Source organism: Nonomuraea antri, assembly GCF_013283785.1.
Classification (GTDB): domain Bacteria; phylum Actinomycetota; class Actinomycetes; order Streptosporangiales; family Streptosporangiaceae; genus Nonomuraea; species Nonomuraea antri.
The window spans coordinates 1-54,007 of sequence record NZ_JABCPZ010000035.1 but is presented as its reverse complement, the minus strand read 5'-3'; the positions used below and the strand labels follow the sequence as shown (position 1 = coordinate 54,007).

The 54,007-nt window shown below is 71.4% G+C and carries 57 protein-coding genes and 2 tRNA genes (1 of these 59 cut by a window edge); 21 read left to right on the top strand and 38 right to left on the bottom strand.

The features are described from left to right. From HII36_RS14550 to HII36_RS14540, 3 genes are all read left to right on the top strand, one after another. On the top strand, positions 1 to 519 hold the 3' portion of the coding sequence (locus HII36_RS14550; RefSeq protein WP_173523683.1) for a TetR/AcrR family transcriptional regulator. Its footprint begins 144 nt before the window's first position; 519 of the gene's 663 nt are visible here — the last part of the coding sequence; its start codon lies beyond the left edge, outside the window; the stop codon is at positions 517 to 519. Between the two features lie 133 nt (positions 520 to 652). Beyond that, positions 653 to 976, top strand: coding sequence for a divalent cation tolerance protein CutA (gene cutA / locus HII36_RS14545; RefSeq protein ID WP_173523682.1), 324 nt, complete (start codon positions 653 to 655; stop codon positions 974 to 976). Positions 977 to 1,121: 145 nt separating this feature from the next. Then, positions 1,122 to 1,466, top strand: a complete 345-nt coding sequence (locus HII36_RS14540; RefSeq protein ID WP_173523681.1) for a histone-like nucleoid-structuring protein Lsr2 — start codon at positions 1,122 to 1,124, stop codon at positions 1,464 to 1,466. A 119-nt stretch (positions 1,467 to 1,585) separates the two neighbouring features. Here HII36_RS14540 and HII36_RS14535 read toward each other — a convergent pair whose 3' ends face one another. The 4 genes from HII36_RS14535 to HII36_RS14520 form a co-directional block, all read right to left on the bottom strand. After that, the gene (locus HII36_RS14535; protein ID WP_173523680.1) at positions 1,586 to 2,407 is read right to left on the bottom strand and encodes an N-acetylmuramoyl-L-alanine amidase; all 822 of its coding nucleotides are present in this window, start codon (positions 2,405 to 2,407) and stop codon (positions 1,586 to 1,588) included. Positions 2,408 to 2,541: 134 nt separating this feature from the next. After that, a tRNA-Ala gene (locus HII36_RS14530) sits at positions 2,542 to 2,614 on the bottom strand. A gap of 68 nt (positions 2,615 to 2,682) precedes the next feature. Beyond that, positions 2,683 to 3,525 carry an alpha/beta fold hydrolase gene (locus HII36_RS14525; protein WP_173523679.1) on the bottom strand — a complete coding sequence of 281 codons (843 nt, stop codon included), beginning with the start codon at positions 3,523 to 3,525 and terminating at the stop codon, positions 2,683 to 2,685. Positions 3,526 to 3,565: 40 nt separating this feature from the next. Continuing rightward, entirely contained in the window at positions 3,566 to 5,056 is a 1,491-nt protein-coding gene (locus HII36_RS14520) for a vWA domain-containing protein (protein ID WP_173523678.1), read from the bottom strand. A 206-nt stretch (positions 5,057 to 5,262) separates the two neighbouring features. Between HII36_RS14520 and HII36_RS14515 the strand changes: the two genes are divergently transcribed. Continuing rightward, on the top strand, positions 5,263 to 6,948 hold the full coding sequence (locus HII36_RS14515) for an asparagine synthase-related protein (RefSeq protein ID WP_236003496.1): 1,686 nt from the start codon (positions 5,263 to 5,265) through the stop codon (positions 6,946 to 6,948). A gap of 1 nt (position 6,949) precedes the next feature. Here HII36_RS14515 and HII36_RS14510 read toward each other — a convergent pair whose 3' ends face one another. Next, positions 6,950 to 7,462 (bottom strand): isoprenylcysteine carboxyl methyltransferase family protein, encoded by a 513-nt coding sequence (locus HII36_RS14510; RefSeq protein ID WP_173523677.1) that lies wholly within the window; start codon positions 7,460 to 7,462, stop codon positions 6,950 to 6,952. Then, the gene (locus HII36_RS14505; protein ID WP_268959516.1) at positions 7,459 to 8,514 is read right to left on the bottom strand and encodes a type III polyketide synthase; all 1,056 of its coding nucleotides are present in this window, start codon (positions 8,512 to 8,514) and stop codon (positions 7,459 to 7,461) included. The genes HII36_RS14510 and HII36_RS14505 overlap by 4 nt, the downstream gene beginning before the upstream one ends. Positions 8,515 to 8,520: 6 nt before the next feature. Between HII36_RS14505 and ftrA the strand changes: the two genes are divergently transcribed. Next, a complete protein-coding gene (gene ftrA / locus HII36_RS14500; RefSeq protein ID WP_173523675.1) occupies positions 8,521 to 9,492 on the top strand; it encodes a transcriptional regulator FtrA in 972 nt (323 codons plus the stop codon). On the opposite strand, the gene HII36_RS14495 is transcribed toward ftrA, so the two are convergent. The 4 genes from HII36_RS14495 to HII36_RS14480 all read right to left on the bottom strand — a co-directional run bounded on the left by HII36_RS14495 (position 9,482) and on the right by HII36_RS14480 (position 13,404). Beyond that, the gene (locus HII36_RS14495; protein WP_173523674.1) at positions 9,482 to 10,567 is read right to left on the bottom strand and encodes a methyltransferase; all 1,086 of its coding nucleotides are present in this window, start codon (positions 10,565 to 10,567) and stop codon (positions 9,482 to 9,484) included. The two genes, ftrA and HII36_RS14495, sit on opposite strands and share 11 nt — an antisense overlap. 69 nt (positions 10,568 to 10,636) lie before the next feature. After that, positions 10,637 to 12,166 carry an FAD-binding oxidoreductase gene (locus HII36_RS14490; RefSeq protein WP_173523673.1) on the bottom strand — a complete coding sequence of 510 codons (1,530 nt, stop codon included), beginning with the start codon at positions 12,164 to 12,166 and terminating at the stop codon, positions 10,637 to 10,639. 17 nt (positions 12,167 to 12,183) lie between these two features. Further along, on the bottom strand, positions 12,184 to 12,576 hold the full coding sequence (locus HII36_RS14485) for a DUF3224 domain-containing protein (protein WP_236003495.1): 393 nt from the start codon (positions 12,574 to 12,576) through the stop codon (positions 12,184 to 12,186). A 36-nt stretch (positions 12,577 to 12,612) separates the two neighbouring features. Beyond that, positions 12,613 to 13,404 (bottom strand): LLM class flavin-dependent oxidoreductase, encoded by a 792-nt coding sequence (locus HII36_RS14480; RefSeq protein ID WP_173523671.1) that lies wholly within the window; start codon positions 13,402 to 13,404, stop codon positions 12,613 to 12,615. Between the two features lie 183 nt (positions 13,405 to 13,587). On the opposite strand from HII36_RS14480, the gene HII36_RS14475 reads away from it, so the two are divergent. Beyond that, positions 13,588 to 13,938: a PLD nuclease N-terminal domain-containing protein gene (locus HII36_RS14475; RefSeq protein ID WP_328807712.1), complete on the top strand. Its 351-nt coding sequence runs from the start codon at positions 13,588 to 13,590 to the stop codon at positions 13,936 to 13,938. Between the two features lie 6 nt (positions 13,939 to 13,944). Here the strand turns inward: HII36_RS14475 and araA are convergent, their stop codons facing one another. The 13 genes from araA to HII36_RS14410 form a co-directional block, all read right to left on the bottom strand. Then, complete coding sequence (gene araA / locus HII36_RS14470) at positions 13,945 to 15,399, bottom strand: L-arabinose isomerase (protein ID WP_173523670.1); 1,455 nt, start codon at positions 15,397 to 15,399, stop codon at positions 13,945 to 13,947. Then, complete coding sequence (locus HII36_RS14465; protein WP_173523669.1) at positions 15,396 to 16,043, bottom strand: L-ribulose-5-phosphate 4-epimerase; 648 nt, start codon at positions 16,041 to 16,043, stop codon at positions 15,396 to 15,398. The genes araA and HII36_RS14465 overlap by 4 nt, the downstream gene beginning before the upstream one ends. Continuing rightward, positions 16,040 to 17,626, bottom strand: coding sequence for a ribulokinase (gene araB / locus HII36_RS14460; RefSeq protein WP_328807714.1), 1,587 nt, complete (start codon positions 17,624 to 17,626; stop codon positions 16,040 to 16,042). The genes HII36_RS14465 and araB overlap by 4 nt, the downstream gene beginning before the upstream one ends. Before the next feature lie 58 nt (positions 17,627 to 17,684). Next, positions 17,685 to 18,668 carry a LacI family DNA-binding transcriptional regulator gene (locus HII36_RS14455; protein WP_173523700.1) on the bottom strand — a complete coding sequence of 328 codons (984 nt, stop codon included), beginning with the start codon at positions 18,666 to 18,668 and terminating at the stop codon, positions 17,685 to 17,687. Between the two features lie 72 nt (positions 18,669 to 18,740). Beyond that, a complete protein-coding gene (gene mmsB, locus HII36_RS14450) occupies positions 18,741 to 19,997 on the bottom strand; it encodes a multiple monosaccharide ABC transporter permease (protein ID WP_217369517.1) in 1,257 nt (418 codons plus the stop codon). Continuing rightward, entirely contained in the window at positions 19,994 to 21,523 is a 1,530-nt protein-coding gene (mmsA, locus tag HII36_RS14445) for a multiple monosaccharide ABC transporter ATP-binding protein (RefSeq protein WP_173523667.1), read from the bottom strand. Before mmsA ends, mmsB begins: the two co-directional genes overlap by 4 nt. 31 nt (positions 21,524 to 21,554) lie before the next feature. Next, on the bottom strand, positions 21,555 to 22,628 hold the full coding sequence (chvE, locus tag HII36_RS14440; protein ID WP_217369516.1) for a multiple monosaccharide ABC transporter substrate-binding protein: 1,074 nt from the start codon (positions 22,626 to 22,628) through the stop codon (positions 21,555 to 21,557). A gap of 144 nt (positions 22,629 to 22,772) precedes the next feature. Continuing rightward, on the bottom strand, positions 22,773 to 23,810 hold the full coding sequence (gene yjfF, locus HII36_RS14435) for a galactofuranose ABC transporter, permease protein YjfF (protein ID WP_173523665.1): 1,038 nt from the start codon (positions 23,808 to 23,810) through the stop codon (positions 22,773 to 22,775). Next, entirely contained in the window at positions 23,807 to 24,799 is a 993-nt protein-coding gene (locus tag HII36_RS14430; RefSeq protein ID WP_173523664.1) for an ABC transporter permease, read from the bottom strand. The genes yjfF and HII36_RS14430 overlap by 4 nt, the downstream gene beginning before the upstream one ends. Further along, positions 24,796 to 26,310 (bottom strand): sugar ABC transporter ATP-binding protein, encoded by a 1,515-nt coding sequence (locus HII36_RS14425; protein WP_173523663.1) that lies wholly within the window; start codon positions 26,308 to 26,310, stop codon positions 24,796 to 24,798. The genes HII36_RS14430 and HII36_RS14425 overlap by 4 nt, the downstream gene beginning before the upstream one ends. Before the next feature lie 57 nt (positions 26,311 to 26,367). Continuing rightward, a complete protein-coding gene (locus HII36_RS14420) occupies positions 26,368 to 27,342 on the bottom strand; it encodes an ABC transporter substrate-binding protein (RefSeq protein ID WP_328807711.1) in 975 nt (324 codons plus the stop codon). Between the two features lie 98 nt (positions 27,343 to 27,440). Then, the gene (locus HII36_RS14415; RefSeq protein ID WP_173523697.1) at positions 27,441 to 28,427 is read right to left on the bottom strand and encodes a LacI family DNA-binding transcriptional regulator; all 987 of its coding nucleotides are present in this window, start codon (positions 28,425 to 28,427) and stop codon (positions 27,441 to 27,443) included. A 148-nt stretch (positions 28,428 to 28,575) separates the two neighbouring features. After that, positions 28,576 to 29,331, bottom strand: a complete 756-nt coding sequence (locus HII36_RS14410; RefSeq protein ID WP_173523662.1) for a metallophosphoesterase — start codon at positions 29,329 to 29,331, stop codon at positions 28,576 to 28,578. Between the two features lie 93 nt (positions 29,332 to 29,424). On the opposite strand from HII36_RS14410, the gene pdxR reads away from it, so the two are divergent. Beyond that, a complete protein-coding gene (gene pdxR, locus HII36_RS14405) occupies positions 29,425 to 30,786 on the top strand; it encodes a MocR-like pyridoxine biosynthesis transcription factor PdxR (protein ID WP_328807710.1) in 1,362 nt (453 codons plus the stop codon). Here the strand turns inward: pdxR and HII36_RS14400 are convergent. Continuing rightward, entirely contained in the window at positions 30,758 to 31,126 is a 369-nt protein-coding gene (locus tag HII36_RS14400) for a YciI family protein (RefSeq protein WP_173523660.1), read from the bottom strand. The two genes, pdxR and HII36_RS14400, sit on opposite strands and share 29 nt — an antisense overlap. A gap of 173 nt (positions 31,127 to 31,299) precedes the next feature. Here HII36_RS14400 and HII36_RS14395 point away from each other — a divergent pair, with 173 nt between their 5' ends. The 3 genes from HII36_RS14395 to HII36_RS14385 all read left to right on the top strand — a co-directional run bounded on the left by HII36_RS14395 (position 31,300) and on the right by HII36_RS14385 (position 34,521). After that, entirely contained in the window at positions 31,300 to 32,778 is a 1,479-nt protein-coding gene (locus HII36_RS14395) for an MFS transporter (protein ID WP_173523659.1), read from the top strand. Between the two features lie 63 nt (positions 32,779 to 32,841). After that, complete coding sequence (locus HII36_RS14390) at positions 32,842 to 33,045, top strand: DUF4236 domain-containing protein (protein ID WP_173523658.1); 204 nt, start codon at positions 32,842 to 32,844, stop codon at positions 33,043 to 33,045. Positions 33,046 to 33,060: 15 nt separating this feature from the next. After that, on the top strand, positions 33,061 to 34,521 hold the full coding sequence (locus HII36_RS14385) for a pyridoxal-dependent decarboxylase (protein WP_236003494.1): 1,461 nt from the start codon (positions 33,061 to 33,063) through the stop codon (positions 34,519 to 34,521). A gap of 1 nt (position 34,522) precedes the next feature. Here the strand turns inward: HII36_RS14385 and HII36_RS14380 are convergent, their stop codons facing one another. Continuing rightward, entirely contained in the window at positions 34,523 to 35,470 is a 948-nt protein-coding gene (locus HII36_RS14380; RefSeq protein WP_173523657.1) for a helix-turn-helix transcriptional regulator, read from the bottom strand. Positions 35,471 to 35,559: 89 nt separating this feature from the next. Between HII36_RS14380 and HII36_RS14375 the strand changes: the two genes are divergently transcribed. Further along, complete coding sequence (locus HII36_RS14375; protein WP_173523656.1) at positions 35,560 to 35,967, top strand: VOC family protein; 408 nt, start codon at positions 35,560 to 35,562, stop codon at positions 35,965 to 35,967. Positions 35,968 to 35,999: 32 nt separating this feature from the next. Further along, positions 36,000 to 36,551, top strand: a complete 552-nt coding sequence (locus tag HII36_RS14370; protein WP_217369514.1) for a nucleoside-triphosphatase — start codon at positions 36,000 to 36,002, stop codon at positions 36,549 to 36,551. A 4-nt stretch (positions 36,552 to 36,555) separates the two neighbouring features. Here HII36_RS14370 and HII36_RS14365 read toward each other — a convergent pair. Then, a tRNA-Ala gene (locus HII36_RS14365) sits at positions 36,556 to 36,628 on the bottom strand. 74 nt (positions 36,629 to 36,702) lie between these two features. Between HII36_RS14365 and HII36_RS14360 the strand changes: the two genes are divergently transcribed. Next, positions 36,703 to 37,602, top strand: coding sequence for an RNA polymerase sigma-70 factor (locus HII36_RS14360; protein ID WP_173523655.1), 900 nt, complete (start codon positions 36,703 to 36,705; stop codon positions 37,600 to 37,602). Here HII36_RS14360 and HII36_RS14355 read toward each other — a convergent pair. Beyond that, complete coding sequence (locus tag HII36_RS14355; RefSeq protein ID WP_217369513.1) at positions 37,599 to 38,018, bottom strand: MarR family winged helix-turn-helix transcriptional regulator; 420 nt, start codon at positions 38,016 to 38,018, stop codon at positions 37,599 to 37,601. The two genes, HII36_RS14360 and HII36_RS14355, sit on opposite strands and share 4 nt — an antisense overlap. A gap of 48 nt (positions 38,019 to 38,066) precedes the next feature. Here HII36_RS14355 and HII36_RS14350 point away from each other — a divergent pair, with 48 nt between their 5' ends. Continuing rightward, positions 38,067 to 38,804, top strand: coding sequence for a dienelactone hydrolase family protein (locus tag HII36_RS14350; RefSeq protein ID WP_173523654.1), 738 nt, complete (start codon positions 38,067 to 38,069; stop codon positions 38,802 to 38,804). 6 nt (positions 38,805 to 38,810) lie between these two features. On the opposite strand, the gene HII36_RS14345 is transcribed toward HII36_RS14350, so the two are convergent. The 5 genes from HII36_RS14345 to HII36_RS14325 form a co-directional block, all read right to left on the bottom strand. Continuing rightward, positions 38,811 to 39,632 carry an alanyl-tRNA editing protein gene (locus HII36_RS14345; RefSeq protein ID WP_173523653.1) on the bottom strand — a complete coding sequence of 274 codons (822 nt, stop codon included), beginning with the start codon at positions 39,630 to 39,632 and terminating at the stop codon, positions 38,811 to 38,813. Then, the gene (locus HII36_RS14340; protein ID WP_173523652.1) at positions 39,629 to 40,846 is read right to left on the bottom strand and encodes a CynX/NimT family MFS transporter; all 1,218 of its coding nucleotides are present in this window, start codon (positions 40,844 to 40,846) and stop codon (positions 39,629 to 39,631) included. Before HII36_RS14340 ends, HII36_RS14345 begins: the two co-directional genes overlap by 4 nt. Positions 40,847 to 40,982: 136 nt before the next feature. Continuing rightward, positions 40,983 to 41,606: an SRPBCC family protein gene (locus HII36_RS14335; RefSeq protein ID WP_173523651.1), complete on the bottom strand. Its 624-nt coding sequence runs from the start codon at positions 41,604 to 41,606 to the stop codon at positions 40,983 to 40,985. A 31-nt stretch (positions 41,607 to 41,637) separates the two neighbouring features. Beyond that, on the bottom strand, positions 41,638 to 42,015 hold the full coding sequence (locus tag HII36_RS14330; RefSeq protein WP_173523650.1) for a hypothetical protein: 378 nt from the start codon (positions 42,013 to 42,015) through the stop codon (positions 41,638 to 41,640). Next, on the bottom strand, positions 42,012 to 42,374 hold the full coding sequence (locus HII36_RS14325; RefSeq protein ID WP_173523649.1) for a hypothetical protein: 363 nt from the start codon (positions 42,372 to 42,374) through the stop codon (positions 42,012 to 42,014). The genes HII36_RS14330 and HII36_RS14325 overlap by 4 nt, the downstream gene beginning before the upstream one ends. 74 nt (positions 42,375 to 42,448) lie before the next feature. Here HII36_RS14325 and HII36_RS14320 point away from each other — a divergent pair, with 74 nt between their 5' ends. Next, positions 42,449 to 42,943, top strand: a complete 495-nt coding sequence (locus HII36_RS14320) for a DUF523 domain-containing protein (RefSeq protein WP_173523648.1) — start codon at positions 42,449 to 42,451, stop codon at positions 42,941 to 42,943. On the opposite strand, the gene HII36_RS14315 is transcribed toward HII36_RS14320, so the two are convergent. The 3 genes from HII36_RS14315 to HII36_RS14305 all read right to left on the bottom strand — a co-directional run bounded on the left by HII36_RS14315 (position 42,919) and on the right by HII36_RS14305 (position 44,662). Then, entirely contained in the window at positions 42,919 to 43,299 is a 381-nt protein-coding gene (locus tag HII36_RS14315; protein WP_173523647.1) for a hypothetical protein, read from the bottom strand. The two genes, HII36_RS14320 and HII36_RS14315, sit on opposite strands and share 25 nt — an antisense overlap. Before the next feature lie 82 nt (positions 43,300 to 43,381). After that, entirely contained in the window at positions 43,382 to 43,975 is a 594-nt protein-coding gene (locus tag HII36_RS14310; RefSeq protein ID WP_173523646.1) for a TetR/AcrR family transcriptional regulator, read from the bottom strand. After that, positions 43,976 to 44,662, bottom strand: a complete 687-nt coding sequence (locus HII36_RS14305) for a hypothetical protein (RefSeq protein WP_173523645.1) — start codon at positions 44,660 to 44,662, stop codon at positions 43,976 to 43,978. Positions 44,663 to 44,689: 27 nt separating this feature from the next. Between HII36_RS14305 and HII36_RS14300 the strand changes: the two genes are divergently transcribed. From HII36_RS14300 to HII36_RS58630, 3 genes are all read left to right on the top strand, one after another. After that, positions 44,690 to 45,367, top strand: coding sequence for a response regulator transcription factor (locus HII36_RS14300; protein WP_173523644.1), 678 nt, complete (start codon positions 44,690 to 44,692; stop codon positions 45,365 to 45,367). Between the two features lie 25 nt (positions 45,368 to 45,392). Continuing rightward, a complete protein-coding gene (locus HII36_RS14295) occupies positions 45,393 to 46,685 on the top strand; it encodes a sensor histidine kinase (RefSeq protein WP_173523643.1) in 1,293 nt (430 codons plus the stop codon). Positions 46,686 to 46,838: 153 nt separating this feature from the next. Further along, positions 46,839 to 47,852, top strand: a complete 1,014-nt coding sequence (locus tag HII36_RS58630) for a lytic polysaccharide monooxygenase auxiliary activity family 9 protein (RefSeq protein WP_173523642.1) — start codon at positions 46,839 to 46,841, stop codon at positions 47,850 to 47,852. Positions 47,853 to 47,937: 85 nt separating this feature from the next. Here HII36_RS58630 and HII36_RS14285 read toward each other — a convergent pair whose 3' ends face one another. After that, complete coding sequence (locus tag HII36_RS14285; RefSeq protein WP_173523641.1) at positions 47,938 to 48,711, bottom strand: SAM-dependent methyltransferase; 774 nt, start codon at positions 48,709 to 48,711, stop codon at positions 47,938 to 47,940. A 170-nt stretch (positions 48,712 to 48,881) separates the two neighbouring features. On the opposite strand from HII36_RS14285, the gene HII36_RS14280 reads away from it, so the two are divergent. Next, positions 48,882 to 50,252: a Dyp-type peroxidase gene (locus HII36_RS14280; RefSeq protein WP_173523640.1), complete on the top strand. Its 1,371-nt coding sequence runs from the start codon at positions 48,882 to 48,884 to the stop codon at positions 50,250 to 50,252. Positions 50,253 to 50,483: 231 nt separating this feature from the next. Continuing rightward, positions 50,484 to 51,278, top strand: a complete 795-nt coding sequence (locus HII36_RS14275) for a putative protein N(5)-glutamine methyltransferase (RefSeq protein WP_173523639.1) — start codon at positions 50,484 to 50,486, stop codon at positions 51,276 to 51,278. 22 nt (positions 51,279 to 51,300) lie between these two features. Here the strand turns inward: HII36_RS14275 and HII36_RS14270 are convergent, their stop codons facing one another. Beyond that, positions 51,301 to 52,083: a hypothetical protein gene (locus HII36_RS14270; RefSeq protein WP_173523638.1), complete on the bottom strand. Its 783-nt coding sequence runs from the start codon at positions 52,081 to 52,083 to the stop codon at positions 51,301 to 51,303. Between the two features lie 212 nt (positions 52,084 to 52,295). Here HII36_RS14270 and HII36_RS14265 point away from each other — a divergent pair, with 212 nt between their 5' ends. After that, the gene (locus HII36_RS14265) at positions 52,296 to 53,015 is read left to right on the top strand and encodes a hypothetical protein (RefSeq protein WP_173523637.1); all 720 of its coding nucleotides are present in this window, start codon (positions 52,296 to 52,298) and stop codon (positions 53,013 to 53,015) included. Here HII36_RS14265 and HII36_RS14260 read toward each other — a convergent pair. Next, positions 53,009 to 53,788 carry an SDR family oxidoreductase gene (locus HII36_RS14260; protein ID WP_217369512.1) on the bottom strand — a complete coding sequence of 260 codons (780 nt, stop codon included), beginning with the start codon at positions 53,786 to 53,788 and terminating at the stop codon, positions 53,009 to 53,011. The two genes, HII36_RS14265 and HII36_RS14260, sit on opposite strands and share 7 nt — an antisense overlap. Positions 53,789 to 54,007 lie beyond the last annotated feature (219 nt).

Sequence of the window (54,007 nt, the reverse complement as noted above, 5' to 3'; positions counted from 1 at the left end):
TACTTCGCCGGCCACACCGAGCTGATGTTGTTCGCCATGCGCGCCTCGCTGGAGCGCACCGCCGGCCGACTGGAGCGGCGGGCCGGTCCGCTGCTTGCCGCCGTCGAATCCGCGCCGCCGGCCGAGCGGGCCGCGCACGTCGAGGGGCTGCTGTCCGAACTGCTGCCGCTGGACGAGCGGCGGCGCGACGAGGCGACCGTGTGGCTGGCCTTCGCCGTCGCCGCGCGCACCCGTCCTGAGCTGCGGGAGCTGGCCCGCGAGTCGTACGAAGGCATGCGCACGCTGGCCGGGCGGGTGATCGAGGGCCTGGGCCGGGGCGGTTGGCTGCCCGCCGGCGCGGACCTCGAGGTGGAGCGGGAACGGCTGTGCGCGCTGATCGACGGGCTCACCGTCGAAGGCGTGTTGCAGCCCGACAGGATGACGCCGGCGCTGATGTCCCGCGCGCTGCGCCGCCACCTGGAGACGCTGACCGGCGCCGGCCTTTTCGCCGACCCGCTTCTCACCGATTCGGCGGAATAGCCTCACCTGGCCGTTTGCCGGTGCGGGTCAACTGGTACGGGCGTACCATCGCTTCAGCACGGCCCCCGTACAGGAAGGACAAGGCCGGTGTGCGCCGCCGCGGCCGGCCCCGTTCCCGGCTCCAGGAAGGCCCATGACTGACTGCGTGCAGATCGTCACGACGGTTCGGACCCAGGAGGACGCCTACGAGCTCGCGCACGCCCTGACCGGCGCCAGGCTCGCGAGCAGCGTCGACGTGCTGGGGCCCGTCGTGTCGATCCGCTACCGCGACGGAGTCGTCAAGGAGACCCGGCATTGGCTGCTCACCATGGAGAGCGTGGCCGCGCGACTTCCGGCGATCGAGGAGTACCTGAGCGTGCATCAGGGGCATGATGTGCCTCACATGGAGGTGACCCCGATCCCCGACGACGCCCGTGTCGCCCGCTGGACCGCCCGCCTCCTCGGCCCGCCGAACTGACTTTTTCCCTCGAATAAAGGAGTACCCTCTTCCCGGGACGTTCGGCCGGCGGAATGCTCGCCGCGAGAAATTGCCGCCGAATATGCCCCCGCAGCGGAGACGCTAGAGTACCCCCTGAGCCCATATCCCGAATTGGAGCATCAGTATGGCCAAGCAGATCGTGGAAAGCTTTATCGACGACATCGACGGCAGCGAAGCCGAGCGCACCACGACTTTCACCCTCGACGGCACGAACTATGAGATCGACCTCTCGGCCGCCAACAGGGACAAGCTGGAGAAGGCTCTTGCCCCGTTCATCACCAAGGCCCGCCCGGTGCGCGCCGAGCGTGGCGTTCGTGGTCGTCGTGCCGCCGCCGTGGTCGGCGCCAAGACGATCAGCCGTGAGAAGTCCACCGAGATCAGGCAGTGGGCCAAGGCCAACGGTCTGTCCGTGAGCGAGCGCGGCCGCATCGCCGCCGCCATCGTGGAGCAGTACGAGGCCCAGCACTGAGTCCAGGCTCCGACCGGACCCACCGGCCCTTCCCGCCCGAGTCGTGCTCGGCGGCGAAGGGCCGTCCTTTTTTCCTGGTCCCCCCGCCCGGCAGAGCCGAATTTTTCGGGAAACGTCGGCTATCCGCCGGTGAGATACTTCCGCAGCCCGGCCGCCAGTGAAGCGGCGATTCGTTCCCGGAAAGCCGGGCTCGACATCTTGGCCGCGTCACCGGTGTTGTTCATGTTCCCGCACTCGATGAAAATGGCCGGCCGCGTCGACAAGTTCAGGCCGCCCAGGTCCGTCCTGGTCTCCAGCGCGTTCCTGCCGCGATAGGTGGAGTAGGACAACCCGGTCCCCTGGCGGTAGGCGTTCCTGACCGCCACCCCGAGCGCGCGCGACGGCGTGACGATCGCGTCGTTGTGCCCCTGCACGAGGCCGGGCAGGATCACGTGGAAGCCGTGCCCGTCGGGCTGCGCGCCGTCGGCGTGGATCGACAGCACCGCGTCCGACTTGGCGTCGTTGCCGATGGCCGCCCGCCGGTCGATGCACGGCCCGACGCCTGTGTCGTTGGGCCGGGTGAGCACGACCTTCGCCCCCATCTTCTCCAGGATGGGCCGGAGCTTGACCGCGACGTCCCAGGTGAAGGCGTGCTCGGTGTAGCCGGCGGCGGTCTCGGTGCCGGTGGTGTTGCACGGTTTGCGTCCGGTGATGATGTCGACCTGCTTGTTGATCTCCTTGGGATGCGACGCGTTGCCGCCGTTGTGCCCGGGGTCGATCGTGACCACCTTGCCCGCCAGCGCCTGCCCCGCCGGGGTGGCCCGGGTGGGCGAGGTCGTGGGCACCGGTGAGGCCGTGGGCACGTGGTGGTTGCGCACGGGCGGCGCCGCCGTGCCGCCACAGGCGGCCGACATCGGCATCAGCACGGCGAAGAGCAGCGGTCCCGCTGCTGAGGCACGCATGTCTCGAACCGTACCGGCTGGGCTCCGCCAAACCCGTGACCCGCCTGACCTGCGATTTCGTGTCGCGGCTGAAGAAATGGCCGGGAAAAGCGAAAGCGCCCGCCGGATCGGCGGACGCTCGCGGTGCTTCGGGGTGGAGCTATGGGGATTCGAACCCCAGACCTCCTCCATGCCATGGAGGCGCGCTACCAACTGCGCTATAGCCCCTTGTTGCTGGACCAGTGTATCCGACTTCGGACCCGCGAAGCACATCGACGACGATCGCCGCCGGCCCCCTACGACAGCAGCTCGCGCAGGATGGTCTCGGCGTGCGTCCACAACACCGCGCCGCCGACGCCCGGCACCAGGTGGTGCCGGGCGCCCGGGATGCGCTTCGCCAGCGTGCGGCCCTGGTCGGGCGAGTGGCCGGTGTCGAGCTCGCCGTACCAGAGGTCGACGGGCACGGTGATCTCCTCCGGCGCGATCGGCCAGCGTCCCATGGCCAGCACGGTGTCGCGGGCGTATCCCGCTGGGCCGCGGACGAACGCCTCGGCCATGGCCCGGCGGTAGGCCCGGTCGAAGTCCGGCTGCTCGTACACGGCCCGGTCCGCGGGCGGGCTGTTCGGCACGATCATGTTCCACAGCGCGTCGGGGGTGAGCGTGGCGAAGAACGTCTCGGCCGTGGCCGGGTCGGCCGCGACCTGGTCGACCAGGTCGCGGAGTCCGGCGGGCAGCGCGCCGGGCATGGCGGCCACCTCGTCGGCCCCCGACACGATCGCGGCCCGGCGTACCGGCAGCCGCGCCGCGCAGGCCAGCGCGAACGGCGCGCCCTGGGAGAAGCCGGCCACCCGCAGGTCGTCGCCCAGGCCGAGCGCCCGCACGTCCTCGGGGAAGGAGGCGAGCGTGCGGCCAGGGTCGGGGTCGGACGCGCCGAGCCCGGGCCGGTCGAGCGAGATCAGCCGGACGCCGAGCCCGGCCAGGGACTCCGCGCCGAACCCCAGCGTGCGGCTGGTGCCCGCACCGGGACAGAACAGGACGGGAACCCCCGACTCCGGCCCCCACTCGGCCCAGCCGAGCGCGCGGCCGCCGGGCAGCCGGGCCCGCCCGAGCCGGGCCGGCGGCATGATCTTGACATGCATGCCCATACCTTCTCCGGCCCGGCAGGTTCCGGCAAGCCGGTCATCCCACTGAGCGGGCCTTCTCGATGAGTCCGGCCAGCTCGGTCACCATCGGGTCCTCGACCGCCCCGGCCAGCCTGGTGGCGTGCCTGGCCAGGGTGGGCAGGTCGAGGCCGAACGCCTCCCTGTCTCGCATGTACACGGCGAACGCGGCGACGACCACGTCCACCTGCAGCCGTGGCGGCGCCTGCTCCCACAGCGACTCCGACAGGTCGCCGACCTGCAGGTCCTTGGCCGCCTCAGCGGGGACGCGGGTGTCGGGCTCCTGCCAGCGCACCGAGGCGGCGGCGAGCTGTCCCCTGGCGCCCGGCTTGAGCTTGACGGTGTAGAGCGCGGTGACGGAGTGGCCGGGGCCGATCTCGCCGCCGTCGCGGCTGTCGTCGCGGAACTCCTCGGCGGCCATGGCGCGGTTCTCGTACCCGATGAGCCGGTAGCTCTCGACCACCGACGGGTTGAAGACGACCTGGGCCTTGGCCTCGCGGGCGCGCAGCTCGATGGCGGCGGGCAGCTGGGTGGTGAAGATCTTCTCCGCCTCCTCCTCGCTGCTGACGTAGACGGCCATGCCGTCGCCGTTGTCGGCCAGTTGCTCCATCAGCTCGTCGCCGTACTCCCGGCCGACGCCGACGGTCAGCAGCGCGACCTGGTCGCCCGCGTACTCCTTGACCCGGTCCAGGATCGCCTGCCACTGGGTGCTGCCCTGGTTGGCCAGGCCGTCGGACAGCAGCACGACCCGGTTGGTCGCGGCCGGCCGGAACGCCCTGGACGCCTCCTGGTAGCCCGCCGTCAGGCCGGCTTCGAGGTTGGTCCCGCCGTCGATGCTCAGGTCGTCCACCGCGTCGTGCAGCTCCTGCCTGGCCGTCAGCGGGGTCATCGACAGCAGCAGCTCGGCGTCGTCGCTGAACGCCACGATCGAGACCTGGTCGCCGGGCGCGAGCTGGTCGATCAGCTTGTGCATGGCCTGCTTGACCAGGTTGAGGCGGCCCGGTTCGGCCATCGAGCCGGAGACGTCGACGACGAACGTGAGGTTGGCCGGCCGGCGCGCGGCGCTGTCGGACGCGCGGGTCTGCAGGCCCACCCGCAGCACGGCCTCGCGCGGCGTGTCGAGCTTGGCGCCGTCGAGGTGCACGGTGAATCCGTCGTCGTGCGGCTGCGCGTAGTCCTGCCTGAACGCGTTGACGAACTCCTCCGGCCTGATCTCGCCGGGCGCGGGCCAGCGGCCCTCCTGCAGGGTACGGCGGGCGTAGCCGTACGAGGCGGTGTCCACGTCCAGGGCGAACGTGGAGATCTGGGCCGTGGTCGTGTCCTGTTCGCCGGTCTCCTCGTTCTCAGCGCTCTCGTTCGACTTCGGCTGCTCCTGCGCGCCGGCCGTGGCCGCCGGCTTGGGCGCGGCCCGGTCGGCGCTGCCGCTCGTCGAGCCGCCCGAGCCGCCGCAGGCCGCCAGGGTGAAGAGCGCAATAAGTCCGACACCAGCGGCTATAGGGCGAAATTTCATCGCAACCACCTCCATGCCGTAAGACGGAGTGGGTTATCCGGCGGCCGGGTCGGTGACGTAAGCGAGTACAAACCGCGATCTATGCGTGATCAGTTGTACAAAGCCTGTTATATCCGATAGGCATAACTGCCGTGCGCGTCTATTTGGGCCTGGCCGCAAAGCGGCACACCGTCCCGACCCGTGTCCTCGACCGGGTCAGATCCGTTATGGAATCCGCCTTCCCGGTGCCCGCCGAGGTGATCCGCGGCCGCGAATGGCACGGCCGCGGCGTCTCACTCTTCTCCTGGACGAACGAGCCCGACGACTCACGTCAGCCCGAGTTGATCAAGGAGTACGACGGCCGGGTCATCGGCGTGAACGGCCATCTGGCCGATCCGCGCGACGTCACCCTGCTTCCCGGCGAGGCGGTCGGCGGCTGTTTCTCCGCCTGGATCGCCCGCGACGGCGAGCTGGCCGCGAGCACCGCGATCAACCGCGTGTGCCCCGTCTTCTACGCCGAGACCCCGGACGTGCACGTCGTCGGCAGCCGGGCGCTGCTCGTGCACCTGGCCGCCCAGTCCGTGGACCGGATCGACCACGACGTCCTGGCCCTGCAGACGATGATCAGGCAAGGCTTCTTCCTCTCGGACGAGACGCCCTACCTGGGCGTGTCGGCGCTGCGTCCCAGCTCGCTGCTGCGGGTGGTCGACGGCGAGCGCACGATCACCGAGACCCCGCTGCCGAAGGCCGACCCCATGCCCGAATCCGGACGGCGCAAGCGCGCGGCGATCGACGAGCTCGCGGACGCGCTGGTCGCCACCGTGGCGCCGCTGCGCGGCCTGGGCGAGCCGGTGAACCTGGCGCTGACCGGCGGCCGCGACACCAGGATCCTGGCCGCGCTGCTGCACGCGGCGCAGGTGCCGTTCCGGGTGACCACGAACGGCCTCGACACCCACCCCGACGTCATCATCGCCCGCCGCATCGCGGAGAAGCTGCGGGTCGAGCACACGGTCATCGCGCCGCCGCAGACCGCCGAGAAGGACGCGGTGCTGGTGGAGCACCCGCTGAGCCGGGCCTGGGAGACGCTGCGCACCTGCGAGGGCATGACCTCGGCCTACGAGACGATCGTGAGCTACCTGCCCTACTCCGGCAAGCCCACCATGTCCGGGCAGAGCGGCGAGACGCTGCGGGCCGGCAGCCTGAACCTGCTGCAGACCGATCTCGGCGACAAGGCGCTGCTGCGCCGGATCACCACCACGTTCGTCAAGGACGAGAAGCTGTTCACCGCCGCGGCCAACGAGCACGCGCGGGAGCTGGCCAGGCCGTGGCAGGCCCGCGAGAACCGGCTGGAGGCGCTGGATCACATCTACATCTGGTACAAGGTCGGCCGCTGGCAGGCCAGTGCCAGGGCCGGGGCGCTGCGCCGGGGCGATCCGGTGCGGCCGTTCCTGGACAACCGGGTGGCGCGGGCGGCGTTGAGTCTGGATCAGGGCTGGCGGCTCTCCGAAGAAGTGATTTATTCGCTTATTTTGCGATTCGCCCCGCAGTTGCGTGACGTCCCGATCGAAGGGAAGCCGTGGCGGTTCGCCGAGGGGCTGAAGAAGCGCTGGCCCTGGTCGCACGTGCCGGCCGGGCACCTGCCGACGGTCAAGACCGGCGGCGGCTGGAGCTGGCGCACCAGCCCGGGTCCCGCGCTCACGGACGTCCTGCGCGAGCAGGTGCTCGGCAGCCTCGACGCGCTCACCCCGATCGTGAATCCGGACGAGGTCCGCGCCCTGTTCGCCGACCCGGTGGTCAAGAAGCCCGCCCTGGCCTGGCACCTGTACACCGTGAGCACGCTGCTGACCGGGCTGTATCCGGGCAAGCGGCCGGAGGGCCTGGAGGAGATCACGGTCTCCCGTCCTTCGGCCTGAGTCAGGCCCGCGCGGGCGCCAGCGCGGCGTTCTCTGCCCTGATCCTGATCGTCAGCAGGGCCGCGTTCACCAGCGTGAACGCCAGCGCGGTCAGCCAGGCCGTGTGCACCAGCGGCAGCGCGACGCCCTCTGCGACGACGGCCACGTAGTTCGGGTGCCGCAGCCACCGGTAGGGCCCGGCGTGCACCAGCGGGATCCCGGGCACGACGACGATCCTGGTGTTCCACTGCCGTCCCAGCGTGGCGATGCACCACCAGCGCAGGCCCTGGGCCAGCAGCACCAGCGCGAGCATCGGCCAGCCGAGCGCCGGCACGAACGGCCGGTGCAGCAGCCACACCTCCGCGGGCGCCGCCGCCAGCAGCCCCACGTGCGCCGCGACGATCCACGGATAGTGCCCACGCCCGTGCTCCACGCCGCCCGCCGACCTGGCCCAGGCCAGGTTGCGCCGGGCCACGACCAGTTCGGCCAGCCGTTCCAGCACGACCAGCCCGATCAGGACCGTGTAGGCGATCACCAGTGCAACAGCAGCAATTCGGCGGAGAACCCGGGGCCCAGCGCCAGCAGCACGGCCGGCTGCTCGGCCCGGCCGCGCGTCTGCTGCAGGACGTGCAGCACCGAGACCGACGACAGGTTCCCGTACTGCCGCAGCGACGCCCACGTCACGTCGAGCGCCTGGGGCGGCAGGCCCAGCGTCTCGACGATCTTGTCGATGACCTTGGGACCCCCGGGATGGCAGACCCAGGTGGCCACCTGGTCGGGCATCAGCCCGTAGTCGGCCAGGAACGCCTTGATGTCGGGCGCCAGCACCTCCTCGACGAAACCGGTCAGGTCGCGGTCGAGCACGATGCGGAAGCCGTGCTCGCCGACCTCCCAGCCCATCAGGTGCTCGGTGTCGGGATAGAGCCTGCTGCGGGTGGCGACCACCTCGGGGCCCTTGCCCCGCCCGGTCGCCACGACGGCCGCCGCGCCGTCGCCGAACAGCCCGCTGGCCACCAGGTTGGCGATCGAGGTGTCGTCGCGCTGCACGGTCAGCGAGCACAGCTCCACGCACACCAGCACCGCCACGTGATCGGGCCAGCCGCGCAGGTAGTCGTGCAGGCGCGAGAGCCCGGACGCGCCCGCCGCGCAGCCCAGCCCGAACACCGGCACCCGTTTGACGTCCGTGCGCAGCCCCACCCGCTGGGCCAGCCTGGCGTCCAGTGACGGCGTGGCCAGGCCGGTGGTGGAGCAGAACAGCAGGTGGTCCACCTTCTCCGGCGGCACGCCCGCCTTGTCGAGCGCGCCTCTGAGCGCCTGTTCCCCCAGGTCCAAGGCGATTTCGGCGTAAGCGGCGTTGGCCCGGCCGAAGGAGTCGAGCTTGGTGTAGTCCGCCAGCGGGAGCGCCAGGTTCCGGCCTTCCACGCCCGTGGCCGTGTGGAACCGCCGGAGCAGTTCCTCGTCGGCGTCGGTCAGCCGGGAGAACGCTTCGGTGATCTCCGCTTGCTCATAGCGGTGATCGGGCAAAACGGTCTGTACCCCCGATATGTGCATACATGTCTCCTGCCGCTGAGAGGGCCCGGCTAACATGCGTTCATGCTCCTGCCCGTGCCGTCCCGGCTGCCCGTGGTCGCCGTCCTGGCCTTCGACGGCATGGCGCCGTTCGAGCTCGGCTGCGTGGTGGAGATCTTCGGGTTGTCCCGTCCCGAGGTGGACGTGCCCTGGTACGACCTCAAGGTGTGCGCCGAGACGCCGGAGCCGCTGCGCGCGGTGGGCGGATTCACCCTCCAGGCACAGCACGGCCTCGACGTGCTCGCCGCCGCCGACACGGTGATCGTGCCCGGCGTCGCCGACGTGCGCGGGCCCGTCTCGGCCGAGCTGGTGGCCGCGCTGCGGCAGGCGCACGCGCGCGGCGCGCGGCTGGTGTCGATCTGCTCCGGCGCGTTCGCGCTGGCCGCCGCCGGCCTGCTCGACGGCCGCGAGGCCACCACCCACTGGAAGTACGCCGACCTGCTCCAGCACCGCTTCCCCGAGGTGCGCGTCAACGCCGAGGTGCTGTACGTGGACGACGGCGACGTGCTGACCAGCGCGGGCAGCGCCGCCGGGCTCGACCTGCTGCTCCACCTGATACGCAACGACCACGGCGCGAACGTGGCCAACACCGTGGCCCGCCGCCTGGTCATCCCGCCGCACCGGGAGGGCGGCCAGGCCCAGTTCATCCAGGCCGCGGTCACGCCCGTGACCGACGACGACGCGGTGACCAGGGCGATGGGGTGGGCGCTCGGCCACCTGGCCGAGCCGATCACGGTGGCCGACCTGGCCAGGGTGGCGTGCATGTCGGAGCGCTCGTTCATCAGGCACTTCAAGCGGCAGACCGGCACCAGCCCGCTCAAGTGGGTGATCTCGCAGCGGGTGGCGGCCAGCCTGCCGATGCTGGAGTCGACGGCCGCGCCCGTGGAGGAGATCGGGGCGGCGGTCGGCTTCGAGAGCCCGGTGACCTTCCGCCACCACTTCACCAGGACGATGCGCACGTCGCCGTCGGCCTACCGGCGGGCGTTCAGCGCCTGAGCCGCCACAGCGAGGTCACCTCGGCGGTGCGGGCGGCACGCAGCGGGTCGCCGGGGTCATCGGCCTTGGGGTGGCGCGGCCTGGTGTCGAGCCGGTCGACCACCCGCAGCCCGGCGTGCGCGAACGCCGAGGTCAGCTCGCCCCTGGTGCGTAAGCCGAGGCGTTCGGCCAGGTCCGACAGGATCAGCCAGCCCTCGCCGCCCGGCTCCAGATGGTCGGCGAGGCCGCCGATGAAGCCGCGCAGCACGCGCCCGACCGGGTCGTAGACGGCCCGGTCGATCAGCGACGACGGCGTGGCCGGCAGCCAGGGCGGATTGCACACCACCAGCGCGGCCCGGCCGGGCGGGAACAGGTCGGCCCGCATGACCGCGACCCGGCCGGCCAGCCCCAGCCGCTCGACGTTCTCGGCGGCGCAGGCCACGGCGCGTTCGTCGAGGTCGGTGGCGACGATCCGGCGTACGCCGCGCCTGGCCAGCACCGCGGCCAGCACGCCGGTCCCGGTGCCGACGTCGTAGGCCAGCCGGTCGCCGGGCAGCGGGGCGGCGGCCACCAGGTCGACGTATTCGCCGCGGATCGGGGAGAAGACGCCGTGGTGGGGGTGGATCCTGGCGTGGAGCGCGGGCACGTAGACGCCCTTCTTGCGCCATTCGTGCGCGCCGATCACGCCGAGCAGCTCGCGTAACTGCCCGACCGCCGGTTCCGTCGCCGGCCCGTACGCCTCCAGGCACGCCTGCCGCACGTCGGGAGCCCGGGACAGCGGGATCGTGTGCCCGGCGTCGTACGGGATGAGCAACATGCCGAGCGTGCGGGCCCGCTGGGACTGGGCCAGCCGGTGCCGGTGGAAGTCCGCGCCGGGACCGGCCGGTCGGCAGCGGCGGGCCATGCCGCGCAGCAGTTGCTTGGCGTTCTGGAAGTCGCCGCGGTAGAGCAGCCCGGTACCCGCGCAGGCCAGGCGGTAGGCCGTGGCGGCCTTGGTGGTGTCGTCGGCGATGACGACCCGGGCGGGAGGTGGTGCGCCCAGCGCAGTGCGCCAGGCGGCCGAGCGCTCCTGACCCGTCTCGGTCCACTGGATCATCAGACCTAGACCGTTTCACGAACCGGCGCATCCGGCCACCGCTTTGCCGAGATCGGCCACAGATCGTGGTCAGACGAGTACGCCGGGGTTGAGTATCCCGGCCGGGTCCAGCGCCGATTTGGCGGCACGCAGCGCCAGGGCGAAGGGGCCGGGACGCTGGAGGTCGTAGTACGGACGGTGGTCGCGGCCGACGGCGTGATGGTGGGTGATGGTGCCGCCGTGATGCAGGATGAGCTTGGAGACGCGGTCCTTGAGCGCGTCCCACTGGCCGAGCTCCGCGCCCCGGTCCGCGGCCATCAGCACGGTGTAGTACGGCGCCGAGCCGTCGGGGTAGGCGAAGGCCAGGCGGCAGGTGACGGCGGTCTCCGCGGTGATCGCCTCGTGCAGCGCGGGGAAGCGGTCCCAGGTGATCGACGTCTCGAACGTCTCGGCGATCACGCCCAGGCCCGGGTAGGCGTTGCGCAGGTACGGCATCCTGGTGAAGGACGACTTCCAGGTCTGGTCCTCGGTCGCGGCGGCGCCCTGGGCCTGGCGGGGTTGGCCGGCCCGGCCGCCGTGCCCGGCGGTGACGTGCAGGGCCCTGGCCATCAGGTCGTCCACCGGGTGGTCGGCCGACTCGAATCCGACGATCAGCACGGCGTGCCTGCCGTCGCCGCCGCCGGCCAGCGCGGCCTCGCGGGCGTCCAGCAGGCGGCAGTTGGCCGGGTGCAGGCCCGACTGGGCCAGGTCGCGGACGGCGGCCACGCCCGCCGCCCACTCGGCGAACCTGACGGCCACCGACACCTTGTGCACCGGCCGGTCCTGGACCCTGATCCAGGCCCGGGTGATGACGCCGAGCGCGCCTTCCGAGCCGAGCAGCCAGCGGTCCGGCGACGGGCCCGCGCCGGAGCCGGGCAGCCGCCTGGACTCCCACGTCCCGGCCGGGGTGAGGGCGCGCACCGACTCGACCAGGTCGTCGATGTGCGTGTGCAGCGTGGCGAAGTGGCCGCCCGCCCTGGTCGCGATCCAGCCGCCGAGCGTGGAGAACTCGTACGACTGCGGGAAGAAGCGCAGTTGCAGCGCGGGCGGCAGCTGGGCGTTCAGCCGCGGGCCGCGGGCGCCCGCCTGCACGAGCGCGGCCTTGGATACCGGGTCGACCTCCAGCACCCGGTCCATCCTGCTCAGGTCGAGGCAGAGCGCCGGGCCGTCGAAGCGGGCCTCCACTCCCCCGGTCACGCTGGTGCCGCCGCCGCGCGGGATCACCGCCACCCCCTCGGCCGCGGCCCACTCCAGCACGCGCGTGATCTCGTCCTCGTCGCGGGGCAGCGCCACCAGGTCGGGGGCGGACCGGAAGTCGCCGCGGTAGGCCCGGATGAGGTCGCGGTAGGCCTGGCCGTAGGTCCTGACCGCGCGGTCGTGCGGGTCGGCGGTGCAGAACGCCGACCACCCGGCGGGGACGGGGACGCGGGGCTCGCGCAGGCGCACCCGGTCGAAGGGGACCGGCGGCTCCCAGGCGGCCGGGTCGCCCAGGCCGGTGTGGTCGGCGAACAGGCGCGCGACCTCGCGCAACTCCCTCGGGTCTGGCTCCGCGCCCCACGCCCAATGGCTGGCTGCCGTCATACGACGATTGTCAGGGTTCAGAGCCGGTAATCGAAGGTGTAGGAGTGACCTCCGTCGGCCTCGATGACGATCTCCATCTCGCCGCGCAGACCGGCCAGCTCGCCCCGGCCCGAATCAGGCACGACCGTGATCCGCAAGGACTGCTCGCCCTGGTCGCTCACCGCGTTGTGCTGCACGACGAAACTGCCGGAACGGCCGTCGAGCGTGCCCTCGATGCGTTCCATCGCCACGTACGAGCGTGAGGTCTCCACCTCGGTGGTCGCCACGAGCAGGTGCACGACGCTGGTCCCCGTCAGGTCGCCGTGGAAGGTCTTGGACAGGGTGACGTGGCCGATCGAGACGCCCTCGCGGTTCTCGATGGGCGGCTGGGCGTCCCAGTTGGCGGTGTCGAAAGTTCCCTTTGCGGTCATGGGCATCATCGTGCCCGGCGTACCTGTCGGATCACGTCAGGTACCGGCGAGCCGTTCGACGACTGGCGCGAAGTTGTCCAGGAACTGGGCGTTCACCGACACATAGGAGATGCCGAGTTCGTCCCTGCGCCGGCGCAGCACGTCGGCCATCTCGTCGGCGGTTCCGGTCAGCACGCCGGTGGCGTCGGGGCCGATGCTGCCGAGGCGGGCGGTCAGCCAGGCGGGCGGCTCGCCGCCCGCGGCGGCCAGGTTCATGGCCAGCTCCAGCCGCTGGAACCGGTCTCCCGCCAGCTCGTACAGCTCGTCCAGCTTGGCCGCGACCTGGGCCTCGGTGTAGTGCGGCGGGACTCCGATCGCGACCGTGTCGGCCTTCTCCGCGGCGAGCCTGAGCAGCCGGGTCCCGGCGGCGGCGACCAGGATCGGCACGTCCTTGACCGCGTCGATGGTCTCGGCCAGGCGTTCGATGCGCTCGCTCGGGGTGCCGAAGCGCACGCCCAGCACGGCCGCGTCCTGCTCGGCGTCCGGGCGTCCTGCGCCCAGGCCCAGCTCGAACCGGTCGCCGGAGAGCGTGCGCAGCGTCTGGACCTCCCAGGCCACCGCGGCGGGCGTGCGGTTGGGCGCGCTGAGCACGTACGTGCCGACGCGCAGCGTGGTGGTGGCCGAGGCGGCCACGGCCGCGGCGGCGAACGGCGAGAACGTGCCGAGCGTGTCGGGCACCAGCAGCGTGGCGTACCCCAGGCCCTCGGCGCGGCGGGCGAGGCCGGTCCAGGCCTCGGCGGTGGGCGCGTAACCGGCGACGACGCCGAATCTGAACAGGTGATCGGTCATGCCCCTACGATCGGCCAGACGGGGGTCGCGGCACATCGTCCCGTGGGCAGGCGTCCGGCTACGCCGGTGGGCGCAACGCCGCCCGGTGCGCTACTCCGCGGGCGGTATCCGCGGCTACGCGGCGCCGCCTTGCCTCGCGCCGCACCTGCCGCTAGGTTCGTGTGCCGCTGACGGAGGTGCGCCGTGATCTACCTGTACGAGGCCATGGGCCTGGTCACCCTGGTGTTGTGGCTGTACTGCCTGTTCGACGCGATCACCACGCCCGACGAGCTGTGCAGGAACCTGCCCAAGGTGCTCTGGGTGATCATCGTGCTGCTCGCCCCGCTGGTCGGGTCGATCATCTGGCTGGTCGCCGGGCGTCCGCAGCGGCGGCAGGCGGTCACCAGGCCCAGCGCGTTCCCCGAGTACGACCGTCCCGGCCGGTTCGCGGCCACGAATCCGGACGACGACGAGGAGTTCCTGCGGCGCTGCCGCGAGCGTGCCGAGGAGCAGCGCAGGAACGCCCCGAAGCGTCAGGACGACGACCAGCCCTGAGCGGGCCTAGAAGCCCTGGGCCAGCCGGTAGTACGCCTGGTTCCAGCGCAGTTCCTTGGCGAACTGCCTGGCGGTGGTCTCCGCGTCGATGATCAGCAGCTCGACGCCCAGCATGTCGGCCAGGTCGGCCAGCTCCTCGCGGCCCACGGCGGTGGACAGCACGGTGTGGTGCGGCGCGCCGGCGGTCAGCCAGGCCTCGGCCGAGCCGGCCAGGCTGGGCCTGGGCCGCCAGACCGCGCGGGCCACCGGCAGGCTGGGCAGCGGCTGGGGCGGGGCGACCAGGTCGATCTCGTTGGCCACCAGCCGGAACCTGTCGCCCAGGTCGGCCAGCCCGACCACGACCCCGGGCCCGGGCGCCGCGTCGAAGACCAGCCTGACCGGGTCCTCGCGGCCGCCGATGCCCAGCGGGTGGATCTCGCACGTGGGCGTGCCCGCCGCGATGGACGGGCAGACCTCCAGCATGTGCGCGCCGAGAATGAGCTCTTCGCCGGGCGTCAGGTGGTAGGTGTAGTCCTCCATGAACGAGGTGCCGCCGGGCGCCATCGACTTGAGCGTGCGCAGCAGCACCGAGGTCTTCCAGTCGCCCTCGCCGCCGAAGCCGTAGCCGTCGGCCATGAGGCGCTGCACGGCCAGGCCGGGGAGCTGGCGCAGCCCGCCCAGGTCCTCGAAGTTCGTGGTGAACGCGCGGAACCCGCCCGATTCGAGGAAGCCGCGCAGGCCCAGCTCGATCCTGGCCGCGTAACGCAGCGACTCGTGCCGCTCGCCGAGCAGTTCTGGCGTCACCGTGTACAGCTCGGCGTACTCCTTGACCAGGTCGTCCACGTCGGCGTCCGAGGCCGCGTCCACCGCCTCGACCAGGTCGTTGACGCCGTAGGTGTTGACCGAGACGCCGAAGCGCAGCTGCGCCTCGACCTTGTCGCCCTCGGTGACGGCCACGTCGCGCATGTTGTCGCCGAAGCGGGCCAGCTTGAGTGAACGCACCTCGGCCACGCCGCGGGCGGCGCGCGTCCAGGTCAGGACGCGTTCTGCCACCGACGGGTCGCTGACGTGCCCGGCGATGGTCTTGCGCGGCACGCCGAGCCTGGTCTGGATGTGGCCGAACTCGCGGTCGCCGTGCGCGGCCTGGTTGAGGTTCATGAAGTCCATGTCGATGGTGCGCCACGGCAGCTCGACGTTGGCCTGGGTGTGCAGGTGCAGCAGCGGCTTGCGCAGCGCGTCGAGCCCGGCGATCCACATCTTGGCCGGGGAGAACGTGTGCATCCAGGCGATCACGCCGGCGCACGAATCGTCGGCGTTGGCCTCCAGCATGATCCGCCTGATCGCGGCCGCGTCGGTGAGCACCGGCTTCCAGTCGACCTCGATCGGCAGCGCGGCGGCGATGCGCCTGGACTGCTCGGCCACCTGGCGCAGGGTGTCCTCGCCGTACAGCCCCTGGCTGCCGGTCAGAAACCAGATGTTCAACGCGGGCTCCTCTGTCCATAGACGTTCTGGTAGCGGTCGTACAGGCGGTCGATGTCGGCCTGCGGGATCGGCAGCGGCTCGCCGAGCTGCCTGGCCACGTGCACGGTGCGGGCGACGTCCTCGCACATCACCGCAGCCTTGACGGCGGCCCTGGGGTCCTTGCCGATGGTGAAGACGCCGTGGTTGCGCATGAGCACGGCGGGCGAGCGGTGGCCCTTGAGCGTCTCGACGACGCCCTGGCCGATCGAGTCGTCGCCGATCAGCGCGAACGGCCCGACCGGGATCTCGCCGCCGAACTCGTCGGCCATCGCGGTCAGCACGCACGGGATCGGCTCGTCGCGCGAGGCCCAGGCCGAGGCGTAGGTGGAGTGGGTGTGCACCACGCCGCCCACCTCGGGCAGGTTGCGGTAGACGTAGGCGTGCGCGGCTGTGTCGCTGGACGGCGCGTGCTCGCCTTCGACCAGGTTGCCGTCGAGGTCGCAGACCACCATGTGCTCCGGGGTCAGCTCGTCGTAGGACACCCCGGACGGCTTGATCACGAACAGGTCGGCGCCGGGGATCCGGCCGGACACGTTGCCGGCGGTCCAGGCGACCAGGTTGTTGCGTACCAGCTCGGCGTGCAGGTCGCAGACGATCTTCCTCATCGGCCGGCCTCGTTCCTGATCGCGCGCAGGGTGTGCAGCATTCGTCCGTCTCCGAAGAAGTCGTGCAGGGTGCGGTATTCGGCGTAGAGCCGGTCGTAGGCGTCGGCGCGCGCCTGGTCGGGCAGGTACGCGGCCTCGGTGCGCTTGCCCATCGCGGCGGCGGCCGGCTCGATGCCCGGGTAGGCCCCGGCGGCGACGGCGGCGTGGATGGCCGAGCCCAGCGCGGGGCCCTGGTCGGAGCCGATCACCGACAGCGGGCGGCGCAGCACGTCGGCGTAGACCTGCATGAGGAAGCGGTTCTTCAGCAGCCCGCCGGCCACGACGAACTCCTCGACGGGCACGCCGGACCGCTCGAACGTCTCGACGATCATCCGGGCCCCGTACGCGGTGGACTCGATGAGCGCGCGGTAGACGTCCTCGGGCCTGGTGGCCAGGGTCAGGCCGACGATGACGCCGGACAGGTCGTGGTCGACCAGCACCGAGCGGTTGCCGCCGAACCAGTCGAGTGCGACCAGCCCGTGCGCGCCGACCGCCTGCTTCTCGGCCAGGGCGGTCAGTTCCTCGTGCGAGCCGTCGAAGGAGTCGACGAACCAGGCGAAGATGTCGCCCACCGCCGACTGCCCGGCCTCGTAGCCCCACAGTCCGGGCACGATGCCGTCGCGTACGACGCCGCACATGCCGGGCACCTCGGCCAGTCTGTCGCTGGGCATGATGTGGCAGGTGGAGGTGCCCATGATGGCCACCATCCGGCCGGGCCGCACGGCGTCGGCCGCGGCGGCGGTGACGTGCGCGTCGACGTTGCCGACGGCCACCGCGATGCCCTCGGGCAGCTTCGTCCACTCGGCGGCCCGGGCGGTCAGGTGACCGGCCAGGCCGCCGAGCGGCGCGAGTTCCCGGCCGAGCTTGCCGGTGAAACCGGCGAAGGCGGGATCGAGCTCGGCCAGGAAGTCCTCGGACGGGTAAGCGCCGTCCTGAAATATCCCTTTGTATCCGGCGGTGCAGGTGTTGCGGGTCTCGACGCCGGTGAGCTGCCAGACGATCCAGTCCGCAGCCTCGATCCAGCGCTCGGCCCTGGCGTACGTCTCCGGGTCCTCCTCCAGCAGCTGCAGGGCCTTGGCGAACTGCCACTCGGAGGAGATCTTGCCGCCGTACCGCGGCAGCCAGGTCTCGCCGCGGCGGGCGGCCAGCTCGTTGATCCGGTCGGCGTGCGGCTGGGCGGCGTGGTGCTTCCACAGCTTGGGCCAGGCGTGCGGGCGCTCGGGCGTCTCGAAGCACAGCGGCGTGCCTTCGGCGGTGGCGGGCAGCACGGTGCAGGCGGTGAAGTCGGTGCCGACGCCGATCACGTCGGCGGGCGAGATCCCGGCCGCGGCGACCGCGGCGGGCACCGCCAGGCGCAGGACGTCGATCCAGTCCTGCGGCGACTGCAGCGCCCAGTCGGGGCCGAGCCGCACGTCCGTGCCGGGCAGGGTGTGCTCGATGACCCGGTCCGCGTACTCGTGCACGGCACTGCCGAGCTCGGCGCCGTCGGCGACGCGGACGACGACGGCACGCCCGGACAAGGTGCCGAAGTCCACGCCGACCACATATTTGTTAACGTTCACATTCAACTCCAGCGGAATTCTCGAAGCGGGGGCGCGCTCTTCAGCGGGCGGGGGCGGTGCTGGACCTGACGACGAAGCCGGGCGGCACCACCAGGTGTTCCTGCGCGGCCGGACCGGCCTCGAGCTGCCTGAGCAGCACCTGGATGCACTGCCTGCCGAGCGCGGCGAAGTCCTGCCTGACCGTGGTCAGCGGCGGCGAGAAGAACTCGGACTCGGGGATGTCGTCGAAGCCCACGATGCTGATCTGCTCGGGCACCCGCACGCCCTGCTCGCTCAGCGCGCGCAGCACGCCCAGCGCCATCTGGTCGTTGGCCACGAAGACCGCCGTCACGCCGGGCATGGCGGCCAGGGTCTTGCCCGCCTCGTAGCCGGAACGCGGGCTCCAGTCGCCGGGCAGCGGGTCGGGCACCGGACGGCCGGCCGCTTCGAGCACGCCGCGCCAGCCCTCGATCCGGCCCTCGGTCTCCAGCCAGTCGAGCGGCCCGCCGACGTGCCAGACCGTCTCGTGGCCCAGCCCGAGCAGGTGCTCGGTGGCCAGCCTGGCGCCGGCCACCTGGTCGATGCTGACCACCGACATGTCGGCGGTGTGGGTGCCCTCGACGGCCACCACCGGGGTGCCCGAGGGCAGGCTCTCCAGCGCCCGCGCCGCCGAGCGCTGCGGCGCGACCACCACCACGCCGTCGACGCCCTGCTCGGTCAGGTAGCCGACCGCGTCGCGGACGCCGGCCGAGTCGATGGTCTTCAGGCTGACGATGCTGACGAAGTATCCGGCGGTCCTGGCGGCCTGCTCGATGCCGTAGATCGTGCTGGCCGGGCCGTAGAGCGTGGTGTCGAAGCTGACCACGCCCAGCGTGCGCGTGGTCCTGGTGACCAGCGCCCGGGCGACCAGGTTGCGCCGGTAGCCCAGGCGCTTGATCGCGGCCTCGACCCTGGCCCTGGTGTCGGGGCTCACGTTCGGATGGTCGTTGAGCACGCGGGAGACCGTCTGGTGCGACACGCCGGCCTCCCTGGCCACGTCGGCCATGACGGGCTGGCGGTCTCTCGGGGCAGTTCCCACGGTCTCTCCTTCCGGCGTGCTGCCAGGGATGGTAGTGGACTAGCGCGCGGCGCCGGCGCGGCGCTTGGTCCACACGTCGAAGGCCACGGCGGCCAGCAGGACCGCGCCCTTGACCAGCATGACCCGCTCGCTGGGCGAGCCGATCAGTGACATGCCGTTGTTGATCACGGCCATGATCAGGCCGCCGGTGATCGCGCCGGCCACCTTGCCGACGCCGCCCTGCACGGCCGCCCCGCCGATGAACGCGGCGGCGATCGCGTCGAGCTCGAAGCTGTTGCCCGCCGTCGGTCCCGCCTGGTTGAGCCGGCCGGCGAAGATGACGCCGGCCACGGCCGACAGCACGCCCATGTTCACGAAGATCCAGAACACCACGTTCTTGACCTTGACGCCGGACATCACCGCCGCCTGCAGGTTGCCGCCGATGGCGTAGATCTGGCGGCCGAACACCGTGCGGCCGGCCATCAGCGAGTAGGCCAGCACCAGCACCGCCAGCAGCACCAGCACCCACGGCAGGTTCTTGAACCGGGCCAGCTGCACGACCAGGAACAGGATCAGCCCGGCGCCGGCCGCCAGCTTCAGCACGAACAGCGCCATCGGCTCGACGACCTGGCCGTAGCCGGCCCTGGCGGCGCGGGTGCGCCACTGCGCCGAGACCATGCCCGCGATCGCGACCAGGCCGATGAGCAGGCTGAACAGGTCGGCGCCGCCGAGCGGGCCGAGCCCGACGTTGCCGAGGTAGCCGGCGGTGAAGCCGTTGGCCAGCGTACGCACCTGGTCGGGGAACGGGCCGATGCCCTGGTTGCCCAGCACGGTCATGGTGAGCGCGCGGAACAGCAGCATGCCGGCCAGCGTGACGATGAACGCCGGGATGCCGAAGTAGGCGATCCAGTACCCCTGCCAGGCGCCGATGAGCGCGCCGGCGGCCAGCGTGATCAGCAGCGCGAGCGGCCACGGCAGCCCCATGTCCACCATGAGCACCGCGGCCAGCGCCCCGGTGACCGCGACCACCGAGCCCACCGACAGGTCGATGTGCCCGGCGATGATGATCAGGATCATCCCGATCGCCAGGATCAGGACGTAGGAGTTCTGGACGATGATGTTCGAGATGTTCTGCGGCTGGAGCAGCGCGCCGTCGGTGAGCACCGAGAACAGCGCGATGATCAGGGCGAAGGCGATGTAGATGCCGCTGGATCGCAGGTTCAGCGACAGTCCGCCCAGCGACACCCGGCCCGGCTGCCGCGGTTCTCCCGGTCCGTCCTTGGCGGACTGCGCCGCGGCGGGAGTGATGGTGCTCATTTCTGTCCCTTGGTCATGAGGTGCATGAGGCGTTCCTGGGTGGCGTCCGCCCGCGGCAGTTCACCGGTGATGCGGCCTTCGGATAGCGCGTAGATGCGGTCGCACAGGCCGAGCAGCTCGGGCAGCTCCGAGGAGATGACCAGCACCGCCCTGCCCTCGTCGGCCAGGCGGTTGATGATCGTGTAGATCTCGTACTTGGCGCCGACGTCGATGCCACGGGTGGGCTCGTCGAGTATCAGCACGTCGGGCTCGGTGAGGATCCACTTCGACAGCACGACCTTCTGCTGGTTGCCGCCGCTGAGCTTGCCCACCACGCTCGACACGCCGGGCGCCTTGATGTTCATGCTCCTGCGGAAGCCCTCGGCGACCCGGTACTCCTCGTGTTCGTCGACCCAGCCGCGCCTGGCCAGGCCGGACAGCCCGGCCGCCGAGACGTTGCGCTGGATGTCCTCGATCAGGTTGAGCCCGTAGCGCTTGCGGTCCTCGGTGGCGTAGGCGAGTCCGTGCCTGATCGCGTCCTGGACGGTGCGGATCTCGATCGGCTCGCCGTCCTTGAACACCTTGCCCGAGATGTTGACCCCGTACGTCCGGCCGAACAGGCTCATCGCCAGCTCGGTGCGCCCGGCGCCCATCAGCCCGGCCAGGCCGACGATCTCACCCCGGCGCAGGGTGAGCGCGGCGCCGTCGACCACCTTGCGTCCCGGCTGGACGGGGCTGTGCACGGTCCAGTCCTCGATGCGCAGCACCTCAGCGCCGATCGTCGGCTCGTGCGGCGGGAACCGGTTGTCCAGGGCCCGGCCGACCATGCCGGCGATGATGCGGTCCTCGCCGACGTCCTCGGTGCGCAGGTCGAGCGTCTCGATCGTGCGGCCGTCGCGGATGATGGTGACCGAGTCGGAGATCGCGGTGACCTCGTTGAGCTTGTGCGAGATGATCACGCAGGTGATGCCCTCGTCGCGCAGGCCGCGCAGCAGGTCGAGCAGGTGGGCCGAGTCGTCGTCGTTGAGCGCGGCGGTCGGCTCGTCCAGGATGAGGAGCTTGACCTCCTTCGACAGCGCCTTGGCGATCTCGACGAGCTGCTGCTTGCCCACGCCGAGGTCCGAGACCGTGGTGGTCGGGTTCTCGCGCAGGCCGACCCGCTTCATCAACTCGGCGGCCTCGTAGTTGGTGCGGTTCCAGTCGATGAAGCCGCGTCTGGCCCGCTCGTTGCCGAGGAAGATGTTCTCCGCGATCGACAGTTGCGGGCTGAGCGCCAGCTCCTGGTGGATGATGACGATCCCGGCCCGCTCGCTGTCGCGGATGCCGCCGAACTCGCCGCGCCGGCCGTCGAAGTGGATCTCGCCGTCGTAGCTACCGTGCGGATACACGCCGGACAGCACCTTCATCAGCGTCGACTTGCCCGCGCCGTTCTCGCCGCAGATCGCGTGGATCTCGCCGCGGCGCACGGACAGGGTGACGTCCTGCAGCGCCTTGACGCCCGGGAACGTCTTGGTGATCCCGCTCATCCGCAGGATGTGCTCGGTCATTGACTCCAGCCCCTCAGCCCGCAGCCCGCCACTACTTGAGCTGGTCCTCGGTGTAGTAGTTGCCGCCGACGATGATCTCCTGGTAGTTCGTCTTGTCGACGATCACCGGGTCGAGCAGGTAGGCGGGCACGACCTTGGTGCCGTTCTCGTAGTCCTTGGTGTTGTTCACCTCGGGCTTGCCGCCCTTGAGCACGGCGTCGGCCATCTTGACGGTCTGCTCGGCGAGCTTGCGGGTGTCCTTGAAGATGGTCGAGTACTGCTCACCGGCGATGATCGACTTCACCGACGCGAGCTCGGCGTCCTGGCCGGTCACGATCGGGTACGGCTGGCCGCTGGTGCCGTAGCCGTTGCTCTTGAGCGCCGACAGGATGCCGATGGAGATGCCGTCGTAGGGCGACAGCACGCCGTCCACCTTGGCGTCGCCGGTGTAGGTCGTGGTGAGGATGTCCTCCATGCGCTTCTGGGCGGTGGCCGGGTCCCAGCGCAGGATGGCGGTGGTCTTGAAGTCGGTCTGGCCGCTCTTGACCGTCAGCGTGCCGTCGTCGATCTTCGGCTGGAGCACCGACATGGCGCCCTGGAAGAAGAACGTGGCGTTGTTGTCGTCGGGCGAGCCGGCGAACAGCTCCACATTGAGCGGGCCCTTCTTGCCTTCCAGGCCCTTGAGCAGCGAGGTCGCCTGCTGCACGCCGACCTTGAAGTTGTCGAAGGTGGCGTAGTAGTCGACGTTCGGGCTGTTGCGGATCAGCCGGTCGTAGGCGATGACCGGGATCTTGTTGTCGGCGGCCTGCTGGAGCTGCGAGGTGATCGCGGTGCCGTCGATCGAGGCCACGATCAGCAGCTTGGCGCCCTTGGTGATCTGGTTCTCGATCTGGTTGGCCTGGGTGGGGATGTCGTTCTCGGCGTACTGCAGGTCGACCTGGTAGCCCAGCTTCTCCAGCTGCGACTTGACGTTGTCACCGTCGTGGATCCAGCGCTCGGACGACTTGGTCGGCATGGTGACGCCGATCAGGGCGCCGGCCGCGCCGGCGCCGCTGCCCGCCGAGGGCTGCGCGTCGACCGTCTTCTGGCTGGAGCCGCAGGCGGTGAGCGCCGCGGCGAGGGCCATGACGGAAACCACGCCCCCGATTCGTCCCAACCTCATCGTTGTCCCTCTCGTTACTCAAATGCGACAAACTAGAACAAAGTTCGCCGCTGGTTCCGCCGATTGTTATCGTTAACAATCGGGATGTCAACGGTTGAAGCGTAAATTTCACCGGCTGCGGCGACGGGCCGTGAACAGCCTCTGCAGGAGGATGAACAGGAACAACAGCAGTCCGATGAAGATCTTCGTCCACCAGGAGCTGAGCGTGCCCTCGAAGCTGATCACCGTCTGGATCAGCCCCAGCACCAGCACGCCGAGCACGGTCCCGAACAGCAGCCCGCTGCCTCCGGTGAGCAGGGTGCCGCCGATGACGACCGCCGCGATCGCGTCGAGCTCCATGCCGACCGCGTGCAGCCCGTAGCCGGACAGCATGTAGAACGACAGCAGCACACCGCCGAGCGCCGAGCAGAAGCCGCTGATCGTATATACCGCGATCTTCGTCCGGCCCACCGGCAGGCCCATGAGCAGCGCCGACTGCTCGCTCCCGCCGGTGGCGTACACCGCCCGGCCGAGGCGCGTGTAGTGCAGCACGTACGCCGCCGCCAGCACCACGACCATCGCGACGACCACGCTCGGCGAGATCCACAGATCGGCGAACAGGTCGATCCGCTCCTGCGCGAACGCGGTGAACGCGGCGTCCTCGATCTTGATCGAATCGGTGCCGATCGTGTAGCACAGCCCCCTGGCCAGGAACATCCCGGCCAGCGTGACGATGAACGGCTGGATCTCGAAGGCGTGCACGATGTAGCCCATCACCAGCCCGAGCCCCGACCCGATGAGCAGCACCAGCGGGATCACCAGGTACGGCGGCCAGCCAGGCCCGGCCATCAGGCTCGCCGAGACCATCGTGGACAACGCCACCACCGCGCCCACCGACAGGTCGATGCCGCCGGTGAGGATCACGAACGTCATCCCCACGGCCACGACCAGCAGGAAGGCGTTGTCGATGAAGACGTTGAGCACCACCTGCCCGCTCGCGAAGCCCTCGTAGCGCAGCCCGCCGGCCACGAACATGGCGACGAAGAGCCCGCCGGTCACCAGGACCGGCAGGTACGCGGCCGGCACCCGCCGGCCCAGCGTCGCGATCGCCGAGCGGCCCTGCCCGGCCGCCACGACGCCCTTGACCGGTTCTTCCGTGGTGGTCATGCGGTCACTCCCGTGCGTTCCTCGATCGCCGGGCGCCGGCGCGACCACTTGGCGCGGAAGGCCGGGGACTGCACGAGGCAGACCGCGGCCACCACCAGCGCCTTGAACAGCAGCGTGGTCTCCGGCGGCACCCCGATGGAGTAGATGGTCGTGGTGAGCGTCTGGATGATCAGCGCGCCGAGCACGGTCCCGCCGAGCGAGAACCGGCCGCCGGCCAGCGAGGTGCCGCCGATCACCACGGCGAGGATGGCGTCCAGCTCGATCCACAGGCCGGCGTTGTTGCCGTCGGCGCTGGAGACGTTCGAGCTGATCATCAGCCCGGCCACGCCCGCGCACAGCGCGGCGAACGCGTAGACCATGACGATGATGCCCCGCGCCCTGATCCCGGCGAGCCTGCTGGCCTCGGCGTTGCCGCCGACCGACTCGATGAGCAGGCCGAGCGCCAGCCGCCTGGTCAGGAACGCGGTCACGGCCAGCACGGCGAGCACCAGCAGCACGCCGAACGGCACCGCGAGCAGGTAACCGCCGCCGATCAGCTTGTACGACGGGCTGTTGACCGTGATGATCTGCCCGTCGGTGATGAGCTGGGCCAGCCCGCGCCCGGCCACCATGAGGATGAGCGTGGCGATGATCGGCTGGATCCCGATGCCCGAGACCAGGAACCCGTTCCACGCCCCGAGCAGCGCCGACAGCCCGAGCGCCAGCGCCACGGCGGTGAAGAGGCCCTGGTCCTGGCTGATCTGCAGGCACGCCAGCGCCCCGGAGATCGCCACCACCGAGCCCACCGACAGGTCGATGCCGCCGGTGGCGATGACGAGCGTCATGCCCAGCGACACCAGGATGAGCGGCGCGCCGAACCGCAGGATGTCGATCAGGCTGCCGTAGAGATGCCCTTCCTTGATCTCGATCGAGAAGAAGCCGGGCGTGAAGAACACGTTGAGCACCAGCAGCGCGGCCAGCACGGCCGCCGGCCACAGCAGACGCCTCATGCGACCCGGCCTCCGCTCGCGATCGTCTCCATGAGCACGTCGGTGGTCAGGTCGTCGTCGTTGGGCAGCTCGGCCACCAGCCGGCGGTCGCGCAGCACGCCGACCTTGTGGCTGAGCCGCAGCACCTCCTCCAGTTCGGCGGAGATGAACAGCACGGCCATGCCGCCGCCGGACAGCTCCACGACCAGGCGCTGGATCTCGGCCTTGGCGCCGACGTCGATGCCCCGGGTGGGCTCGTCGAGTATGAGCAGGCGCGGCTCCAGGATCAGCCACCTGGCCAGCAGCACCTTCTGCTGGTTGCCGCCGCTGAGGTTGCGCACCAGGTGCTCGGGGTTGGGCGGGCTGATCTTCAGCGCCTTGACGTACCTGGCCACCAGCTCGTCCTGCTGCTCGCGCGGCACCGGCCTGGTCCAGCCCCGGGTGGCCTGGAGCGCGAGGACGATGTTCTCGCGCACGGTCAGGTCCGGGATGAGGCCGTCGGCCTTGCGGTTCTCCGAGCAGAAGGCGATCTTGTGGTTCATCGCGGCGCGCGGCGTGCGCAGCGCGGCGGGCGCGCCGCCGACCGCGACCTCTCCCCCGCCCGCGTGGTCGGCGCCGAACAGCAGCCGGGCGATCTCGGTGCGCCCGGAGCCGAGCAGCCCGGCCAGCCCGACGACCTCGCCCTCGTGGATGGTCAGCGTGAACGGCTCGATCGCGCCGGCCCGGCCCAGCTCGCGGGCCTCGACCAGCGGCCGGTCGAACGTCCTGGCCGCGCCGTGCAGCTTCTCCAGCTCGGCCAGCTCCTGGCCGATCATCTTGCCGACCAGCTCGACCTGGCTGAGCTCGCTGGTCGGGTACTCGCCGACGAGACGGCCGTTGCGCAGGATCGTCATCCGGTCGGAGATCTCGTAGATCTGGTCGAGGAAGTGGGAGACGAAGAGGATGGCGATGCCCTCCTCCTTGAGCCGCCGCATCACCGTGAAGAGCTGCTCGACCTCGTCGGCGTCCAGGCTGGAGGTGGGCTCGTCCAGGATCAGGACGCGGGCGTCCACGTCCACGGCCCTGGCGATGGCCACCATCTGCTGGACGGCCAGCGAGTACGACGACAGCGGCGCGGTGACGTCCAGGCTGAGCTCCAGCCTGGACAGCAGCTCGGCGGCCCTGGCGCGCATGTGCTTCCAGTCGATGCGGCCGCGGCGCATCGGCTCGCGGCCGATGAAGACGTTCTCGGCCACCGAGAGGTTCGCGCAGAGGTTGACCTCCTGGTAGACCGTGCTGATCCCGGCCTGCTGGGCGGCCTGCGGCCCGGTGAAGGCGACGGCCCGGCCGTTCAGCTCGATGACGCCGGAGTCCGCCTGGTACACGCCGGTGAGCACCTTGATCAGGGTGGACTTGCCGGCGCCGTTCTCTCCCATGAGCGCGTGCACCTCGCCGGGCAGCAGCCGCAGGTCGACCCCGTCCAGGGCGGTCACGCCGGGAAACCGTTTGCCGATCCCGCTCATCGTCAGGACCGGCGCGGGAAATGCGGCCATCGGCCTCTCCCCTTCTGCTGGGCCCGGGCCGGCGCGCGGCCGGCCCGGGTCACGCGGTCAGTACTGGCGGGTGGACAGGACCTGCTTGGCCTGCTCCTGGGTGAACGTGCTCTCCTCGGTCACCACGCGGGCCGGAACCTGCTCGTTCTTGACGACCTTCTTGGCCAGGTCCATGAGCTGCGGGCCGAGCAGCGGGGAGCACTCGACGATGTAGTTGATCTTTCCGTCGGCCAGGGCCTGCATGCCGTCCTTGACGGCGTCGACGGTGATGATCTTGATGTCCTTGCCCGGCACCTTGCCCGCGCCCTCGATGGCCTCGATCGCGCCCAGGCCCATGTCGTCGTTGTGCGCGTAGAGCACGTCGATGTCCGGGTTGGACTTCAGGAAGGCCTCCATGACCTCCTTGCCCTTGGCGCGGGTGAAGTCGCCGGTCTGCGACGCGATGATCTTGAACTTCGGGTCGGCGCCGATGATCTCGGCGAATCCGGCCTTGCGGTCGTTGGCCGGGGCCGAGCCCGTGGTGCCCTGCAGTTCGACGATGTTGACCGGGTCGGTGCTCGACGTGAACTCCTCGACCAGCCACTTGCCCGCCTTGCGGCCCTCCTCCACGAAGTCGGAGCCGAGGAAGGTCTTGTAGAGAGTCGTGTCCTTGGAGTCCACCGCCCGGTCGGTCAGGATGACCGGGATCTTGGCGTCCTTGGCCTCCTTGAGCACGGTGTCCCAGCCCGACTCGACCACCGGCGAGAAGGCGATCACGTCCACCTTCTGCTGGATGAACGAGCGGATGGCCTTGATCTGGTTCTCCTGCTTCTGCTGGGCGTCGGAGAACTTGAGCGTGATGCCCGCGTTCTTGGCCGAGTCCTGCACCGACTTGGTGTTCGCGGTGCGCCAGCCGCTCTCCGCGCCCACCTGGGAGAAGCCCATGGTGATCGCGCCGTCGCCGGAGCCGCCGCCACTGCCGCCGCTGCCGCAGCTCGCCACCGTCATGGCGGTGAGCCCGGCGAGCACCAGCACCGAGATCCTCTTCAACACGTTGGGGGGTTCCTCTCTTGATATTAGCGCTAACAACTCGCTCCGCGTCAGCGCCGTCCTGCCTGTCGCCGTCCTGCCTGGGACTGCCGTCGCGCCGGTCAGCCGGCCCGGGTCGTGCTGCCGCGCAACACGAACGAGGGCGGCACCACGAGGCGTTCGCGCGCCTGCGCGAGCCCGCCTTCGATCTGCCGCAGCAGCACCTCGATGCTGTGCCTGCCCACCGCGCCGAAGTCCTGCCCGATGGTGGTGAGCGGCGGCGAGAAGAACTCCGATTCCGGGATGTCGTCGAAGCCGACGACGCTCACCCGCTCGGGCACTCTCACCCCCCGCTCGGTGAACGCCCGCAGCAGTCCCAGGGCCATCTGGTCGTTGGCCACGAAGACCGCGCGGACGTCCGTCATGTCCGCCAGCCGCTGCCCGGCCGCGTAGCCGGAGCGTGGGCTCCAGTCACCGGCGAGCGGTTCCGGCACGGGACGTCCGGCCCGCTCCAGCGTCTCGCGCCAGCCGGCGACGCGTCCTTCCGCCTCCAGCCAGTCGGACGGCCCGCTGACGTGCCAGACCGTCTCGTGCCCCAGGTCCAGCAGGTGCCGGGTGGCGAGCCTGCCGCCTTCGACCTGGTCCACGCAGACCACGGAGACGTCGCCGGCCTCGCCGCCCTCGACGGCCACCGTCGGGACGCCGAGCGGCAGGTCGGCCAGGGCCTGCGCGGCCGAGCGCTGCGGCGCGACCACGACGATCCCGTCGACGCCCTGGTCGGCCAGGTAGTCGAGGGCGTCGCGGACGCCGCTCCTGTCGATGGACTTGAGACTGACGATGCTGACGAAGTAGCCGGCCGCCCTGGCCGCCCGCTCGATGCCGTAGACCGTGCTGGCCGGCCCGTACAGGGTGGTGTCGAAGCTGACCACGCCGAGCGTTCTGGAGTGCTTGGTGACCAGCGCGCGGGCGACGAGGTTACGGCGGTAGCCGAGCTTGTCGATCGCCTCCAGCACCCGGGTCCGGGTCTCGGTGCGGACGTTGGGATGGTCGTTGAGCACGCGCGAGACGGTCTGGTGCGAGACTCCGGCCTCTCTGGCCACGTCGGCCATGACCGGCAGGCGGCGCCCCTGAGTCGAGCTCACAGTCGTGCCCCTTTCTGGCTTGGCAAGACTGTGAACGTTAACAACAGGGTTCGTCAAGGGGCGCGCGGATTACGGTCACGTCACGCGCGGCGCACCTTGACGGATCGCGGCCGGGCTACCTACCTTGTGGCAGACCCCGCGGCACGACGCGGTAGTGGGTGGTCAGCCGCCCCTCGTCGTCGTAGAGATGAAAGGCGATCGACGGCGGGAACCCGGGGTCGGCGACGTAGTCACCCTCCCACGGCAGGATGAGCCCGGAGGCGATGCCGGGCGCCACCAGCAGCGGCTTGCCCGCGAACGTGGTGGCCGCCGCCGCGTGCGCGTGCCCGACCAGCACCGCGGCCACGTTCGGGTACCCGGCGACCAGTTCGGCCAGCGGCTCGGCCCGGTGCAGCCTGATCTCGTCGATGAACGGGATGTGCAGCGTCACCGGCGGGTGGTGGAAGGCGATGAACACCGGCCTGTCACTGGCCGCCAGCACGCCGGCCAGCCAGGTGATCGTCTCCTCGTCCAGGTGGCCGTCGTGCCGGCCGGGGATGGAGGAGTCGCAGATCGCGTAGATCGCCCGGTCTGTGGTGTGCACCTGGTTGATCGGACCCGGCGCGGGCTCCTGGCCGAGGAACGCCTGCCGGTAGTGCTCGCGCACGTCGTGGTTGCCCGGGCAGACCAGCACCGGATGCCGCGAGGTCAGCAGTTTCCTGGCCTCCTCGTACTCCTCGGGCCGGCCGTGGTCGGCGATGTCCCCGGTGACCAGGACGGCGTCGAAGTCGTGGTCGAGCCGGTCCAGGTAGCGCATGACGAGGTTCGTGCGCTCGGCGGCCCTAACCGTGCCGTCGAGGTGGATGTCGCTGACATGGGCGATCACGATCACGTCGGGATCCTTTCTCCGCTGGTCGGACCAGGTTAGGCGGCGACCGGCCCAAGGATAAGGTCCAGTTCCGTGACAGGAGATTGGGCCGGTTCCGTGGACCTGCATGTCGACCCGGACTCCGCGGCCGGGCGGCGGCGCGGGCTGGAGGAGGCGCTGCGCGCGGCGGTGCGCGCGGGGCGGTTGCCCGGTGGCACGCGGCTGCCGTCCACGCGGGCGCTGGCCGCCGAGCTGGGCCTGTCGCGCGGCACGGTGAGCGCGGCCTACGACCAGCTCGTCGCCGAGGGCTACCTGACGACCCGGCCGGGCGCGGCGACCGAGGTGGCCGACGTGCCCGAGGTGGCGTCCGGGCCGGTCAGCGCGCCACCTGCGGATGCCCGGCCCCGGCACGACCTGCGCCCGGGGCGGCCCGACGTGTCGGCGTTCCCGGCGCGGGCGTGGCTGCGGGCCACCCGGCACGTGCTGGCGACCGCGCCGGCCGAGGTGTTCGGGTTGTGCGACCCGCGCGGCAGGATCGAGCTGCGCACGGCGCTGGCCGCCTATCTCGGCCGCACCCGAGGGGTGATCGCGGCGCCGGAGCGTATCGTCGTCGTCACCGGGTTCGGGCAGGCGATCAACCTGCTGGCCACCGTGATCGGCGGGCCCGTCGCGCTGGAGGACCCCGGCCACGACTTCTACCGCGAGGTGGTCCGGCGCACCGGCCTGGACGTCGTCCCCCTGCCGGTGGACGACCGGGGCGCGCGGACCGAACTCCTCGGCGCGGACGTGTTGGCCGCGATCGTCACGCCCGCGCACCAGTACCCGCTCGGCGTGCCCCTGCACCCCCGCCGCCGCCGCGCGCTGCGCGACTGGGCGGTGCGCGGCGGGCTGGTGATCGAGGACGACTACGACGGCGAGTTCCGCTACGACCGCAGGCCCGTCGGCGCCTTCCAGGGCACCGCGCCCGAGCACGTCGTGTACTTCGGCACCACCTCGGAAACGCTCGCCCCCGCCCTGCGGCTGGCCTGGCTGGTGCTGCCGGACGCCCTGATCGGCCCGATCGCCGAGGCCAAGCTGTACGCCGACACGCACACCGAGGTGCTCGGCCAGCTCGTCCTGGCCAGGCTGATCGAGACCCACGACTACGACAGGCACGTCAGGGCGGCCAGGCTGAAGTACCGGCGCCGCCGCGAGCTGCTGGTCGAGCGGCTGAGCCGGGTGCCCGGCCTGGCGCTGCCCGGCGTGGCGGCCGGGCTGCGCTCGCTCGTGCTGCTGCCCGCCGACGGCCCGGCCGAGCCCGACGTCCTGGCCCGGTGCGAAAGCGCGGGCATCGCCCTGCGCGGCGCCCGCGGCCTCTGGCACGGCTCGGGCCCGCCCGGCCTGCTCGTCGGGTACGCGGCGGCACGCGAAACCGCGTACCCGCGAGCGGTCGAGGCCCTGGCCCAGGTGCTTACATGTCCGCGCCGGCGGAGAACATGATCTGCCGCACCTCCACGCCGAGCCCGTCGATCCTGCTGTCCGGGATCTGCTTGGCCAGTTCGACGGCCCGTTCCCGGCTCTCGCAGTCGACCAGGTAGTAGCCGCCCATGTACTCCTTGGCCTCCAGGTACGGCCCGTCGGTCACCACCGGCACGCCGCCGCGGCCGCGCACGCTCACGCTGTTGGCCGGGTCGGCGAGCGCGTTGGTGCCGATCATCTCCCCCGACTCCTGAATGGCCTTCATGAACGGCCCGTGACCGCCCATGACCTCGTTGCGTACCTCCTCCGGCAGGGACTCCCAGACCTCGGGGTTCGACTGCATCATCAACAGGAACTTCACGATCGTCTCCTCTGGACGTCCGGCCGCCCCCGGTGGGCGGCCCTGCATGCGGTGGTCGGAGCCGTCACGCCGGTCTCGACATCCTTTCCGGGAAATCTTTTTCCGCCCCGATGTAGAGACCGGCCGCGCCGCTCCGACCCTCCCGTGACGAGAGACACGAGAGAGGACCCGAGATGCGAGTCGAGACACGGGCGGGCCGGCGCGAGTGGCTGGGCCTGACGGTGCTCATCCTGCCCACGCTGCTGGCCGCCCTGGACATCAACGTCCTGTTCCTGGCGTTGCCCCAGATCAGCGCCGAGCTCGGCACCAGCGGCGTGGAACAACTGTGGATCATCGACATCTACGGCTTCATGGTGGCCGGGCTGGTGATCACCATGGGCACGCTCGGCGACCGGATCGGCCGGCGCAGGCTGCTGCTCATCGGCGCGGCCGCGTTCGGCGTCGCCTCCGTCGTGGCCGCCTACGCCACGAGCCCGGCCATGCTCATCGCCTGCCGGGCCGCGCTGGGGGTGGCGGGGGCGACGCTGATGCCGTCCACGCTGGCGCTGATCACGAACATGTTCGCCGACGCCAGGCAGCGCGGGACGGCCATCGCGATCTGGGCCACCTGCCAGTTCGCCGGCGCGGCGCTGGGCCCGGTGGTGGGCGGAATGCTGCTGCAGTGGTTCTGGTGGGGCTCGGTGTTCCTGCTGGCCGTGCCGATCATCGTGGCGCTGCTGGTGTTCGGGCCGCTGGTGCTGCCGGAGTTCCGCAACCCCGGCGCCGGACGTCTCGACCCGGCCAGCGTGGCGCTGTCGATGCTGGCGATCCTGCCCATCGTGTGGGGGATCAAGGATCTGGCCGTCTCGGGCACGTCCGGGACGTGGGCGCCGGTCGCCGCGCTGGTGGTGGGCGGCGCGTTCGGGGTGGTGTTCGTGCGCAGGCAGCTCCGCCTGGAGGACCCGCTGGTCAACGTGCGGCTGTTCGGGCAGCGGTCGTTCGCGCTGATCCTCGGCGCGCTGGTGCTGGCCGGGGTGTCGATGGCGGGCGCCGGACTGCTGGTGACGCAGTACCTGCAGACCGTGCTCGGCTACAGCCCGGCGCAGTCGGCGGTGCTGTTCGCGCCGATGGGCCTGGCGGTCGCGGCGGGCACCATGCTGGCCCCGGCGATCACCAGGCGGATCCCGGCCAGGCCGGCCATCGCGGGCGGGCTGGTGTTGTCGGCGGCCGGGTCCGCGCTGCTCACGCTGGTCCCGGCCGAGGGCGGGCTGCCCGTGGCGGTGGCCGCGGTCACCGTGCTGGCGCTGGGCACCGGGCCGCTGTTCGCCCTGGGCACCGGCATCGTGGTGGGCTCCGTGCCGCCGGAGAAGGCGGGGTCGGCGGCGTCGCTGTCCGAGTCGAGCAACTTCCTGGGCGGGACGCTGGGCCTGGCCGTGCTCGGCACGGTCGGCGCCGCCGTCTACCGCCACCTGCTGCCCGCCGGCCTGCCCGACGCGGCGCGCGAGACCGTCGCGGGCGCGAGCGCCCTGGCCGCGGGACTGCCCGGGCCGCAGGCCGCCGAGCTGCTGCGGACCGCGCACGCCGCCTTCACCACCGGGCTCAACCTGGTCGGGGCGACGGCCATGGCGCTGTTCGCGCTGGCCGTGTTCGTGGTGACACGCGTACGGCTGTGAGCCGGGGAACCCGCCGCGCCGCCCGCCCGTTGTCCCTGTTGAACGGCGAGCACGAGGAGGGGCATGGGCTGGCACTACAGAAAGTCGATCAAGGTGGGCCCGTTCCGGCTCAACCTGTCGAGGCACGGCGTCAGCTCCGGCTTCGGCAACCGGCGTTTCCACGTGAGCATCACCCCCGACGGCCGCAGGCACGTCTCGGTCCGCCTGCCCGGCGGATTCCAGGTGGGCAAGACGTTCGGCGGGCACCGGCGCTACCGCGGATACTGATGATTTGCTGGGCTCATGAACGCGCACATGAGCCCGGAGGAGTTCCGCCGCCACGGCAGGCAGGTGGTCGACTGGATCGCCGACTACCTGGCGAACATCGAGCCGTATCCGGTGTTGTCGCAGGTGAAGCCGGGTGAGATCCGGCGGTCGCTGCCCGCGGCCGCGCCCGAGCGTGGCGAGCCGTTCGAGGACGTGCTGGCCGATCTCGACCGGGTCCTGTTACCCGGCATCACCCACTGGCAGCATCCCGGCTTCTTCGGCTACTTCCCGTCCAACGCCAGCCCGCCCGCGATCCTGGGCGACCTGATCTCCAGCGGGCTCGGCGTGCAGGGCATGCTCTGGGTGACCAGCCCGGCCTGTACCGAGCTGGAGACCGTGGTGGTCGACTGGCTGGCCGAGCTGCTCGGCCTGCCGGCCCATTTCCGCACCGACGGGCCGGGCGGCGGGGTGATCCAGGACTCCGCGTCGAGTGCCAGCCTGGTGGCCCTGCTCGCGGCGCTGCACCGGGCCTCCGGCGGCGAGGTGGCCCGCGACGGCGTCACCCGCAGGTACACGCTCTACGTCTCGTCCCAGACGCATTCGTCGCTGGAGAAGGCGGCGCGGATCGCCGGGCTGGGCACGGCCGGGGTCAGGATCGTGGACGTCGACCCTGACACGCTGGCGATGGACCCGTCCCGTCTGCGCCGGCTGATCGCCGAGGACCTGGCGGCGGGCGCGGTCCCGGCCATGGTGTGCGCGACGGTCGGCACGACCTCCACCACGGCGATCGACCCGGTCCCCGCGATCGGCGAGGTGTGCCGCGAGCACGGCGTGTGGCTGCACGTGGACGCCGCCTACGCGGGCGTGGCCGCGATCTGCCCGGAGCTGCGCCACGTCAACGACGGCGTGGCCGAGTACGCCGACTCCTACGCCACGAACCCGCACAAGTGGCTGCTGACCAACTTCGACTGCACGGTGGCCTGGGTGGCCGACAGGACGCCGCTGCTCGGCGCGCTGTCGATCCTGCCCGAATACCTCAGGAACGCCGCCACCTCCGGCGGCTCCGTCGTCGACTACCGCGACTGGCAGGTCCCGCTCGGCCGCAGGTTCCGCGCGCTCAAACTGTGGACGGTGATCCGCTGGTACGGCGCGGAGGGGCTGCGCGCGCACATCCGCACCGGCGTCGAGCTGGCCCGGGAGCTGGCCGGCTGGATCGCCGCCGATCCCGCGTTCGAGCTGCACGAGCCGCACCCGCTGGCGCTGGTCTGCTTCCGCCCGGTCTGGCCGGGACTGTCACCCGCCGACGCCGACCAGGCCACGATGCGGCTCATGGAGCGGCTCAACGCGGGCGGCGCGCTGTACCTGACGCACACCAAGGTCGCCGATCGGGTGGTGCTGCGGGTGGCCGTCGGGGCCGCCGCCACCCGGCGCGAGCACGTCGAGCGGGCGTGGGCGCTGATCCGCGAGGAACGCGAGGCGCTGGCCGCCGGCCGGTAGCTCAGGACGGCGCGTACAGCTCGGTGAGTTCCGCGCCGAGCCGGGCGAGCTCCGCCTTGACCGGCTCGGGCTCCACCACCTCGATCAGCCGGCCCCACCCGGCCAGCTGCTGGGCGATCATCAGCGGGGTGGGCGCGGCCACGCGCACCAGGACCCGGCCGTCGTCGAGGGTCTCCTCGACCTCGCAGTGCCGGCCGAAGTGGGTGCGCAGCACGCGCAGGAACCTGCCCGCGATGAGCACTTTCGCCGACAGCGGCGACCGGTGCTCCTCCACCTCGGCGACCACCCGCCGCCAGGCCTGCTCCAGCTCGAAGTCGTCGGGCCTGGCGGCGGGCCGGTCGGTCACGACGGCCTCGGCGATCCTGTCGACGCGGAAGGTGCGCTGGCCGGACTCGGTACCGGCCAGCAGGTACCAGACCTCGTCCTTGTCGACCAGGCCCCACGGGTCGACCAGCCGCCTGGTCTGCTCGCCGCCGCGTTTGGCGTAGGTGAGGCGGACCTTGAGCCTGCGTACGGTGGCCGTCTGCAACATCTCGACCAGCGGCGGACGTTCGCGGTCGCGCTCGCCCCACCCGGCGGAGTCGACGATCACCGCGTTCGCCGCGGCCTCGGCGTCGGCGCGGAACGTGTGCGGCAGCGCGCGCAGCAGCTTGCGCAGCGCCGACTTGAGCTCGGGCGCGCCCGACACGGCCGGTCCGGCCAGCAGGAACAGCGCCTGCGCCTCGGGGGCGGTCAGCCCGCTGAGATCGGTGCGCGCCCCGCCCAGCAGCGACCAGCCGCCGCCCCGCCCCGGCTGCGGATAGACCGGGATGCCCGCGGCCGACAGCGCTTCGAGGTCGCGGCGGGCGGTGGCCACCGACACCTCCAGCTCGCCGGCCAGCTCCGCCGCGGTCACCCGGCCGCGTGCCTGCATCAGCAGCAACACCGCCACCAGCCGATCAGCACGCATTCTTCACCGACTCCTCAACAAAGTGCTCATTTGTTGAGCACTTTAACTGAGAGGGTAGGGGTATCAGCACCTAGCGCAAAGGAACCCAGATGCTGCGTGGATTCGCCACCGTCAACTACTACGCCGACGACCTGGAGGCCGCCAAGGCCTGGTACACCGAGCTGCTCGGGGTCGCGCCGTACTACGAGGTTCCCGGCGGCTACGCGGAGTTCCGCATCGGCGACTTCCAGCACGAGCTGGGCCTGATCTCCAGCGCGTGGGCGCCGCCCGGCGCGACGAACGGGCCGTCCGGCGAGATCATGTACTGGCACGTGGACGACCTCGCCGGCTCGCTCGACCGGCTGCTGGCCCTGGGCGCGAAGGAGTACCAGCCGATCACCAAGCACGGCGAGAAGGGCTTCACCACGGCCTCGGTCATCGATCCGTTCGGCAACATCCTGGGCATCATGTACAACCCGCACTATCTGGAGGTCGTCTCGTCGATCCGCGAGCCGTGACCTCGGGCGGGCGCCCGTGTCATCCTTGACGCGTGTCCCGCCCGCGCATCCTGCTGACGGCCCCGCCGCGCGCCGGCAAGACCACCGTGGTCCGCCGGCTCGCCGAGCTGCTGCGGGCCGACGGCGTCCCCGTGTACGGCTTCCTCAGCGGTGAAGTGCGCGAGCACGGCCACCGGGTGGGCTTCACGGTGGCGGAGATCGGCGGCGCGGAGGCCGTCATGGCCCACGTCTCCTGGGTGTCGGGGCCCCGCGTCGGCCGCTACGGCGTGAACGTGCCCGCCTTCGAGCGCGTCGCGCTGCCTGCCCTGGAGCGGGCCATGGCGGCGGCGCCCGGCGCGGTGGCACTCATCGACGAGATCGGCCCGATGGAACTGCTGTCTCCGGCCTTCGTGCCGCGCTGCCTGGAGCTGTTCGGCGCCGGCGGGCCGATCGTGGCCACCGTCCACCATCGCGGGCACCCGGCGGCTGACGCGTTGAAAGCCGAACTGGCGGCGGAGGTGATGGCGGTGACCGCGCAGAACCGGGACGAGTTGCCGGGTCGCCTGCGATCGATGCTGGCGGGCGACTCACCGCCGCCCGCCTGAGGGGTGGAGCTATGGGGATTCGAACCCCAGACCTCCTCCATGCCATGGAGGCGCGCTACCAACTGCGCCATAGCCCCTTGCGATCACCAAGTGTATCGGAATCCGGGAGTGCCCGTGTCATGCCCGATTCGTTGTGATACGTCTTAGGTCCATGTCGACCTTTGAAGAGCACCGGAGCCTGCTGGTCGGTGTCGCCTACCGGATCCTCGGCACCCTGACCGACGCCGAGGACGTGGTGCAGGAGGCGTGGCTCCGCTGGTCAGGGGTGGACGAATCGACGGTGGCCGACGCCAAGGCGTACCTGATCAGGGTGACGTCCCGGCTGGCGATCGACCGGCTGCGGTGGGCCAAGTCGCGGCGCGAGTCGTACGTGGGGCCGTGGCTGCCCGAGCCGATGAGCACCGTGCCCGACGCGGCCGAGCACGTGGAGCTGACCGACTCGGTGGAGCTGGCGCTGCTGGTCGTGCTGGAGACGCTGTCGCCGCTGGAGCGGGCGGTGTTCGTGTTGCGCGAGGCGTTCGACCTGCCGTTCTCGGAGATCGCCGAGATCGTCGGGCGGGCCGAGCCGGCCACCAGGCAGCTGGCCAGGCGGGCCCGCGACCACGTGCAGGAGAAGCGGCCGCGCTTCGACGTCGACAAGGACGAGCGCCGGCGCATCACCGAGCGCTTTCTCCAGGCCGCGTCCAGGGGCGACATGGGCGGGCTGATCGAGCTGCTGTCCAGCGACGTCACCATGGTCAGCGACGGCGGCGGCAAGGCCAGGGCGGCGCTGCGGGCCGTCACCGGCGCCGACAACGTCACCCGCTGGCTCACCAGCATCACCACGCCGGAGAACGTGGCCAAGTTCCTGGCGTCGCTGGGCGTGGCGGACGCGGTCGACCTGACCTTCGTCCTGGAGACCGTGAACGACGCCCCGGCGATGATGCTGGTCGTGGGCGGCAAGGTGCTCGCGGTGGCGTCGCTGGTCATCGTGGACGGCAAGATCGAGACGATCTACCTCATGGCGAACCCCGACAAGCTCGCCCACCTCACCCCCGCCACCGGGCCCTAGAGCCGTTCCGAGAGCCTGACCAGCACGGGCAGGGCGGCGGCCAGCCGGTCCCGCTCGTCGTCGGTCAGCGAGCCGACCGCGGCGGCCAGCCGCTCGGTGATCACCTGCTCGCGGTTGTCCAGCGCGGCCCGGCCTGCGGCGCTGATGGCGGTGATCACCCGCCGCCCGTCGGCCGGGTCGGGGTCGCGTGACACCAGGCCGCGCCGGTGCAGCCCGCCGAGCACGGTGCCGATCGCCTGCGCGGTGATCTTCTCCAGCTGGGCGAGCTGCGCCGAGGTGTGCGCGCCGTCCCTGTCCAGCCTCGACAGGACCGCGAGCTCGGTGAACGACAGGTCGTCGCCCGAGGCGTTGGTGTAGAGCTGCCTGATGCGGCGGGCGAGCCGGCCGATCGCGATCCTGAGTTCCTTCGCTGTCACAAAACCAAATCTAGCTTTATCAATCTGGCTTTGGTAGCTTCCCGCACTATGTGTTACGACACCGATGCCGCGCCGCCCGCCTTCCAGCCGCCCGTCACCGCAGTCCACGCCGAGGTCGTCCGCCTGACCTCGGCCGACGGCGCCACCTTCGCCGCCTACGAGGCCCGTCCTGAGCAGGTGCGCGGGCCGGGCGTGGTGATCCTGCCGGACCTGCGCGGCCTGCACGCCTTCTACCGGCACCTGGCCGTGCGGTTCGCCGAGCAGGGCCACCCGGCCGTGGCCGTCGACTACTTCGGCCGGACCGCCACCGACGACGACCGGGGCCCCGACTTCCAGATCATGGCCCACGTGCCCAAGCTGACCAGGGAGAACATCCAGGCCGACCTGCGCGCGGCCATCGATCGGGTGGGCCGTCCGGCCGTGGCGGTGGGCTTCTGCATGGGCGGGCGCAACGCGTTCTTCGCCGCGGCGCCCGAGTTCGGCCTGGCCGGGGTGATCGGGTTCTACGGCGTGCCCGGCATCGCGCCGCCGTACGGGCCCGGGCCGACCCAGCACGCGCACGAGCTGGCCGCGCCCGTCCTGGGCCTGTTCGGCGGCGCGGACCAGGGCATTCCCGCCGAGCAGGTGACGGAGTTCGGCGCGGCGCTGACCGCGGCAGGGGTCGAGCACGAGCTCGTCACCTACCCCGGCGCGCCGCACGGGTTCTTCGACGCCGCCTACGCCGAGCACGCCGCCGCCTGCGCGGACGCGTGGCGGCGGGTGCTGACCTTCCTCGGCGGCCGGTGACCGGGCTCAGCCGGTCGTGGTGCGCATGGTGAGCGCCTGCTCCTCCAGGGTGAGCGTGACACCGACGCGCTCCAGCTCACCGGTGCGCCCGACGTGCGTGCCGCCGCACGGGATCGACGCCTCGCCCTCGGGCAGCGAGCAGTGCCAGGTGCGCCGGGCCGTCAGCGCGGCGTCGGGCACGTCCAGCCAGACCGGCGCGTCGGCCGCCACCCACGCGGCGAGCCGCTCGTTCACCTGCCCGGCCACCTCGGCCAGGTCCAGGTCCTCGGCGGAGAACCCCTTCTTGCGCAGCGACTTGCCCAGCCGGTAGACGTCGAGGCTCCCGTACGGGGTGATGCGTGACGACGTGATCGCCGTCTGGTCGAAGTCGGGGTTGCCGAGCCGGTCCGTGGCGACCTCCTTGCGCCAGCGGCCGGCCAGGGCCGCGTTCAGCGCGAGCGCGGCCAGGTGGCAGGCGGTGTGCCCGGCCGAGAGCGCCGCCCGGTGGTCCGGGTCGACCTCCAGCTCGACCTCGGTCTCCGGCGGCGGCGGGCCGTCGGTGACGTGGACGACCAGCCAGTCCCACCCGTCGGCGCCCCGGCGGGCCGGGATGGCCTCGCCCAGGAAGATCTCGCCGTCCGCCGACCTGGCCCCTGTCACGCAGTCGACGACCGGCTGCCCGCCGATGGTGCCGCGGTCCGCGGGCTGGTCGGGCCAGGTGTGATCGAGGGGGTGGAACGGGGTCTCCGCGACGACGAGACCGTGCCGGCCCCCCACCGGCACGGTCCCGACGATCTGGGAACGGCCGCTGGTCCGGCCGTCGGGGAAGGTGACGAGTGTTGACTTCACCTGATCGATTGTGCCTGCTCGTCTTCCAGGTAACGGTTGCGGCCCGCGTACAGGCCGGTCAGCAACTGGACCACCAGCACGCCGAACATCAGCGCGTAGGTGGCCGCCCAGCCGCCGGTCAGCTCGTACAGCACGCCCACGACGAGCGGCCCGGCGCCGGCGATCAGGTAGCCGGCGCTCTGCCCGAAGGCGGACAGCGCGGCGGTGGAGTCGGGCGTGCGGGTGCGCAGCCCCAGCATCATCAGCGCCAGCGGGAACGACCCCATGCCGATGGCCACGAACACCACCCACACCAGCGCGGCCGACGCCGGGCCGAACCACAGCCCGCCGAAGCCGATCGAGTACGCCACGACCAGGCCGACCACCACCGGACGCTGGTCGCGGAAGCGCGAGGCCACCATGGGCACCAGGATCGAGACCGGGATGTTCAGCGCGGTGAACACGCCGAGCATCAGCCCGGCCTGCGAGGTGGTGTAGCCGTCGTCGGCGAGGATGGTGGCGAGCCAGCCGAACATGATGTAGGCGATCATGGACTGGGTGCCGAAGTAGATCGCGACCATCCAGGCCAGCCTGCTCTTGGCCAGCACCCGGATGCCCGCGCTCCTGGCGCCCTGGTCGCGCTCCGGCTCACTGCGCAGCAGCGCAAGCCACGGAATGGCGGCGACCACGGCCAGGGCCGCCCACACGCCGAGCGCGATGTGCCAGTCTCCCGACGCGCGCTCGATCGGCACGGTCGCGGCGGCGGCGAGCATGGTGCCCGCGGCCAGCGCCGTGGTGTAGACGGTGGTCATGACCCCGGTACGACCCGGGAAGTGACGCTTGATCAGCGTCGGGATGAGCACGTTGCCGACGGCGCCGCCGGACAGCGCCACCGCGCTGCTCAGCAGGAACACCGGCGCCGAGCCGACCAGCGACCTGATCAGCAGGCCGGCGCCCAGGGTGATCAGCGCGAGCAGCAGCAGCCGGTGCTCGCCGATGCGCCTGGCCAGGGCCGGGGTCACCGCGCCCACGCTGGCGAAGGCCAGCACGGGCAGCGTGGTGAGCAGCCCGGTGCCGACGCTGGTCATGCCGAGCGCCCCGGCGAGCTGGTCGAGCAGCGGGCCGACGCTGGTGACGGCGGTGCGGAGGTTGAGTGCGGCGAGGACGATTCCCAGCACGAGGAGCCAGGCGAGCGATCCGGTCCTGCCTCGGGACTCTGGGGCGAGCACGCTCATGCGGGGGGAATCCTCCACTCATCTAAACATGGGACGAATCACCACCTTAACAGGACCGAAAACGTCTTTTATTCCTGGCCATGACAAAGCCCCCTGTTACGGGGGCTTTGGGATGTCTCGCAGGAACCCCGACGGGTTACAGGACCGGGGGCGGTCCCTGCGGGGGCTGGTTGCGCGGGGGCACCGGGCCGGGCGGCGGCAGCGTGCTGTCCGGCGGGTACGTGCTGCCCGGCGGGTAGTCGTCGCCGCCGACCGTGCCGGGCGGCACGGGCTGGTCGCTGTCGCCATAGGTCGATCCGCGCTGGTGCGGACCGGGAACGTCGCCGCGCCAGGCGCCGGTCTCGCCGCCGCGCGACTCGATGAACTGCTTGAAGCGTTCCATGTCGTTCCTGATGCGCAGCCGGACGAGCTGCAGCCAGTCGCCGGCCGTCTCGACGAAGCCCTCCGGGTCGTACTCCATCTGGAGCGTGACCTTGGTGGTGTTCTCGTCGAGCCGGTGGAAGGTGACCACCCCGGCCTGGTGCGGCTTGTCGATCGTCTGCCAGGCGATGCGCTCGTCGGGATGCTGCTCGGTGATGTCGGCCTGGAACTCGCGCCGGACACCGGCGATCTCCGCCACCCACGCCGTGCGCGTGTCGGTGAGCTGCTTGACGGACTCGACGCCCTCCATGAACTGGGGGAAGCTCTCGAACTGCGTCCATTGGTTGTAGGCCACCCGCACGGGGACCCTGACGTCTACGGAATGTTCGATCGTGCTCATGGTGGTGGCCTCTGCCCGAGCGCCCACCGCGTTAACGCCTGCGCAGCAGCCAGTACAGGCCCACGACGGGCAGGACGAGAGGGATGAACAGGTAACCCTTCCCGAATTCCGACCAGACCGTGTCGTCCGGGAAGGCCGACGGGAACACCAGGCTCGCCGTGCCGATGACGAGCACCCCGGCCAGCTCCACGCCCAGCGCCGCCAGCGCGAGCCCGCGCGCGCCACGCCACAGCGCGACCGTGAGCAGGACGTAGACCAGCGCCGCGAACGCCGACAACGAGTACGCCAGCGGCGCCTCGGCGAACCTGCCGATGATCTGCACGGTCGCCCGCGCCCCAGCGGCCAGCGCGAACAGCCCGTAGACGGCGATCAGCGCCCGCCCGGGCCCGGTGCCGATCGAGGTGGTCACGCCACGCCCTGCCAGATCTGCAGCAGCCGCCCCGTCATCACCGCGACCGCGAACCCGGCCACCACCAGGATCGCCGACCCCCACCGGCTGCGCTCGGCCAGCGCCAGGAACACCCCGGCGGGCGGGATCAGCGCCTGACCAGCCAGGTAGCCGAACAGCGTGCCCTTGTCCGCGGGGCCCTCGCCGCCGGACACCGCCGCGATCACGAACCCGGCCTGCACCAGCAGCGTCACTTCGAGCACGGCGAAGCCGACGAGCAGGACCATGCCCATGGCCCGGTCGCGGATCGCGACGATCAGGCTCGCCAGGGCGAGCAGCAGCGAGCCCACGATGACGATCGTGGCGAGGGTGGTGTTCATCGGGTGCAAGGCTATCGCCCGGCCTGGCCGGTCCCGATCCCGTCCGGCCATCCTGGGCTCATAGGATCGGGCCTGTGCAGAGGATCCTCGTCAGCGCCTGCCTGATGGGCCGCCGGGTGCGTTACGACGGCGCCGCCAAGACCAGCTCCGACCTGCATCTGGCCCGGTGGCGGGAGGAGGGGCGGCTGGTGTCGTTCTGCCCCGAGGTGTCGGGCGGGCTGCCGGTGCCGCGTCCCGCCGCCGAGATCGAGGGCGGGGCGAGCGGCGCCGACGTGTTGTCGGGGACCGCCAGGGTGCTGGCCACCGACGGGTCCGACGTGACCGCGGCCTTCCTGTCCGGCGCGGACAAGGCGCTGGCCGCGGCCAGGGAGGCGGGGGCCCGGGTGGCGATACTGAAGGAGGGCAGCCCGTCGTGCGGCGTGCTCGCCGTCTACGACGGCACCTTCCAGGGCCGTCGCATCGCCGGTCAGGGCGTCACCACCGCGCTGCTGGAGCGTCACGGCATCCGCGTGTTCAGCGAGGACCAGATCCCCGAGACGGCCGACTACCTGCGCACCCTGGAGACGTAGAAGATCCCGGCCAGCCCGGCGGCCAGGGCGGTGGCGATCAGGTTGTGGTACCAGGTGCTGAACGCCGTCGACTCGCCCGCGCCGAACGCCAGGGCCAGGATGCCGAGCAGCACGCCGCCGAGCGCGACCGCGTGCGCGTAGAGCAGCCCGTCCCAGGCCCGCGGCCGTTCGGTCAGCGCGCCGTACGCGCCGGCGATCATGCTCGTGCCGCACACGATCTCCACGACCACCGCCGGTACGGTCACCGGCTCGCGCAGCGGGCCGAGCTCGAGCCCGCCGTGCAGGAGCGCGGCCCCGAAGAAGATCAGCGCGTAGAGCAGGGAGAGCGCGCCCAGGGCCTTGCGCAGTGCTTCCATGGCGGGCACTCTGCCACCGGCGACGACGGCCGCGAATCGGCCCCCGGTAGCGAAGCCGGCTACACCGGGTGCGGTAGTCCGGTCACGAGCCGGTGTGCGGCCGGTCGGCCTCGGAGAGCATGCGTCGTACCACCCGGATCACCGCGTCGATGGTCACCTGGGCGTCGTCGTCCGACTCGCAGGCGGCCACCTCGCGGCCGGCCTCGCCCATCACCGTGGTGAGCAGCACGACCAGCACGTGGGTCTCGCGCGTGTCCGCCAGGCCGAGCAGGCGCTTGTTGCCGCCGATCCAGTCCCAGCCGCGCTGCCTGCGCAGCGTGCTGAACTCGGCGGGGCCGTCGTTCTCCAGGAACAGCCTGGCCACGTCGCGCTGCTCCCACGAGCCTTCGAGGTAGGCGCGGGCGCCGGCCAGGAAGCGTTCCTTGGTGCCCTCCGTGGCCTTGGCCGCGCGCGAGGTGCGTTCCTCCTGGCCGCGCATGAACTGCTCCCACAGCGCCAGGAACAGCCCCGGCTTGCCGCCGAAGTGGTGGTAGAGGCTGCCGACACTGATGCCGGAGGTCTCGACGATGTCGGCGACGGTGGCCTCGGCGTACCCCCTGCTCAGGAAGACCTCGCGGGCGGCGCGCAGCAGCGCGTCCCGGGTGCCGCTCGACCGGCTCCAGCGGCGACTCTTCACTCAGTACTCCCAGGTGTCGGTGCGTTTCTCGGCGCTGATGCAGAACACCGCCGAGCCGTGCTCGCCGTTGATCAGATCCACTCTGATCCAGCCGTCGTTACGCGTGACCTTGGCGGTGTAGCCGCTGTTCGGCGTGGCGGAGACCAGGCGGCAGCCGGTGGAGCCGATCTCGAAGGCCACCTCGCCGCCCTTGACGGTGACGACCTTGACGTCCCCTGCCGCCTGGGCGGCGGGTGCGGGCGCGGTGGTCCTGGCCGCCTGCGCGGTGGGGCTCGGCGTCCTGGTGGGCGTCCCGCTGGAGGTCTTGGCGGGCGTCGCGGCGGGCGCCGTGACGGCCGGTTTCGCGGGGGCGCCCGCGGTCGGCGGACGGGTCGCGGCGGCCTGAGACGCCGCGGGCCCGGTCGGCCTGGCGGAGGTGCGCGCCGGCGCGGGCGTCGGACCGGTGCGGCGGGACGTCGGCGTCGCGCCGGGCGTGCGGCGCGGCTCGGGCGAGCCCGCGGCGCGCGTGACGGGCGGATCGAGCGGCGCGCCGTTGTCGTCGGCGACGGTCTGGGCCAGGAACGGCCGGACGTGCACGTCGTCGGCGAACTCGCTGCGCAGCACCCCGCGCACGCCGAACCACGAGACGGAAACGGCGACCACGGTGGCGCCGCACCAGATCGCGGTGTATCTCAGGGCTCGACGCATGAGAGGCATTATGTACGGTTGGTGCGCATGGCGACGGTTCTGGTAGTCGAGGATGACGAATTCGTCCGCTCGGCGATCATTCGCGAGCTGGACAGACGCCGGCACGCGGTACGCAGCGCCGGTTGCGCGCTCGACGCGCTCAGGGAGATCTCCCAGCGCCCGCCCGAGGCCGTCATCCTGGACCTCGGCCTGCCCGACCTGGACGGCTCCGAGGCCCTGCGCATGATCCGCGGCATCTCGGACGTCCCGGTGATCGTGGCCACCGCGCGCGACGACGAGAGCGAGATCGTCAGGCTGCTCCGGGCCGGGGCGGACGACTACCTGGTCAAGCCGTTCTCCGGCGACCATCTCGGCGCCCGGCTGGAGGCCGTGCTGCGCCGCGCCAGGTCCGCGCCCCCGCCCCAGTCGCTGCAGGTGGGCGGGCTCACCGTGGACGTGAACCGGCGCGAGGCCGCGCTCGACGGCGGGGCGCTCTCGCTGACCAGGCGCGAGTTCGACCTGCTCGCCTACCTGGCCGCGCGCGCCGACCGGGTGGTCAGTCGCAAGGAGCTGCTGGCGGAGGTGTGGCGGCAGTCGTACGGCGACGACCAGACCATCGACGTGCACCTGTCCTGGCTGCGCCGCAAGCTGGGCGAAAGCGCGTCGCGGCCGCGTTACCTGCACACCGTGCGCGGCGTCGGTGTGATGCTGTCGGCGCCCCGGTGAGGCCCGCGGCGAAGGGGCGCAAGCGATGAGGCGGACGCTGGCCGTCCTCGTGGTGGCGGTCACCTCGATGGTCGCGCTGGCCTTCCTGGTGCCGCTGGCGCTGATCGTCAAGGAGACCGCGCAATCCAGGGCGCTGGCGAACGCCGAGCGTCAGGCGTCCGCGCTGGTGCCGGTGCTGGCCCTGACCACCAGGAGCGGCGATCTCGGGCACGCGATGGCCCGCACGCAGGCGGGCGGACGCGGCCGGCTGGCCATCCACGTCAAGGGCGGCGCGCGGATGGGCGTCTCGCGCGCGCCCGCCGCCGAGGTGGCCAAGGCCGCCGCGCAGACCAGGGCGAGCAGCATCGAGCTGCCCGGCGGCGGATACGTGCTGCTGCGGCCCGTCGCGCTGGACGAGGGCCGGGGCGCGGTGATCGAGGTGTTCGTGCCCGCCGAGGAGCTGAACCAGGGGGTCGGGACGTCCTGGGCGGTGCTGACCGGGGTGGCCGTGGCGCTCGTGCTCGGGTCGGTGCTGGTGGGCGACCGGCTGGGCGCGCGCGTGGTGCGGGCGGCGCGCCGGCTCGGCACCGCGGCGACCGCCCTGGGCTCGGGCGACCTGAGCGAGCGCATCTATCCCGACGGGCCGCCCGAGCTGGTGGCCGCGGCCAACGCGTTCAACGCGATGGCCAACCGCGTCACGCACCTGCTGGCCGCCGAGCGGGAGATGGCCGCCGACCTGTCGCACCGCCTGCGTACGCCGCTGACCGCGCTCAAGCTCAGCCTCGACCAGCTCGGCCCGCAGGCCGAGGCCGGCAGGCAGGCGCTGGCCAGGCTGGAAGGCGAGGTCGACGCGATCATCTCGGCGGCCAGGCGGCCGGCCCGCGCGGCCAGGTTCTGCGACGCGGCCGAGGTGCTGCGCGAGCGGCTGACGTTCTGGTCGGCGCTGGCGGAGGACCAGCAGCGGCCGTGGGAGCTGGTCGGCGCCACCCTGCCGGTACGCGTGCCGGTCCCGGCCGGCGAGCTGACCGCGGCGGTGGACGCGCTGCTCGGCAACGTGTTCAGGCACACGGCCGAGGGGACGGCGTTCAGCGTCACGCTGCACGAGGGCCAGGACGCGGTCGGCATCCTGATCGCCGACGCCGGCCCCGGCATCCCCGACCCGGAGGCGGCGCTGGAACGCGGCACCAGCGGGGCCGGTTCGACCGGGCTGGGGCTGGACATCACGCGCCGGCTGGCCGAGTCGACGGGCGGCACGCTGAGACTTGATCGGTCCGCGCTGGGCGGCGCCCGGGTCCAGCTCTGGCTCCGCAGGAACGCCCGCGCTGATGGGTCGCGCTGATGGGTCGCGCTGATGGGTCGCTCTGATGGGTCGCGCTGATGGGTCGCTCTGATGGGTCGCGCTGATGGGTCGCGCTGAAATGGCGCCTAAGCCAAGCTTAAAGGCCCATTAAGCGCGATATCCGGCGCGTTTCAGTGATCCAAGGTGGTCTGCATGCAGATCAACCGCAAGGCGATCGTCGCCATCACCCTGGCCACCCCCACGCTGCTCGCGCTCACCGTCGTCCCCGGCACGGCCCAGGCGCACGGCACCATGAACAACCCACCCAGCCGCACCATGGTCTGCTACGGCGAGGGCCCGGAGAACCCGAAGACGGCCGCCTGCAAGCAGGCCGTCCAGCTCGGCGGCACCCAGCCGCTCTACGACTGGAACGAGGTGAACATCGCCAACGCGGCGGGCAATCACCGCTCGCTCATCCCCGACGGCAAGCTCTGCAGCGCCGGACGCGACAAGTACCGGGGCTTCGACCAGGCCCGCGCCGACTGGCCGGCGACCACGCTGTCCAGCGGCAGCGCCTACACCTTCAAGTTCCGCGCCACCGCGCCGCACAAGGGCGCCTTCCAGCTGTTCATCACCAAGGACGGCTACGACCCGGCCAAGCCGCTGAAGTGGTCCGACCTGGAGTCCACCCCGTTCCACTCGGAGGCGAACCCGGCGCTGTCCGGCGGCTCGTACACGCTGGCCGCCAAGCTGCCCAGCAAGCAGGGGCGGCACCTGATCTACGCGATCTGGCAGCGCAGCGACAGCCCCGAGGCGTTCTACTCCTGCTCGGACGTGGTCTTCGGGCAGGGCAACCCGAACCCGGCGCCCACCCCCACCGGCACGCCCACGGCCACCCCCAAGCCGACCCCGACGGGGTCCGCCACCCCGGTGCCCACGCAGCAGCCCGGCGGTGACACCGGCGGGCTGTCGGCGATCAGGGCGGGCGTGGGCGTCTCCCCCGCGACCGCGAAGGCCGGGCAGCAGGTCAAGGTGACGGCCGTGTGCAGCGGCTCGCAGGTGCGCGGCGTGGCCTCGTATGGCTTCACGACCACCAGGGCCTACCCGCAGACGCCGACGGTGGCGTGGTGGCCGGTGCTCAAGGCGGGCCGGCCGGGCCGGTTCGCGGTGACGGTGACCTGCAAGAACGGCGACCAGGCCCGCACCACGCTCACCGTGACCGGCTGAGCGCCGCGTATTGTGACCGGCTGAGCGCGCCGCGCAGGGCCGTGGTGGGCGCCCGCCCACCACGGCCCGCCGGAGTGGGCCGGGTTCAGGGTTTGCGGCCGACGCCGGCGTAGTAGACGGACTCCCGCTCGACGTGCAGTGTCTCGGGGTCGGGACGCCAGCGCGGCAGCGCGACCACGCCCGGCTCCAGCAGTTCCAGCCCGTCGAAGAAGCCGGTGACCTCGTCGAGCGTGCGCAGCGTCAGCGGACTGCCGCCGCTCTCGTTCCGGTGCCGCACCCCCTCTTCGAGCTGCTTGCCGACCAGCCCGTGCGAGAGCGCCAGATGGCTGCCCGAGGGCAGTGCCGCGAGCAGCCGCTGGATGATCCGCCCGGCCTCGGCCGTGCCGGGCAGGAAGTCCACCACGCCGAGCAGCATCAGCCCGACGGGCCGATCGAGGTCGAGCAGGCCCGCCACCGCCTCGAGAATCGCCTCGGGCTCGCGCAGGTCGGCCTCGACGAACGCGGTCGCGCCATCCGGCGTGCCGCTCAGCAGCGCCTGCGCGACGACCGTCGGGTCGTTGTCCACGTAGACGACCCGGCTGTCCGGGGCGACGGACTGAGCGACCAGGTGGGTGTTGCCGGCCGTGGGGATGCCGGTGCCGATGTCCAGGAACTGCCGGACGCCGGCCTCCCGCGCCAGGTGGCGCACCGCGCGGCCGAGGAATTCCCGGTTCGTTCTGGCGAGCACCGGCAATTCCGGCACCGCGGCGAGGATCTGCGCGCTCACCACGCGGTCGATCTCGTAGTTGTCGGTGCCGCCCAGCCACAGGTCGTAGATGCGGGCGGGGCTCGGAATCTCGGTGTTGACGCCTTGTGTCATCTGCACGCCTTTCCTGTTCGGGCGAATCGAGGCGAGCGTAATCGACGGAGTGGAAACTTTCCCGGGCCGCCGGGAGTCTTACCGTTGGGACGCGCCGGCGTGATTGGGGGAATTGAGCCGGCGCGAGGGGGCCCGACCACCACGTCGGAAAACGGGGAAAGGATTCGGCAATGCCTGTCGACCTGAACAACGCGCAACCCCTGGACTGGGATTCGGCCACGCTCGACCCGGACACCAGGGTGATGCTCGACAATCTCCAGCCCAACATTCTCCGCGCGCACGTGCGTGAACACCTGTCCGTGCTGTTCGTCCGGTTCAACGACGCGACCGAGGGACGGCATTTCCTGCGGTACCTCGCCACCACGAAGATGAAGTCGGCGCGCAGGCACCTGCAGGAGATTCGCGACTTCGCCGCCGGACGCCGGCGCGGCACCCCCTACGTCGGCCTCGGCATCAGCAAGGCCGGCTACCGCGACCTCGGCCACTCGGTCGAGGACGTGCGCAAGTTCGGCGACCAGGTGTTCCGCGACGGAATGAAGCGCCGGGTCGGCGAGATTCACGACCCGGCGGTGGACCAGTGGGAGAACACCTACCAGCGGGAGATCCACGCCGTCATTCTCATCGGCGACTCAGAGCCGGAGCCGGTCGCGGCGCTGCGCGCGGAAATCCTCGGCGAGCTTCCGGAAAGCGCCAGGCTGCTCGGCGAGGAGACCGGTCAGGGCATGCGTAACCCGGCCGGTGACGGTATCGAGCATTTCGGTTACGTGGACGGCCGCAGCCAGCCGCTGTTCCTGCGCGACGAGGTGGACCGGGAACCGAAGGACCAGTGGAACCCGGCTTTCCCGCTCGGCAACATCCTCGTCGCCGATCCGTTCTCGCCGAATCCCGTGCAGCATTTCGGCAGCTACCTGGTGTTCAGGAAGCTGGAGCAGAACGTACGCGCATTCAAGGAGATCGAGGAGAGCCTGTCCGACACCCTCGGCCTGGTGGGCGCGGACCGCGAACGGGCCGGCGCGATGCTGGTCGGCCGGTTCAAGGACGGCACCCCGATCACGCTCAGGCCCAAGCCCGGGGACGACGACGTGACGAACGACTTCACGTTCGACCTGGACGACGGCTCGAGGTGCCCGTTCAGCGGCCACATCAGGAAGGTCAACCCGCGCTCGTTCGGCCGTGAGGTGATCATGGCCAGGCGAGGCCAGACCTACGGCGAGCGCACCGACGACCCCTGGGACGACTCCCCGCCGGCGAGCCGGCCGAGCGGCGAGGTCGGCCTGCTGTTCATGGCGTTCAACAGCAGCCTGCTCGCCCAGTTCGAGTTCACGCAGCAGAGCTGGGTGAACAACCCGGACTTCCAGAACGACGCCACCGGTCACGACCCCGTGATCGGCCAGGGCGAGCGTGCCGTCAAGGTCGCGTTCCCCAAGGCGTGGGGTCAGCCCGAGATGTCGGTGCCGCAGGCCCAGGTGGCGCAGACGGTGACGATGCTGGGCGGCGAGTACTTCTTCGCGCCGTCCCTGGCCTACCTGCGCAACCTGTAGGTTTCCCAGCCTGTTCGTGACTCGCGGGGGGACGCCGGGCGTCTCCCCGCCTGTCACGAGGCCCTTCGCGGCACCCCGCGTTGCGTGTCGCTCGCGGACTCGGATAGCGTGACCGTCCCGACGACCGAGGAGGTGAGACCCATTACCGGCACATCAGGTTGGGTGCTCTCACCTCGTGATCGCCTCGGATAGGTGACCCGAGAGCGCCCGTCGGTATTCCGAAAGGCACTCATGTCACCCCTGTTGTCCGCTTCGGACATCGTCTTCAGGCTCAGGTCCGCGGGCTGCGTCTTCGCCGAAGACGAAACGCGGCTGCTGATGTCCGCCGCCTCGTCCCCGGACGAACTGGCCGCCATGGTCGACCGCCGGGTCGCCGGGCTGCCGCTCGAACACGTACTCGGCTGGGCGGAGTTCTGCGGGCTGCGCGTGGCCGTCGATCCCGGCGTCTTCGTGCCGCGTCCGCGTACCGAGTTCCTCATCGGCGAGGCCGTCGCGCTGGCCCGCCGGCTGCCCGGGCGTCCGGTCGCCGTGGACCTGTGCTGCGGGACCGGCGCGATGGGGTTGGCGCTGTCCGCCGCGCTGCCCGGCGGGGCCGAGGTGCACGCCACCGACCTCGACCCGGCGGCCGTGCGGTGCGCGCGGCGCAACCTCGCCCCCATCGGCGGTCACGTGTACGCGGGCGATCTGTACGACCCGCTGCCGCCCGAGCTGCGCGGCCGGGTCGATGTGCTGATCGCCAGTCCCCCGTACGTGCCGACCGAGGCCATCGGGCTGCTCCCGCCCGAGGCCCGCGTGCACGAGCCGCGGGTGGCGCTCGACGGCGGGGCGGACGGGCTGGACATCCTGCGCCGCGTGGTCGAACAGGCCCCGCTGTGGCTCGCGCCCGGCGGTCACCTGCTGGTAGAGACCAGCAGGGCGCAGGCGGCCCAGGCGGTGGCCGCGGTCACGGCGGCCGGGCTGAGCCCCAGGGCGGCCGTCTCCGACGAGTTCGACGCCACCGCGGTCATCGGCACCCGCCACCCTTGACCCGACCGGCCGCGCACGGGGGTCAGGGGTGGTCCAGGAGGAGGACGCCGGCCCCGGCCAGCATCCCGATCACGCCGCGGGCCTGCACCCGGTCGCCGCCCAGCGCGGCGATCACGCCGTCCGCGTCGCAGGTCCCGTCGCACCTGGCCAGCAGCCGGGCGGTGCTCTCGCTGATCCGGTACGCCCGCAGCGCCGGCCGGTCCCACCGCCGCTGCACCAGCACCTGCGTCCGTACCGCGAGCAGCCCTTCGACCGGTCCGCCCGCCGTCACGTCGTGGTCGAACACCGCCACCCAGGCCGCGGGCGAGAGCCGGAGCAGGCCAAGGGTCCACCAGTGCCCGTTCTGCGGCTTCTCCCGCGTCGCCGACTCTCTGGCGGCCGTCACCGCCTCCGGGTCGTGCAGCAGTTTGGCGCGGGTCAGCTCGTACCTGGCGAAGTCGGCCAGCGGCGGCGTGGCGTGCACGGCCAGCCAGGCGACCAGCCGCTCCGCCTCCCACATGCCGGGCGGCTGGGCGGCGGGTTGCGGCCGGCGCACCATGCGGCCGAGGAACTCCTCCCACATGACCCGGTGCCCGCCGATCAGCTCGCCGACCGTGCCCGGCAGGCAGGTGGACAGCGCCTGGCGCAGTTCGCGCATGAGCTGGACGCGGCTCACCCGGTAACCGGTGGTTCCGGCGCCGGCGAGCATGGCCAGTTCGGCCTCGGTCAGGTCGTAGCGGTGACGCAACCTGCCCGGATCCTCGCGCAGCAGCGCGGACTCCGCGTCGGAGGTGAGCATCGCCGCCAGCGCTTCCCGCACACCCACCAGACCTCACCCAACCATGTCGCCGTATGTCACCTTTCGCTACGGAAAGTTCCCTGCGCCTCCGGATGCCACACTCGACACTCGGCCCAATACTTCGCAAACCACCCATCTCCCGGAGATCGGCGTGCTCTTGGCGTTGATCAGCCCGGAAGTGGAAGAACTGCGCGAATCCCCGTAACGTCGTGTTCCCGTTCCCCCGTGGAGGCACCGACGTGGCCGACAGCCTGTTCCCAATGATCAACATGATCTTCGCGATCTCGATGATCGTCATCCTGCTGCTCGGCGTCATCGTGACCGCGATGGGACGGCGCACTCACGGGCGCGGGGCCACGCTGGGCATGCTGGGGTGCATCGTGTTGCTGCTCGGGGTGGGCATCGGCGTCGTGCTGAACCTGATGGCCAATGAGGTCGTGCGGGCTCTGGACGATCTGCGGAGCTTTGTTCTGATCCAGAACCTCGTCACGCTGATCTTCCAGGTGACGGGAACGATCCTGCTGATCACCGGCGTGGTCGCCCGCCGCAACGCACCCGAGCCCGAGCCGCAGTCACAGCCCGCCGGTTGGCCCCAGCCACAGCCGCAGCAGGGGTGGCAGCAGCCGGGCCCCGCGGCGGCGCCGTGGCAGCAACCCCAGGGCCAGTACCCGCAGGGCCAGCCTGCCCAGGGCCAGCCCGCGCCAGGTCAGTACGCACAGGGGCAATACGCACAGGGCCAGCCCACGCAAGGCCAGCACGCGCAGGGCCAGTATGCCCAAGGCCAGCCCACGCAAGGCCAGTACCCGCAGGACCAGGGCCAGTACGGGCAGGGTCAGCCGTACGGCCAGGGCCTCCCCGGACAGCCGCCGCCGCCACCGCAGCAACAGCAGCCCTCACAGCAGCCCGGCTGGCAGCAGCCCCAGCAGCCGCCTCCCTTCGGTGGCGGCCCCGGCTACTGATCCTCGCGCCGCCCGTCGTCGCCCGCGTGGAGGTAACCGCGCCAGGAGATCTGTCCACCGGGCTCGGCGCGGGTGGTGAGATGCCCGGCGCGGAAGGCGCGGCCGAGCCGGCCGGGGATGCGCAGCCGCAGCACCCGCCGGCGCACCCCGCGCGCCCGCAGCCAGTCCTCCAGCGCGTCACCGGCCCGCAGCACCTGGGGCCCGCCGAACTCCTCGATCGCCTCGCCGGGCCCGCGCCGGATCACCTCGACGAGGTGCGCGGCGACGTCCCGGACGTCCACCGGTTGCGCCGGGATGTCCGGATCGATCACCATCACCGGCAGGCGCGCCATCCCGCGCACCGCCTGCTCGACGAACTCGTGGAACTGCGTCACCCGGACGATCGTCCACGGCACCCCACCCGCCGCGACCAGCCGCTCGGCCCGGACCTTGGTCGCGAAGTACCCCCAGGGCACCCGGTCCGCCCCGACGATCGAGGTGTAGACCAGATGCCCGACACCCGCCGGGCGGGCCGCGGCGAGCAGGGCCGAGGTGCCGTCCAGCTCGACCTTCTTGGTGTAGCCGCGCTGGTACGGCGCCGCGGCCAGGTGCACGATCACGTCCGCGCCGGACACCGCCTCCGCGACGCCCTGCCCGGTCGTCAGGTCGGCGACGAGCCAGCGAACGCCGCTCTCCGACGTCCTGGCGGCCCGGCTCGTCGCCCGTACCTCGAACCCCGCTTCGACCAGCCTGTCCAGGACGACCTTGCCCAGCCGTCCGCTTCCACCTGTCACGAGTACGCATGTCATGGGAGCTGGACGGAATAAGTCTGGAGAATGTGACAGTGTCCACGTAATCCACTCAGGTGAGGGGATCATGACGCGAGACCAGCCGCCGGAGCCCGATCCGCACCGCACCATCAGGCACCGCTTACCCCACCCGGCCGCCCCCAATGCCGCTCCTGGGGCCGCCCCGTCGGCCGCCCCCGAGACCGCCCCGCCGACCGTCCCCAC

Excerpts from the sequence above, each read along its gene's own strand:
- chvE (WP_217369516.1), bottom strand. The coding sequence starts at position 22,628 with ATGGCCCTCGCCGCGGCGCTCACCGCCTGCGGCTCCAGCCAGAAGACG.
- HII36_RS14525 (WP_173523679.1), bottom strand. The coding sequence starts at position 3,525 with ATGCATGTCAAGATCATGCCGCCGGCCCGGCTCGGGCGGGCCCGGCTG.
- HII36_RS14295 (WP_173523643.1), top strand. The coding sequence starts at position 45,393 with ATGAGGCGGACGCTGGCCGTCCTCGTGGTGGCGGTCACCTCGATGGTC.
- HII36_RS14430 (WP_173523664.1), bottom strand. The coding sequence starts at position 24,799 with ATGAGGCGTCTGCTGTGGCCGGCGGCCGTGCTGGCCGCGCTGCTGGTG.
- HII36_RS14515 (WP_236003496.1), top strand. The coding sequence starts at position 5,263 with ATGGAATCCGCCTTCCCGGTGCCCGCCGAGGTGATCCGCGGCCGCGAA.
- HII36_RS14335 (WP_173523651.1), bottom strand. The coding sequence starts at position 41,606 with ATGAGCACGATCGAACATTCCGTAGACGTCAGGGTCCCCGTGCGGGTG.
- HII36_RS14535 (WP_173523680.1), bottom strand. The coding sequence starts at position 2,407 with ATGCGTGCCTCAGCAGCGGGACCGCTGCTCTTCGCCGTGCTGATGCCG.
- HII36_RS14305 (WP_173523645.1), bottom strand. The coding sequence starts at position 44,662 with ATGCGTCGAGCCCTGAGATACACCGCGATCTGGTGCGGCGCCACCGTG.
- yjfF (WP_173523665.1), bottom strand. The coding sequence starts at position 23,810 with ATGACCACCACGGAAGAACCGGTCAAGGGCGTCGTGGCGGCCGGGCAG.
- HII36_RS14375 (WP_173523656.1), top strand. The coding sequence starts at position 35,560 with ATGCTGCGTGGATTCGCCACCGTCAACTACTACGCCGACGACCTGGAG.
- HII36_RS14540 (WP_173523681.1), top strand. The coding sequence starts at position 1,122 with ATGGCCAAGCAGATCGTGGAAAGCTTTATCGACGACATCGACGGCAGC.
- HII36_RS14520 (WP_173523678.1), bottom strand. The coding sequence starts at position 5,056 with ATGAAATTTCGCCCTATAGCCGCTGGTGTCGGACTTATTGCGCTCTTC.
- HII36_RS14340 (WP_173523652.1), bottom strand. The coding sequence starts at position 40,846 with ATGAGCGTGCTCGCCCCAGAGTCCCGAGGCAGGACCGGATCGCTCGCC.
- HII36_RS14385 (WP_236003494.1), top strand. The coding sequence starts at position 33,061 with ATGAACGCGCACATGAGCCCGGAGGAGTTCCGCCGCCACGGCAGGCAG.
- HII36_RS14275 (WP_173523639.1), top strand. The coding sequence starts at position 50,484 with ATGTCACCCCTGTTGTCCGCTTCGGACATCGTCTTCAGGCTCAGGTCC.
- mmsB (WP_217369517.1), bottom strand. The coding sequence starts at position 19,997 with ATGAGCACCATCACTCCCGCCGCGGCGCAGTCCGCCAAGGACGGACCG.
- HII36_RS14505 (WP_268959516.1), bottom strand. The coding sequence starts at position 8,514 with ATGTTAGCCGGGCCCTCTCAGCGGCAGGAGACATGTATGCACATATCG.
- HII36_RS14490 (WP_173523673.1), bottom strand. The coding sequence starts at position 12,166 with ATGACGGCAGCCAGCCATTGGGCGTGGGGCGCGGAGCCAGACCCGAGG.
- HII36_RS14300 (WP_173523644.1), top strand. The coding sequence starts at position 44,690 with ATGGCGACGGTTCTGGTAGTCGAGGATGACGAATTCGTCCGCTCGGCG.
- HII36_RS58630 (WP_173523642.1), top strand. The coding sequence starts at position 46,839 with ATGCAGATCAACCGCAAGGCGATCGTCGCCATCACCCTGGCCACCCCC.
- HII36_RS14495 (WP_173523674.1), bottom strand. The coding sequence starts at position 10,567 with ATGATCCAGTGGACCGAGACGGGTCAGGAGCGCTCGGCCGCCTGGCGC.
- HII36_RS14390 (WP_173523658.1), top strand. The coding sequence starts at position 32,842 with ATGGGCTGGCACTACAGAAAGTCGATCAAGGTGGGCCCGTTCCGGCTC.
- HII36_RS14455 (WP_173523700.1), bottom strand. The coding sequence starts at position 18,668 with ATGGCCGACGTGGCCAGGGAGGCCGGCGTGTCGCACCAGACGGTCTCC.
- HII36_RS14465 (WP_173523669.1), bottom strand. The coding sequence starts at position 16,043 with ATGAGGAAGATCGTCTGCGACCTGCACGCCGAGCTGGTACGCAACAAC.
- HII36_RS14350 (WP_173523654.1), top strand. The coding sequence starts at position 38,067 with ATGTGTTACGACACCGATGCCGCGCCGCCCGCCTTCCAGCCGCCCGTC.
- HII36_RS14485 (WP_236003495.1), bottom strand. The coding sequence starts at position 12,576 with ATGACCGCAAAGGGAACTTTCGACACCGCCAACTGGGACGCCCAGCCG.
- HII36_RS14380 (WP_173523657.1), bottom strand. The coding sequence starts at position 35,470 with ATGCGTGCTGATCGGCTGGTGGCGGTGTTGCTGCTGATGCAGGCACGC.
- HII36_RS14480 (WP_173523671.1), bottom strand. The coding sequence starts at position 13,404 with ATGACCGATCACCTGTTCAGATTCGGCGTCGTCGCCGGTTACGCGCCC.
- HII36_RS14285 (WP_173523641.1), bottom strand. The coding sequence starts at position 48,711 with ATGACACAAGGCGTCAACACCGAGATTCCGAGCCCCGCCCGCATCTAC.
- HII36_RS14425 (WP_173523663.1), bottom strand. The coding sequence starts at position 26,310 with ATGGCCGCATTTCCCGCGCCGGTCCTGACGATGAGCGGGATCGGCAAA.
- HII36_RS14360 (WP_173523655.1), top strand. The coding sequence starts at position 36,703 with ATGTCGACCTTTGAAGAGCACCGGAGCCTGCTGGTCGGTGTCGCCTAC.
- HII36_RS14280 (WP_173523640.1), top strand. The coding sequence starts at position 48,882 with ATGCCTGTCGACCTGAACAACGCGCAACCCCTGGACTGGGATTCGGCC.
- cutA (WP_173523682.1), top strand. The coding sequence starts at position 653 with ATGACTGACTGCGTGCAGATCGTCACGACGGTTCGGACCCAGGAGGAC.
- HII36_RS14315 (WP_173523647.1), bottom strand. The coding sequence starts at position 43,299 with ATGGAAGCACTGCGCAAGGCCCTGGGCGCGCTCTCCCTGCTCTACGCG.
- HII36_RS14395 (WP_173523659.1), top strand. The coding sequence starts at position 31,300 with ATGCGAGTCGAGACACGGGCGGGCCGGCGCGAGTGGCTGGGCCTGACG.
- ftrA (WP_173523675.1), top strand. The coding sequence starts at position 8,521 with ATGCTCCTGCCCGTGCCGTCCCGGCTGCCCGTGGTCGCCGTCCTGGCC.
- mmsA (WP_173523667.1), bottom strand. The coding sequence starts at position 21,523 with ATGACCGAGCACATCCTGCGGATGAGCGGGATCACCAAGACGTTCCCG.
- HII36_RS14325 (WP_173523649.1), bottom strand. The coding sequence starts at position 42,374 with ATGAACACCACCCTCGCCACGATCGTCATCGTGGGCTCGCTGCTGCTC.
- HII36_RS14415 (WP_173523697.1), bottom strand. The coding sequence starts at position 28,427 with ATGGCCGACGTGGCCAGAGAGGCCGGAGTCTCGCACCAGACCGTCTCG.